At 61.8% G+C, this 51,543-nt stretch carries 53 protein-coding genes and 1 pseudogene (1 of these 54 cut by a window edge); 21 read left to right on the forward strand and 33 right to left on the reverse strand.

Annotation, left to right across the window (positions count from 1 at the left end; translation table 11 throughout):
• The 4 genes in view from BM269_RS22200 to BM269_RS22215 are tightly spaced (at most 7 nt apart) and all read left to right on the forward strand, a layout consistent with a single transcriptional unit that may run on beyond the window.
• Positions 1-546, forward strand: partial view of an HD domain-containing protein gene (locus BM269_RS22200; protein WP_090442272.1) — the 3' portion only. The gene continues 105 nt to the left of window position 1, outside the view; only the last 546 of its 651 coding nucleotides appear in the window; its start codon lies beyond the left edge, outside the window; its stop codon occupies positions 544-546.
• The gene (locus tag BM269_RS22205; RefSeq protein WP_090442431.1) at positions 543-1,799 is read left to right on the forward strand and encodes a TCR/Tet family MFS transporter; all 1,257 of its coding nucleotides are present in this window, start codon (positions 543-545) and stop codon (positions 1,797-1,799) included. The genes BM269_RS22200 and BM269_RS22205 overlap by 4 nt, the downstream gene beginning before the upstream one ends.
• A 7-nt stretch (positions 1,800-1,806) precedes the next feature.
• On the forward strand, positions 1,807-2,631 hold the full coding sequence (locus BM269_RS22210; RefSeq protein ID WP_090442274.1) for a substrate-binding periplasmic protein: 825 nt from the start codon (positions 1,807-1,809) through the stop codon (positions 2,629-2,631).
• Complete coding sequence (locus tag BM269_RS22215; RefSeq protein WP_090442277.1) at positions 2,631-3,491, forward strand: EamA family transporter; 861 nt, start codon at positions 2,631-2,633, stop codon at positions 3,489-3,491. Before BM269_RS22210 ends, BM269_RS22215 begins: the two co-directional genes overlap by 1 nt.
• Before the next feature lie 441 nt (positions 3,492-3,932).
• On the opposite strand, the gene BM269_RS22220 is transcribed toward BM269_RS22215, so the two are convergent.
• The 6 genes from BM269_RS22220 to BM269_RS22245 all read right to left on the reverse strand — a co-directional run bounded on the left by BM269_RS22220 (position 3,933) and on the right by BM269_RS22245 (position 8,497).
• On the reverse strand, positions 3,933-4,895 hold the full coding sequence (locus BM269_RS22220) for an MBL fold metallo-hydrolase (RefSeq protein ID WP_170860455.1): 963 nt from the start codon (positions 4,893-4,895) through the stop codon (positions 3,933-3,935).
• Between the two features lie 241 nt (positions 4,896-5,136).
• The gene (locus BM269_RS22225) at positions 5,137-5,427 is read right to left on the reverse strand and encodes a hypothetical protein (protein ID WP_090442282.1); all 291 of its coding nucleotides are present in this window, start codon (positions 5,425-5,427) and stop codon (positions 5,137-5,139) included.
• 79 nt (positions 5,428-5,506) lie between these two features.
• A complete protein-coding gene (locus BM269_RS22230) occupies positions 5,507-5,818 on the reverse strand; it encodes a hypothetical protein (RefSeq protein ID WP_090442285.1) in 312 nt (103 codons plus the stop codon).
• Between the two features lie 94 nt (positions 5,819-5,912).
• A complete protein-coding gene (locus BM269_RS22235) occupies positions 5,913-6,146 on the reverse strand; it encodes a hypothetical protein (RefSeq protein WP_090442288.1) in 234 nt (77 codons plus the stop codon).
• A 10-nt stretch (positions 6,147-6,156) separates the two neighbouring features.
• Positions 6,157-6,582, reverse strand: coding sequence for a GNAT family N-acetyltransferase (locus tag BM269_RS22240; RefSeq protein WP_090442291.1), 426 nt, complete (start codon positions 6,580-6,582; stop codon positions 6,157-6,159).
• Between the two features lie 25 nt (positions 6,583-6,607).
• Positions 6,608-8,497: a CocE/NonD family hydrolase gene (locus tag BM269_RS22245; protein WP_090442294.1), complete on the reverse strand. Its 1,890-nt coding sequence runs from the start codon at positions 8,495-8,497 to the stop codon at positions 6,608-6,610.
• Between the two features lie 131 nt (positions 8,498-8,628).
• On the opposite strand from BM269_RS22245, the gene BM269_RS22250 reads away from it, so the two are divergent.
• The 3 genes from BM269_RS22250 to BM269_RS22260 all read left to right on the forward strand — a co-directional run bounded on the left by BM269_RS22250 (position 8,629) and on the right by BM269_RS22260 (position 10,611).
• Positions 8,629-9,042 (forward strand): YXWGXW repeat-containing protein, encoded by a 414-nt coding sequence (locus BM269_RS22250; protein ID WP_090442297.1) that lies wholly within the window; start codon positions 8,629-8,631, stop codon positions 9,040-9,042.
• A 247-nt stretch (positions 9,043-9,289) separates the two neighbouring features.
• Positions 9,290-10,309: a tryptophan--tRNA ligase gene (gene trpS, locus BM269_RS22255; RefSeq protein ID WP_090442299.1), complete on the forward strand. Its 1,020-nt coding sequence runs from the start codon at positions 9,290-9,292 to the stop codon at positions 10,307-10,309.
• Entirely contained in the window at positions 10,309-10,611 is a 303-nt protein-coding gene (locus BM269_RS22260) for a DUF1294 domain-containing protein (RefSeq protein WP_090442302.1), read from the forward strand. Before trpS ends, BM269_RS22260 begins: the two co-directional genes overlap by 1 nt.
• On the opposite strand, the gene BM269_RS22265 is transcribed toward BM269_RS22260, so the two are convergent.
• Entirely contained in the window at positions 10,558-11,889 is a 1,332-nt protein-coding gene (locus BM269_RS22265) for an erythromycin esterase family protein (RefSeq protein WP_090442305.1), read from the reverse strand. The genes BM269_RS22260 and BM269_RS22265 overlap by 54 nt on opposite strands.
• 60 nt (positions 11,890-11,949) lie before the next feature.
• Here BM269_RS22265 and BM269_RS22270 point away from each other — a divergent pair, with 60 nt between their 5' ends.
• Positions 11,950-12,903: a DMT family transporter gene (locus BM269_RS22270; RefSeq protein WP_090442308.1), complete on the forward strand. Its 954-nt coding sequence runs from the start codon at positions 11,950-11,952 to the stop codon at positions 12,901-12,903.
• Here BM269_RS22270 and BM269_RS22275 read toward each other — a convergent pair.
• The 4 genes from BM269_RS22275 to BM269_RS22290 all read right to left on the reverse strand — a co-directional run bounded on the left by BM269_RS22275 (position 12,890) and on the right by BM269_RS22290 (position 17,051).
• Positions 12,890-13,537, reverse strand: a complete 648-nt coding sequence (locus BM269_RS22275; protein WP_090442311.1) for an FMN-binding negative transcriptional regulator — start codon at positions 13,535-13,537, stop codon at positions 12,890-12,892. The two genes, BM269_RS22270 and BM269_RS22275, sit on opposite strands and share 14 nt — an antisense overlap.
• 50 nt (positions 13,538-13,587) lie before the next feature.
• On the reverse strand, positions 13,588-14,202 hold the full coding sequence (locus BM269_RS22280) for an LON peptidase substrate-binding domain-containing protein (RefSeq protein ID WP_090442314.1): 615 nt from the start codon (positions 14,200-14,202) through the stop codon (positions 13,588-13,590).
• A 225-nt stretch (positions 14,203-14,427) separates the two neighbouring features.
• Positions 14,428-14,721: an H-NS histone family protein gene (locus BM269_RS22285; RefSeq protein ID WP_090442317.1), complete on the reverse strand. Its 294-nt coding sequence runs from the start codon at positions 14,719-14,721 to the stop codon at positions 14,428-14,430.
• Positions 14,722-14,912: 191 nt separating this feature from the next.
• Positions 14,913-17,051 carry a TonB-dependent receptor plug domain-containing protein gene (locus BM269_RS22290; RefSeq protein ID WP_090442320.1) on the reverse strand — a complete coding sequence of 713 codons (2,139 nt, stop codon included), beginning with the start codon at positions 17,049-17,051 and terminating at the stop codon, positions 14,913-14,915.
• A 93-nt stretch (positions 17,052-17,144) separates the two neighbouring features.
• On the opposite strand from BM269_RS22290, the gene asd reads away from it, so the two are divergent.
• On the forward strand, positions 17,145-17,996 hold the full coding sequence (asd, locus tag BM269_RS22295; protein WP_090442323.1) for an archaetidylserine decarboxylase: 852 nt from the start codon (positions 17,145-17,147) through the stop codon (positions 17,994-17,996).
• A 25-nt stretch (positions 17,997-18,021) separates the two neighbouring features.
• On the opposite strand, the gene BM269_RS22300 is transcribed toward asd, so the two are convergent.
• Both BM269_RS22300 and BM269_RS22305 read right to left on the reverse strand, forming a co-directional pair.
• Positions 18,022-19,821: a cyanophycinase gene (locus tag BM269_RS22300; protein WP_090442326.1), complete on the reverse strand. Its 1,800-nt coding sequence runs from the start codon at positions 19,819-19,821 to the stop codon at positions 18,022-18,024.
• An 85-nt stretch (positions 19,822-19,906) separates the two neighbouring features.
• On the reverse strand, positions 19,907-20,836 hold the full coding sequence (locus BM269_RS22305) for a LysR family transcriptional regulator (RefSeq protein ID WP_090442328.1): 930 nt from the start codon (positions 20,834-20,836) through the stop codon (positions 19,907-19,909).
• A gap of 117 nt (positions 20,837-20,953) precedes the next feature.
• On the opposite strand from BM269_RS22305, the gene BM269_RS22310 reads away from it, so the two are divergent.
• Positions 20,954-21,553 carry an FMN-dependent NADH-azoreductase gene (locus tag BM269_RS22310; RefSeq protein WP_090442331.1) on the forward strand — a complete coding sequence of 200 codons (600 nt, stop codon included), beginning with the start codon at positions 20,954-20,956 and terminating at the stop codon, positions 21,551-21,553.
• Between the two features lie 17 nt (positions 21,554-21,570).
• A complete protein-coding gene (locus BM269_RS22315) occupies positions 21,571-22,440 on the forward strand; it encodes a pirin family protein (RefSeq protein WP_090442334.1) in 870 nt (289 codons plus the stop codon).
• 55 nt (positions 22,441-22,495) lie between these two features.
• On the opposite strand, the gene BM269_RS22320 is transcribed toward BM269_RS22315, so the two are convergent.
• Positions 22,496-23,536, reverse strand: a complete 1,041-nt coding sequence (locus tag BM269_RS22320; protein ID WP_139232830.1) for a hypothetical protein — start codon at positions 23,534-23,536, stop codon at positions 22,496-22,498.
• Positions 23,537-23,655: 119 nt separating this feature from the next.
• Here BM269_RS22320 and BM269_RS22325 point away from each other — a divergent pair, with 119 nt between their 5' ends.
• Complete coding sequence (locus tag BM269_RS22325) at positions 23,656-24,123, forward strand: hypothetical protein (protein ID WP_090442434.1); 468 nt, start codon at positions 23,656-23,658, stop codon at positions 24,121-24,123.
• Here BM269_RS22325 and BM269_RS29525 read toward each other — a convergent pair.
• A complete protein-coding gene (locus BM269_RS29525; protein WP_090442339.1) occupies positions 24,120-24,818 on the reverse strand; it encodes a hypothetical protein in 699 nt (232 codons plus the stop codon). The genes BM269_RS22325 and BM269_RS29525 overlap by 4 nt on opposite strands.
• Entirely contained in the window at positions 24,781-25,935 is a 1,155-nt protein-coding gene (locus BM269_RS22335) for an acyltransferase family protein (protein ID WP_090442342.1), read from the reverse strand. Before BM269_RS22335 ends, BM269_RS29525 begins: the two co-directional genes overlap by 38 nt.
• A 56-nt stretch (positions 25,936-25,991) precedes the next feature.
• Between BM269_RS22335 and BM269_RS22340 the strand changes: the two genes are divergently transcribed.
• Both BM269_RS22340 and BM269_RS22345 read left to right on the forward strand, forming a co-directional pair.
• Complete coding sequence (locus BM269_RS22340; RefSeq protein WP_090442344.1) at positions 25,992-26,954, forward strand: M14 family metallopeptidase; 963 nt, start codon at positions 25,992-25,994, stop codon at positions 26,952-26,954.
• A 39-nt stretch (positions 26,955-26,993) separates the two neighbouring features.
• Positions 26,994-27,782, forward strand: a complete 789-nt coding sequence (locus tag BM269_RS22345; protein WP_090442347.1) for a substrate-binding periplasmic protein — start codon at positions 26,994-26,996, stop codon at positions 27,780-27,782.
• Here BM269_RS22345 and sugE read toward each other — a convergent pair.
• The gene (gene sugE, locus BM269_RS22350; protein WP_090442350.1) at positions 27,779-28,099 is read right to left on the reverse strand and encodes a quaternary ammonium compound efflux SMR transporter SugE; all 321 of its coding nucleotides are present in this window, start codon (positions 28,097-28,099) and stop codon (positions 27,779-27,781) included. The two genes, BM269_RS22345 and sugE, sit on opposite strands and share 4 nt — an antisense overlap.
• A gap of 124 nt (positions 28,100-28,223) precedes the next feature.
• On the opposite strand from sugE, the gene BM269_RS22355 reads away from it, so the two are divergent.
• From BM269_RS22355 to BM269_RS22365, 3 genes are all read left to right on the forward strand, one after another.
• Positions 28,224-28,583: a DUF1304 domain-containing protein gene (locus BM269_RS22355; RefSeq protein ID WP_090442353.1), complete on the forward strand. Its 360-nt coding sequence runs from the start codon at positions 28,224-28,226 to the stop codon at positions 28,581-28,583.
• A gap of 80 nt (positions 28,584-28,663) precedes the next feature.
• Entirely contained in the window at positions 28,664-28,972 is a 309-nt protein-coding gene (locus tag BM269_RS22360) for an ArsR/SmtB family transcription factor (protein ID WP_090442354.1), read from the forward strand.
• The gene (locus BM269_RS22365; RefSeq protein ID WP_090442357.1) at positions 28,969-30,024 is read left to right on the forward strand and encodes an alkene reductase; all 1,056 of its coding nucleotides are present in this window, start codon (positions 28,969-28,971) and stop codon (positions 30,022-30,024) included. Before BM269_RS22360 ends, BM269_RS22365 begins: the two co-directional genes overlap by 4 nt.
• Before the next feature lie 49 nt (positions 30,025-30,073).
• On the opposite strand, the gene BM269_RS22370 is transcribed toward BM269_RS22365, so the two are convergent.
• From BM269_RS22370 to BM269_RS22400, 7 genes are all read right to left on the reverse strand, one after another.
• Entirely contained in the window at positions 30,074-31,012 is a 939-nt protein-coding gene (locus tag BM269_RS22370) for an MBL fold metallo-hydrolase (RefSeq protein WP_090442360.1), read from the reverse strand.
• A 51-nt stretch (positions 31,013-31,063) separates the two neighbouring features.
• Complete coding sequence (locus BM269_RS22375) at positions 31,064-32,326, reverse strand: acetate kinase (protein ID WP_373994405.1); 1,263 nt, start codon at positions 32,324-32,326, stop codon at positions 31,064-31,066.
• Positions 32,327-32,336: 10 nt separating this feature from the next.
• Entirely contained in the window at positions 32,337-32,756 is a 420-nt protein-coding gene (locus tag BM269_RS22380; protein WP_139232832.1) for a hypothetical protein, read from the reverse strand.
• Positions 32,757-32,767: 11 nt separating this feature from the next.
• Positions 32,768-33,436, reverse strand: a complete 669-nt coding sequence (locus tag BM269_RS22385; protein WP_090442366.1) for a C39 family peptidase — start codon at positions 33,434-33,436, stop codon at positions 32,768-32,770.
• Positions 33,433-33,831 (reverse strand): hypothetical protein, encoded by a 399-nt coding sequence (locus BM269_RS22390; protein WP_229204748.1) that lies wholly within the window; start codon positions 33,829-33,831, stop codon positions 33,433-33,435. The genes BM269_RS22385 and BM269_RS22390 overlap by 4 nt, the downstream gene beginning before the upstream one ends.
• A 34-nt stretch (positions 33,832-33,865) precedes the next feature.
• Entirely contained in the window at positions 33,866-35,662 is a 1,797-nt protein-coding gene (locus tag BM269_RS22395) for a hypothetical protein (RefSeq protein ID WP_090442372.1), read from the reverse strand.
• Between the two features lie 254 nt (positions 35,663-35,916).
• The gene (locus BM269_RS22400; protein WP_090442375.1) at positions 35,917-37,260 is read right to left on the reverse strand and encodes a sigma-54 dependent transcriptional regulator; all 1,344 of its coding nucleotides are present in this window, start codon (positions 37,258-37,260) and stop codon (positions 35,917-35,919) included.
• A 196-nt stretch (positions 37,261-37,456) separates the two neighbouring features.
• Here BM269_RS22400 and BM269_RS22405 point away from each other — a divergent pair, with 196 nt between their 5' ends.
• Positions 37,457-37,972: a 1-acyl-sn-glycerol-3-phosphate acyltransferase gene (locus BM269_RS22405; RefSeq protein WP_307154317.1), complete on the forward strand. Its 516-nt coding sequence runs from the start codon at positions 37,457-37,459 to the stop codon at positions 37,970-37,972.
• Here BM269_RS22405 and ureB read toward each other — a convergent pair.
• The 6 genes from ureB to BM269_RS22435 form a co-directional block, all read right to left on the reverse strand.
• On the reverse strand, positions 37,950-38,222 hold the full coding sequence (gene ureB, locus BM269_RS22410) for an urease subunit beta (RefSeq protein WP_090442381.1): 273 nt from the start codon (positions 38,220-38,222) through the stop codon (positions 37,950-37,952). The two genes, BM269_RS22405 and ureB, sit on opposite strands and share 23 nt — an antisense overlap.
• A 69-nt stretch (positions 38,223-38,291) precedes the next feature.
• Entirely contained in the window at positions 38,292-40,040 is a 1,749-nt protein-coding gene (locus tag BM269_RS22415) for a DUF885 domain-containing protein (RefSeq protein WP_090442384.1), read from the reverse strand.
• 111 nt (positions 40,041-40,151) lie between these two features.
• The gene (locus tag BM269_RS22420) at positions 40,152-41,222 is read right to left on the reverse strand and encodes an ABC transporter substrate-binding protein (RefSeq protein ID WP_139232833.1); all 1,071 of its coding nucleotides are present in this window, start codon (positions 41,220-41,222) and stop codon (positions 40,152-40,154) included.
• 64 nt (positions 41,223-41,286) lie between these two features.
• Positions 41,287-42,915, reverse strand: coding sequence for a SulP family inorganic anion transporter (locus tag BM269_RS22425; protein ID WP_090442390.1), 1,629 nt, complete (start codon positions 42,913-42,915; stop codon positions 41,287-41,289).
• Positions 42,915-43,484 carry a TetR/AcrR family transcriptional regulator gene (locus BM269_RS22430; RefSeq protein WP_090442393.1) on the reverse strand — a complete coding sequence of 190 codons (570 nt, stop codon included), beginning with the start codon at positions 43,482-43,484 and terminating at the stop codon, positions 42,915-42,917. The genes BM269_RS22425 and BM269_RS22430 overlap by 1 nt, the downstream gene beginning before the upstream one ends.
• A 111-nt stretch (positions 43,485-43,595) precedes the next feature.
• Positions 43,596-45,044 carry a diguanylate cyclase gene (locus BM269_RS22435; RefSeq protein ID WP_090442396.1) on the reverse strand — a complete coding sequence of 483 codons (1,449 nt, stop codon included), beginning with the start codon at positions 45,042-45,044 and terminating at the stop codon, positions 43,596-43,598.
• Between the two features lie 113 nt (positions 45,045-45,157).
• Here BM269_RS22435 and BM269_RS22440 point away from each other — a divergent pair, with 113 nt between their 5' ends.
• Together BM269_RS22440 and BM269_RS22445 are read left to right on the forward strand one after the other, a co-directional pair.
• Positions 45,158-46,141 carry an SDR family oxidoreductase gene (locus BM269_RS22440; protein WP_090442400.1) on the forward strand — a complete coding sequence of 328 codons (984 nt, stop codon included), beginning with the start codon at positions 45,158-45,160 and terminating at the stop codon, positions 46,139-46,141.
• A 2-nt stretch (positions 46,142-46,143) separates the two neighbouring features.
• Positions 46,144-47,151: a non-homologous end joining protein Ku gene (locus BM269_RS22445; protein ID WP_090442402.1), complete on the forward strand. Its 1,008-nt coding sequence runs from the start codon at positions 46,144-46,146 to the stop codon at positions 47,149-47,151.
• 1 nt (position 47,152) lies between these two features.
• On the opposite strand, the gene ligD is transcribed toward BM269_RS22445, so the two are convergent.
• Positions 47,153-49,609 carry a DNA ligase D gene (gene ligD / locus BM269_RS22450; RefSeq protein ID WP_090442405.1) on the reverse strand — a complete coding sequence of 819 codons (2,457 nt, stop codon included), beginning with the start codon at positions 49,607-49,609 and terminating at the stop codon, positions 47,153-47,155.
• A gap of 189 nt (positions 49,610-49,798) precedes the next feature.
• Here ligD and BM269_RS22455 point away from each other — a divergent pair, with 189 nt between their 5' ends.
• On the forward strand, positions 49,799-50,152 hold the full coding sequence (locus tag BM269_RS22455) for a hypothetical protein (protein ID WP_090442408.1): 354 nt from the start codon (positions 49,799-49,801) through the stop codon (positions 50,150-50,152).
• 232 nt (positions 50,153-50,384) lie between these two features.
• Here BM269_RS22455 and BM269_RS29880 read toward each other — a convergent pair.
• Positions 50,385-50,725 (reverse strand): annotated as a pseudogene (locus BM269_RS29880) (IS3 family transposase); the annotation flags it as partial.
• A gap of 84 nt (positions 50,726-50,809) precedes the next feature.
• Positions 50,810-51,307, reverse strand: coding sequence for an ankyrin repeat domain-containing protein (locus BM269_RS22465; protein ID WP_090442414.1), 498 nt, complete (start codon positions 51,305-51,307; stop codon positions 50,810-50,812).
• Positions 51,308-51,543: the final 236 nt, after the last annotated feature.

The raw sequence follows: 51,543 nt of genomic DNA on the forward strand, positions 1-51,543 counted from the left end.
CGCAACGCCAGGCTGTTGTTGGAACAGCATCCCGAGGCCGACCACCTGGTCGTGATGGCCGCCTGCTACCTGCACGACCTGGTCAACCTGCCGAAGAACCACCCGGAACGCCATCTCGCATCGCGCCAGGCCGCCGTACTGGCGCGCGCCCAACTGGCCGAAGCCGGTTTCCCGCCCGGGCGCCTGGACGCGGTGGCCCACGCCATCGAAACCCATAGTTTTTCCGCCGCGCTGCAACCGACCACGCTGGAAGCGCGCATCGTGCAGGACGCCGACCGCCTGGACGCGCTCGGCGCCGTCGGCCTGGCGCGCATGTTCTATATTGCGGGCCGCATGGGCACCGCATTGGCGCATCCGGACGATCCATTGGCCGCGAACCGCGAACGCAACGACAAGATCTACTCCCTCGATCACATCGAGGTAAAGCTGGCCACCCTGCCCGGCACCATGCAGACCGCCGCCGGCCGCGCGCTGGGCGAACAGCGCCTGCAGGAGCTGCTGGCCTTCCGCGACAGCTTCGTCGCAGAATGGGCGGTGGCGGCATGAGCGAGAACGCGCCAAACCTCAAAGCGAAAGGCAACCTGAACTTTGTCCTGGTCAGCATCTTCATCGACATGCTGGGCATCGGGATCATCGTGCCGGTACTGCCGATCCTGGTCGGCCAGTACGTGCAGGACCGAGAACTGCATGCCATGTGGTACGGCATTCTCGGCGCCACTTTCGGCCTGCTGCAGTTCATCTTCATGCCGATGCTGGGCGCAATCAGCGACCGTGTCGGCCGCCGGCCCGTGCTGCTGTATTCCATGGCCGGCATGGGCATCAACTTCCTCACCACGGCCTGGGCGCCCAACCTGGCCTGCCTGTTCATCGGCCGCGTGATCGGCGGCATGTCCTCGGCCAGCATGTCGGTGGCGTCGGCGTACGCCTCCGACATCTCCACCCACGAAGATCGCGCCAAGAGCTTCGGCAAGATCGGCGCCACCTTCGGCCTGGGCTTCATTTGCGGCCCGATGCTGGGTGGATTGCTGGGCGACGTCAACCTGCACCTGCCGTTCTACGTCGCCGCAGCGCTGTCCTTCGCCAACTTCATTTACGGCTATTTCTTCGTGCCCGAATCGCTGCCCGAAGCGCAGCGCAGCAAATTCAAGCTGGTGTCGATCAACCCCTTCAATGCGCTGGCCAAGCTGGCCAGGCGCCAGGACATCCGCGGCCTGGTCATCACGTTCGCCCTGGTGACCGGCGCGCAAATGATGCTGCAATCGACCTGGGTGCTGTACACCCACTTCCGCTTCGGCTGGAGTCCGGCGGAAAACGGCGCCGCCCTGTTCTGCGTCGGCCTCACCGCTGCCGTGGTGCAGGCCGGCCTGCTCGGCATCCTGATCCGCAAATTCGGCGAAGTACGACTGTCGCTGATTGGGCTGACCTCGGGCGCGATCACCTATATGCTGTATGGCCTGGCTACGCACGGCTGGATGATGTACGTCTTCATCCTGTGTAACCTGCTGGCCTTCGCTGCCGGCCCAGCATTGCAAGGCATCGTATCCAAGGCCACGCCGGCCAATGAACAGGGCGAGTTGATGGGGTCCCTGCAGTCGATCAGCAGCCTTGGCACGGTGATCATGCCTTTGCTGGGCGGCGCCATCCTGGGCACGGTCAGCCACCTGCCGCCGAGCGACTGGCGCATTGGCAGCACCTTCTTCCTCTGCGCAGCAATGCAGGCGGTTGGCATCTACGTCGCCCGGCGCTACTTCCGCCAGCATCACATGGCCACCGCGGCGACCACGGAAACAGGCGCATAATCAAGCCATGTCCGCCCGCGTGCACAGCTTCTTGCGCCAGTTGCTCGCCGCCCTGCCCCTGGCAGTGGCGGCATTGCCGTCGCATGCCGACTGCTCGCGCGACATCGTGGTGCCGGTATCCACCACTGGCGTCAGCGTCATCGTCGGCAACGGGACATTCAGCGGCATCTACCCGGAGATTTTCCGCAGCCTCGGGCCACGCGCCGGCTGCCACTTCACCTTTACCTCGGTACCGCGCGCCCGCCAGGAATTGCTGTTCGAATCCGGCAAGGCCGACCTGCTGGTGCCCGCCACCCGCACGGCGGCGCGCGACGTCAACGGCATCTTCGTGCCAATGGTGGGACACCGCGCCGTACTGATTTCGCTGCAAAGCCCACGCCCGCAGATCGCCAATGCCCAGGATCTGCTGGACCGGCGCGACCTGCGCGTGGCGATCGTCCGCGGCTACGACTACGGCGATGCTTACCAGGCCATCGTGCGCGAACTGGCCCGCCAGGGACGCTTGTTCACAGAGGTGGAGCCGAGCGCCATCGCGCGCCTGCTGTACGTCGGCGCGGTCGACATTACGATCATGGGACCGACCATCCTGGCCGGCTCGATCAACCGCGACACCCGCGTAAACGGCATGCTCGACCGGCTGCGCATGGAGGCAATTCCGGAATTGCCATGGCAGCAAACGGGTGTCTACGTCTCACGTTCCTCGTTGAATCCGGATGATCGCGCCGTACTGCTCGAACTGTTGGAACGGGCCGCCAAGTCGAATATTGTGATGGAAGGATTCCAGCGCTACCATCGCCCGGAAATCCTCGCCGAAAGCGTGCGCCCCCGCTGATGGCTCCATCGGTCGTCGCCATCGTCCTGTGCGGTGCGCTGCTGCACGCCGGCTGGAATGCGCTGGTCAAGAAAGGCCGCGATCCATTCCTTAGCAGCGTGCTGGTGGCCAGCGGCGCTGGTCTGATCTCGCTGCCTTTGCTGCCCTTTCTCGTGCAACCGGCTACGGCAAGCTGGCCATATGCGCTGGCGTCCACAGTCATCCACTACGCGTATTACGGGCTGCTGGCCGCTGCCTACCGCCACGGCGACATGAGCCACGCCTACCCGCTGATGCGCGGCAGCGCCCCGCTGCTCGTCGCCCTCTCCAGCGTGCCCCTCCTGGGCGAGCACCTCAGCGTCACGCAATACGCCGCTGTCGCCTGCATCAGCGGCGGCATACTCGGCCTTTGGTTCGCAACCCGGCCTGCCGCCCCCGATGATGCGAACGCCCGTTCCCGCCGTCGTGCCACTGCCTACGCCTTGTTGAACGCCCTGGTGATCGCCGCCTACACACTGATCGATGGCCTGGGCGCCCGCGCTTCCGCCGCTCCAGCCGCCTACGTCATGTGGCTGCACATTCTCAGCGCCATCGGCCTGCTGGCCTGGTGCCTCCTGCGCTGCCCGCGTGAGTTGCAGGATTACGCCAAACAGTTCTGGAAAGTCGCCATTCTCGGCGGCGCCGGCACACTCGGCGCATATGGCCTGGCCTTGTGGGCGATGACAGTCGCCCCGCTGGCCGCCGTAGCAGCCCTGCGCGAAACCTCGATCCTGTTCGCAGCGCTGATCGCCAAGTTCTTCCTGTCCGAACGCATCGGCAGCAAACGTGCCCTCTCTATTGCAGCAATCGCCGCCGGCGCGGTGCTGATGCGACTCGCTTAAGTTTAAAGGACTGGCTGCTTATGGAACGAGCAATTCGCCACACCAGATTCGTCCCAGTGCTTCGGTCGGCAGCAGAATCTTCTCCAAGTAATCTCCGACAGATCCTCCCGTAAATGGTGTTGTCCAAGAATCTGGGGCCGCACATACGACTAACAGTAAGGGAAAAAGAGCAGTTCAAGCCCGAATGCACCTTCTCCCAGTGCGCACCCGATGTCTGTCCGGCTTCCAATAGAAATAGTGGGAGGTCGCCGGTGATCTTGACGTCATACAGGCGTGAAATTTGGGCGAGCTCAGTTTCGCTGTAACCGCGAGCCGGGGCCATTTTGAGCTGCTTCAGACTTTCAAACAATTTGTTCAAGTGTCAGGTGCCGGTCACGAGCTACCACGCACGCAAACCCATTCGGTATCACTCCGAACGAATGAGTACCATGCCAGCTGACCTTATCGTGTGGTCTCATTTGGCTTGCCACAGTACTCAGCTCGCTTTGCAGGCACACGCAACACCTGATCGACGTAGTAGGCCAGCGCTGGCTCCGAGTATTTCGGATCCGGATGCATGGCGACGAAGGGTGCTCCCTTCTGTATCCACGTCGCAACGCAACTCGCCGTAGGCTGGCTGCTTTCGGCACAGGCAGTGAAGGCGTCGAATGCGCTGCGGTAGCTGGAGAAAGTGGCATGATCCATCGGCAGGCCATGACCCGGCACCAGGGTCTGGAAATCGACACGGTCAATCTCGGCCAGCACCTGGCGCCAACCTTCAGCACATCCCGTATCGAAGAATGGCAACGGCACCACCACAAGATCGCCAACGAACACAGTCTTGCTGGCGGGATCATGAACCCAGACATCGCCTTCGGTCGCTGCATACTTTGCAAGATGCAGCTTCAGTTCGCGTTCGCCCAGCTTGACCGACATCGTTCCCTTCACCGGTTGGTCGGGAATCAAATTTGCAGGATCATTGATCGCGTTCAGGTACAGCCTCGTATCAGCCTTGCGCGCTTCAGGCAGGGACGGATCTTCCAGCCGGGCCTTCGCCTTTTCGACATTCCGGATCAAGAAGCCTTTCAACGCGCCTTCTACGGCTGTACTGGTGTACAGCTTTGCGCCCGGATACGCGGACCGGATGCGTGCATTGCCCGTCGCGTGATCAAGGTGCCAATGCGTGTTGATGATCGCCGTAATCGGCTTCTTTCGCGCCTTTGCGATCGCAATGATTTTGTCGGTGTGTTCCGGATGGCGGCCAGTATCGATGACCAGGATCTCGTTCGGGCCCTCGAACACGATCGAATTCCCATCCGGCTGTACATCTTCTGGTACTTTTCCTTCGATGAAGGTATAGGGCGGCTCGGCAGCGCTAGCGGCAACGTTCGCAAAAGCGGCAAGAAAGAGCAGTGAATACTTCAATTGTATTTCTCCCAGTCGTCAGAATGACTAGCACTCAGGCAGGCTCTCGCCATCTCAACGAAGAGTTTAAACCAATCATTCCCGGGCGCGCTTCATTTCACGCCGAGGCTTATGCGGCCATCACCAACCATCGGCACGCAAGACGTGCACCCTTCTACGATCATCCTTGATCGAGAGCCTGCATACAAAAGCCTCGGAGTTTTCTCCATTGAGCGGCCGGCGAACACAAGGAATCGTAGGCTTACGCGGAATACAGCCTGCCAGCAACGCTCTTCATTTCAAGACCAGGAACTAGCTGATCGGAAATCGTCAGGATGGAGAACAGGTTCCTTTTCAGGCCCTCTTCCGATAGCTCACCTTCTTTCAATGCTGTTTGGAGCAAATGAAGCGCCATATCAGCAAGGAGAATCCTTTGCTTTTCGCCCCATCCCGGCTCACCTCTTTTCGACTGGTTCGCCTGATAGGTTGACTCAGTCAGATCGTGGGCCGCCCTTCCTAGAGACAAAATCTCGTTTCTAACTACATCGTTCATTCGTTATGCCTTTCTAGCGAGGAAGGGGCTGTATAAGTGCTTTACTCGTGACAACCAGCGAAAATGAGGGCGCCCGCGTTCATGACTTGCGCCGTGCGATTGCCGAGAAATGCCCGACTTCATCTCGGGCCGCTGCGCCTGAAACAACTGCCTGCACAAGCTCAGGATCCAGCACATTGCAGCCGATGTTAGCAATGAGGTCGAGCATCGTTTGATGAAATGCCGCCTCTGTTTCGGCTCGCTTTGCAGGACTGTGTCCGCACCAGGTATATCCCTTATCGTTATACATCGCAGCCGCATCGAGGACACGGATTAACTCCACCTTCAGATCAGAGATTTCAAGTTTTTGCTCAGACGATTGCATAGGTGACTTTCCGATGAAACTCATCATTGAAGCGACGCCCCCGTCGCAACCCGTAGGCCTTCCAAAATCTCCCGCTGATGTTTGCCCAGCTCCATAAGTTGGCGCTGAATGTGAGGACTGCTCAACGAATTGCGTCCTCAGTGATTCGGGGGTGCGCATCGGTTACATGCACACCGTAGGTCTCGATGTCACTCAGGCAGTCGTCCGCATCCACACCCGGTGTATGCTCGCCCTTGCGAAGTTCGATGGTCTTGAATTCCGACCATGGCGCGTACTTCTGAGGCAGGTTTTCACCCGATGGCTGCGCGGTGAAACCAAAAATGCGGCCCGGTCCTCTGAAGATGTGTACTTGCATGAACTGCTCCTCATTGTATATAGCCGTCGGCGACCGCCTTCTGCTGGTCCGCAAATATCGCCATCGCAGTATTCATCCGGCGAAATCCAAACTTTTCATAGAATGGTTCTTTCCCTGGAACGGCATACAGGATTATCTTTCGGTGGCCCCTGGACACGTCGACCAGCCTTTGTATGAGTTCCTTCCCAAGCCCTGAACCCTGATAGGCTGGATGAACCACTATGTCGCAAAGATAAGAGCAGTCGACGCCGTCAGCGACAGCGCGCCCTGCGGCGACGATTCGTTCGCCGTCGAACGCAATGCAACGGAACATGCTGTTCGAGTAAGCGGTCTTCAGCCACTCGCCACTCTTGATTCCAAGCGGTGCGATGCGATAGAGCTCGGACATCTCTTCCCAATCGAGCTTTTCGGTTGAATCAGTCCAGCGAAATTCCATGAAATCTCCTAGCGGGCATATGCGATCATTGCTTCCCCACCACCGGCAACTCTACCGAGCTGCCATGGAACACGCGCTGGGTGGCCTTCTTGTAATCACCCGGCGACGCGAGGAAGATATTCGGCACGAATGTTTGCGGATTGCGGTCGTATAGCGGGAACCAGCTTGATTGCACCTGGATCATCAGGCGATGCCCCGGCTGCACGACGTGGTTCACCGGCGGCAGCGCAAAATTGAACTGCACTGGCTTGTTCGAGGGGATAGCCGATGGCTTCTCGAAGCTGTCGCGATAGCGACCGCGCAGGATATCCATCGACAGCGGCAACTGATAGCCACCCAATTTTGGCTGCGACGGCACTTCGTCCGGGTACACATCGATCAGCTTCACCACCCAGTCGGAATCGCTGCCCGAGGTCGACGCCAGCAGGTGCACTTGCGGCGCACCGGACAGTACCAGCGGCTCCTTCAGCGGCTCCGACACATAGCTCAACACATCGGTGCGATCGCTGACGAAACGCTGGTCGTGCACCAGCCAGGGTTTCCACACGTTCTCGTCACCCATGCGCACAGGACGCGGCACGAACGGCACCGGCTTGGCAGGATCGGCCACATACTCGTCGAAGCCTTTGGCGTTGCCCTGCTGCGACCACGAAAGCGTGAAGCCATCCTGGAGGTACACCGCCTTCGCTGCCGACGCGCAGCCCGTGGCGCACGACACCGGCCATTGCGCCAGCCGCTGCCACTTGTTGCTGCCGGTCTGGTAGAACAGCACCGGTGGCGTGTCCGCTGCCGGTGCGCCGTCCACCAGGTGCTGTTTCAGGAAGGGCAGCATCACGTCACGCCGGAATTCCAGCGCCGTGTCGCCGGTGAATTGCAGCGCACCCAATGCCGAGCCATCGTAATTGACACCGCTATGGCGCCACGGCCCGACTGCCAGGAAATTCAGCTTGTTGTCCTTGTCCTGTTTTTCCTGGGCGGCGTAGGCAGCGTAGGTGCCGTAGATATCTTCCTGGTCCCACTGCCCCACTACGTGCATGGTCGGCACCCGCAAAGGATGCTTGGCCAGGATGCGGTCCAGCGCTTGCTCCTGCCAGAAGCTGTCGTAAGCGGGATGCTCGAACAGTTTCTTGGTGAAATTGAGCTGGTCCAGGCCATACTTGCGCGCCAGGCCGGACACCGAGCCACCGCGCAACACCACGTCGTAGTCGTCGTACGCTCCTTTTGCCAGCGGTTCGCCGCGTCCTTTCGCAGTGTTCTGGTTGGCGATGTAATCCAGCGTGTTGACGCGGAAGGCGCCGTTGTGGAACCAGTCGTCACCGCGCCAACCATCCACCATCGCGCTCATTGGTACCGCAGCTTTCAGCGCCGGATGCGGTTCGGTCAGCGCCATCAGCACGGTAAATCCCTCATACGAGGAGCCGATCATGCCGACCTTGCCATTCGTTTCCGGCACGTTCTTCACGAGCCAGTCGATGGTGTCCCAGGCGTCGGTGCCGTTATCGGTCTGGCTGGAGTTGAGCGGGCCGCGCACCGGACGGGTCATCACATACTCACCTTCCGAGCCGTACTTGCCGCGCACGTCCTGGAACACGCGGATGAAATCGCGCCCGAACACCTCGTCTCCCTGCGGCAGCGAGGACTGCATATAAGGGCTCACATTGCGCCGTGCACGGCCAGCCGCGTTGTAGGGAGTGCGGGTCAGGATGATCGGCGCCTTGCTGGCGCCCTTCGGCACCACGATCACCGTATGCAGCCGAACACCATCGCGCATCGGAACCATCACTGCGCGCTTGACGTAGTCCGCCTGCTCTTGCGGTGCCTCGAATCCGGGCACCAGGTCGGGGGCCATAGGCGAAGTTTGTGCGCCTGCTTGGGAGGCCAGCAGCAGGGCGATCAGGGGGAGGCAGCTACGCATGGGAACTCCGATCGGGCATGAACTTTTGCAATATTACTAGAAAACCAATGTCTATATGAAAGCTAGTGCGCGCACATACGGCCGCGGCAGTCTCAGCAAAAATGGCACCTACTAAATGGAAGGAGCCAATCATGAAAAAATTGCTCATTGCCACTCTTCTGGCAGGTTCCCTGGGCGGAGGCCTGGCTATTGCGCCGATTGCCAGCGCCGATGTGGTGGTCGTCCGTGTTGCCCCACCGACGCCACGCGAGGAAGTCATTCCCCCGGCCCGTTCCGGCTATGTCTGGACACCCGGCTATTGGCGCTGGAACGGCCATCGCCACGTCTGGGTCAACGGTAAATATGTGCGCGCCCGCCACGGCTACCACTGGCGCGAACCCGCCTGGGCCCAGATGGACAACGGCCGCTGGCGCATGGAGCGCGGGCGCTGGGAACGCGGCGACCGTGACCGTGACGGCATCCCCAACCGCTATGACCGCGACCGCGACAACGACGGCGTGCCAAACCGGGTCGATGATCGCCCAAATAACCCGAACCGTTACTAATTAGGTGCGTCCGGGCAAGAAATGTCCACATTCGTTCCTGACCCCGAGTGGACATCTTGACAGGGCCGCGCTGAACTGTAACCATTGCGGGATGAAATTTATCCAATCACATCTGCTTTCCCGCAATTGGTGGCGCCGCTGACTTAGCGCGGCCACTGAAAAGTGATGTGATTTTAATATCAACGCCGCCTCTGTCCAGGTGGCGTTTTTCTTGGCGCAATCGGTAGGGGCAAGCAGAAAGAACCCTATGAGCCAGCCAGCATCCACCGCCAAACCGATTATCCTGACCGGCGACCGTCCGACCGGTCCGCTGCACCTCGGCCACTTCGTGGGCAGCCTGCGCAATCGCGTCTCCTATCAGGATGACTACCAGCAGTTCATCATGCTGGCCGACTCGCAGGCGCTGACCGACAATATGGAAGACACCAACAAGGTGCACCGTAACGTGGTGGAAGTGGCGTTGGACTATATGGCTTGCGGCATCGATCCGGCCAAATCGACCATCCTGATCCAGTCGCAGATCCCGGAACTGGCCGAGCTGACCTTCTATTACCTGAACATGGTCACCGTGGCCCGCCTGGAACGTAACCCGACCGTGAAGCAGGAAATCGTGCTGCGCGGCTTTGAGCGCGACATCCCGGCGGGTTTCCTGACCTACCCTGCTTCGCAGGCTGCCGATATTTCGGCTTTCAAGGCTACCGTTGTGCCGGTCGGCGAAGACCAGATCCCGATGATCGAGCAGACCAACGAGATCGTGCGCAAGTTCAACCGCCTGGCCAACAAGGAAATCCTGGTCGAGTGCAAGGCCGTAGTGCCGGAGGTGGGCCGCCTGCCGGGCATCGACGGCAAGGCGAAAATGTCCAAGTCCCTGGGTAACGTGATCAACCTGGGCGCCAGCGCTGCCGAAATCACCGCGGCCGTGAAAATGGTCTACACCGACCCGCTGCACCTGAAAGTCGCCGATCCTGGCCACCTGGAAGGCAACGTCGCCTTCATCTACCTGGATGCCTTCGATACCGAAAAGGCCAGCCTGCAGGAGATGAAAGACCATTACGTGCGTGGCGGCCTGGGCGACTCCATCGTCAAGAAGCGTCTGGAAGCCGTGCTGCAGGACATGCTGGCTCCGATCCGCGCCCGCCGCGAAGAACTGGCCAAGGACAAGGGCTACATCATGCAGGTGCTGAAGGAAGGCACCATGCGCGCCCGCGAGGTGGCTGCCCGCACCACCGATGAAGTCAAGGCCGCCCTGGGCCTGAATTACTTCTGATGCTGTTCACGGCCGCGCTGTATGCAATCGCCAGCGCGGCATGCTTTATCGCCTATGCGCTCGACAAGTCGGCTGCCCGCCAGGGCCGTCGCCGCACTCCCGAGCGCACACTGCTCATCCTTGGGCTGGCCGGCGGCTGGCCCGGCGGCTTCGCGGCGCAGCAGCTGTTGCGCCACAAGTCGTCCAAGACCTCTTTTCTAGTCAAGTTCTGGTTCACCGTGGCGCTAAACCTGGCGGCCCTCGTCGCGCTACAAGCCGGATGGATAAGTCTCGGCGGGCTCTTCGTGGGGCCACAGGGCTGAACGTTCCAGCGGCCTGAGTGCCGTGCTGCGGTCGATGTGGATCAGCGCATCGAACTGCTGTTCCGCATCGGCAAAAAAGTAATGGCTCATGCGCTCCGTATCGGGCCGGTAGATCACGCCAATCGCTCTTTCCAGCAAACTCCCGTGCGCCCGCGCCAGGGTGCTGCTGCGGCCGCGCAGCGGCAGCAGGAAGGCCGGCATGCCCACCTCGTGCAGCACACGCTCGACGCTGTCGGGCCGGGACGGCACGATGGATTTCAATTCGGCCGGGCCATCCCAGTCGCTGGCCGCCGTCACGCTGCCCGCATGGGTGGTGAAGCCAAGCAGGAAGCTGTCCTGCGGCCGGTAACGTTCGCGCACCAGCTGGCCAAGGTTCAACTGGCCGTGCTTACCCATTTCGGTGTGGCGCGCATCGCCCAGGTGCGAGTTATGTGCCCACACCACGATGCGCGCCGGCCTGCCTATCGCTTGACCCAGATGTTCGCGCAGGGATTGCAGCGTTTCCGCCATATGCGAATCACGCACATTCCATGATTCGTCGCGGCCCTTGAACATGGCGCGGTAGTACACCTCCGCATTGCGGGTCACGCGCGCGTTCTGCTGGGCGTAGAAGAATTCGTCCGCCAGCGTGCCGGCGCGCAGGTGTTCGTTGGCGACGCGGTTCATCTCCAGCAGTTGGCGCAACACTTCGGCTTCGCAGTCGGGCTTCATGCCGAAGCTGGTGGCGTAGCCGTAGCGCTGCGGGTCTTCCGCAAAGTGGTCGATGCAGGCGTAGCGCTGGCGCGCGCGGGCTGCGGCTTCCGGGTCGGCCTGGTCCAGGTAGTCGATCACCGCGTGCATCGATTGCTGCAGGCTGTACAGATCCAGGCCGTAGAAGCCGCAGCGGCGGGCCGGGCTGGCGACATGCTGGTTGTGCACGCGCAGCCAGTTCACCAGGTCCACGATCTCGTGGTTGCGCCACATCCATTGCGGGAAGCGCTTGAACCCCGACAGCGCCTGGTCGGCGCTCATGTCGTCGCCATGGTGCTGCACGTAGCGGCTGACGCGCAGGGCGTCCGGCCAGTCGGCTTCGACTGCGATGGCGTCGAAACCCTTGTCGACGATCAGCCGTTTGCTGATGTCGGCGCGCAGGCGGTAGAACTCATGGGTACCGTGGGTGGCCTCGCCCAGCAGCACCAGCGTTGCGTCGCCGATGCAGTCGAGCAGGTAGTCCAGGTCCTCCGCCGTTTCCAATGGCCGCGCCTCGCGCTGCAGCGCGGCGATCAAGCTCTTGTCCATGTTCGGCAAGATATCGCAAGCTGTGCGACACTGTCGCAGGTTTAAATAGGGAAATATTGCATGTGGACTGGCGTAGTGTGCGGCCTGCTGGCGGGCGCGATGTGGGGCATGGTGTTCATCGTGCCGGAATTGCTGTCGGCCTTTACGCCGCTGGAAATGGCGGTCGGCCGTTATGTCGCTTATGGCGCGATCGCCTTGGTTCTGATGCTGCCACGCCTGCGCAATCTGGTCGACCGCCTGGAGCGCGACGATTATTTCGCGCTGCTGCGGCACGCCCTGGCAGGCAACCTGGTTTACTACATGTTCCTGGCGCTGGGCGTGAAGCTGGCCGGCGTGGCACCGACTTCCCTGATCATCGGCGTGCTGCCGATTGCCGTCACCCTGATGGGGCGTAACGACCACGGCGCGGTGCCGCTGCGCCAACTGGCCATGCCTTTACTGGTGACTGCCGCCGGCATCGCCTGCATCAATATCGACGTGTTCCAGCATGCCGCCGCTGCCGGCGTGTCCATGCTCAACACTGTGACCGGCGTCGCTTGCGCGACTGGCGCCTTGCTGTGCTGGAGCTGGTACACGCTGGATAACGCGCGCTACCTGAAGCGCAATCCGCATTACAGCAGCGCTGAATGGTCGGCATTGTATGGCCTGTCGACCGGGCTGATTGCACTGGTGGTGGGCGGGATCGCGTTCGCCATCTTCCACGGCGACGTGACCGGCGCCGCCGGCATCGCATCGGGGCGCGACTGGACCCTGTTCTGGATCTGCAATAGCTTGCTGGCCCTTGGCGCCTCGGTGATCGGCAATCATTTGTGGAATATCGCCAGCCGCCGCGTGCCGATCACCTTGTCCGGCCAGTTGATCCTGTTCGAAACCCTGTTCGCGCTGATGTACGGCTTTATCTACAAGCAGCAATTGCCGCGTCCACTGGAGATCGCCGCCATCGTCCTACTGGTCGCCGGCGTGACATGGTCGATGCACGTCCATGCCCAGGAAGAAGAACTCAGCCCGGCTTGACCTCGGGCTCGATGCGCTCCGCCACCAGCGCCGCCATCGGCGCGGCGCGCGAGCGTAGGCCAGCCGCGACACCCTCCGCATCCGCGCTGCTGCGATTCTGGCTCACTTTCCATTTGCCGACGATGGACGCAATCGGGATCTCGATGCCGACAATCGCCTTCAGCAAACCCTCGACGAAATCAGGCGGCGCATCGGACACCGCCCAGGGCTCGGGCAAGCCATGCTCCTGCATGGTCGTCAGGTCGCCGAGCTGGCGTCGCAACCAGGCGGCATCTTCAACGACGCGCGCGGCACCGCGCACCTGCACCATCGCATAATTCCAGGTCGGCACCACTTTATGCGAAGTCGTCTTCGATGGATACCATGAAGGGCTGATGTACGCCTCCGGCCCCTGGAACACCACCAGGCACTCCATGCCGCCCGCGGCCAGCGACCGCCAGGCCGGATTGGCCCGCGCGATATGCGCCCGCAGCACACCGAGCCCCGCCTCCCCCTCGTCGGGATAAAGCGCAAACGGCACCAGGTCCGCAGTCGGTGCGGCGCCGGGAATGACCAGCGTCCCGAGCGGATACGCCTGGATCAAGCCATGTTTGACCTCGAGCCGGTCTTCAGCGAAAGCAGTAGGAAGGTACATGCCCGCAGTGTAACGCGGGGCGTCGGAACGCGCATAGAGCCAGCGATGGCCTAATTCAGTAGGCCATGTTCAACCATCACATCCTGCACCAGTTCCAGCCGCAGTACCGGATTCTCCTGCGCCAGCAAGAGCTGCTTCTGCGCCAGCGACAAGCGCAGCAACTCGCACCAGCGATTCGCCACCCAGCCCGCCTCCTGCAGGCGGTATGGCGCCTGCATCGGCATCTGCCCGGTGGGGATGCCGCGTTCCTGCAAAGTCTGGATCAGGATGCCGAGGCTGTCTGCCACATCCTGCTGGTCGGATGGAACCGGCACCGTCATGTCGTCCTCGATCGGCGACACGTCCGCCATCCACAAGCCATGCTTGAGCTGTTCGGCGGTGACGATGCGGAAGCGCCGGCGCCCGCTGCAGCGCACTTGCATCAGGCCCGGCAAAATGGCTTTCCATTCGCCGATATGCGCCATGGTGCCGACCGCGCACAGGGTTTCGTGCTGGTCCGGCTTGCGTACTTCGTCGCCCTGCACCAGTGCGACGACACCGAAATCTTCCTTATGTTCGATGCAACGCTTCACCATGTCGAGGTAGCGCACCTCGAAGATCTGCAACGGCAGGTACCCATCCGGATATAGCACCGTATGCAATGGGAATAAGGGGATCGCAGACATACTTCATCATCGCACGTTTCGATAGGCCATGCCGCCTTTCATCACCGACACGTCGGCTTAACCTGCGCCTTCCGAGCCCAGGTCGCGCAAAGTGTTAAAGCCGGATTGAAGCTGCGCCTGCACATGTCGCACAGCCAACAGCGGCCGCAAAGCCAGGCTCGACATAATCTCGCCCTAAAAAAGAAAAGGGGCGGATATTAATCCGCCCCTCTCGCCGTGAACGGCTTATTTAATCAGGAAGTCTTCCTTCTTCTTGCCTTCCAGCCATTTCGGCGCACGGCCACGGCCAGTCCATTGGGAGCCCGATACCGGGTCCTGGTATTTCATCGGCACGCGGGCGCGCGGTTTGACCGGCTTATTGCTCTTGGCCGCTGGACCGAGATCAGCTGGAGACAGGTCATATTCACGCATGATGGACCAGATCTGTTCTTTTGCCTTTTGCATTTCGGCTTTGCGCGCATCAGCAGCCAGATTTTGCAGTTCGGCAATTTTTGCTTGGTATTCTTGGTAGGTGGTCATCTTTCTTTACCCTAAGTGTATGAAAAATCAAAGTGTGACAATGTGTGAGATTTCTTGCCTGCAATGTACCATAGTTACGATGATTTTATCTACACAATTTAACCATATTAAAAAAAAAGCGCCACACATTTGACAGGCGGCGCTTGTTATTTCATTTCTATTAAATCCCGGTATAGCGGGAGTATTTACTTTCAGAAGCGCGCCTCAAGCTGCAGGCGTATATTTCGCACGCCGAAACTGGTCTGCTCAGAGGTAAGCGATCCATTATTCGTCGTGTAGATAGTCTTCGACCGGTAATCCTGTTTCAGCAAATTCCAAGCGGAGAAACGCAACTGGGTCTTGCTATCGAGTTTCCAGGCCATGTATGCATCCAGTTGGCGTGAAACTGTGGCCCAGCTATATCGATTCTCTTCCACTCGCACCTCACCATTGGTGCGCAGGTTAAAACTGCCGCCCATGCTCCAGCTACCGTCCGGCGTTTTGTAATCGAGGCCGAAAATGGCCGTCAACGGCACTTGCTGGTCCAGGGTATTGCGCGGTCCCGGCACCGAATCGACGCGCGACCAGTTTCGGCTGACGCTGGCACGCACGTCCAACGCCGGCGCCTTGTCCATCACCGCCTTCATGGGGAATTTCAGTTCCACGTCCACGCTGCGCACGTCGGCCCGGCCATTGTTGGTCATCGTCGCTACCCAGCGGCCCGTATCGTCGAGGAACACGCTGCGGCGCGTGAAATTGTTGATGCGGCGGGCTGCTGCGGCCACGCTGAACAGCGCGCCCTCGGCCCAGTAATGCTCATACGAGGCGTCGATCCCGGTCGCCAGTTCCGGTTTCAGTTGAGGATTGCCGATCCAGTCGGTTTCGATCTGGCTGTTGTTGGTGGAAGTGAAGCGCCGGCCCGACAGCGTGGACGCCTGCGGCGCCTTGTACGTGCGGGTCAGCGCGGCTCGCACCTGGTCCTTGCCATTGGGGAGCTTGTACAGGGTTTGTGCCAGCGGGCTCCACACGCTGCTGCGATTGCTGACCTGGTCAAAGCCTGCGCCGGAGCTTTGCGTATGTATGCCCTCCCAGCGCAAGCCGGCATAGACCGACCATGCCTTGCTGATGTTCCATTCGTCCTGCGCGTAGGCGGCCACGCGGCGCAGGGTGGCATGGTAACCCTCGTCCCTGTCGTCGCGCGCACCGTCGGCGCTGAACAGGTCGCGTTGCTTGCGCCAGTCGTCACGGTCGGTGTAGCCGGCTTCCCAGCCCGCTGCCAGGGCGTGGTCAGTCCCGATCGGCGTCGAATACTTGCCGGTGCTGCTGACACCCCACTCGCGCACGCCGCTGAATACATCGTGCTGCAAGTGGGGGGCATTGTCGTGTGCATCGGACTCGTACCACCTGCCATTGGTACGCATGCGGTGGCCGCCGATCTTGGCATCCAGCTTGGCGCCTTCCCCGAACTTGTGCACCCAGTTCAAGTCCGAACGCGCGAACAGGTTCTTGTTCTCGTTCCTGATATGCACGGCGTCGAAGAACGGCGCAGCGCCGACATCGACTTCGTAGCCGCGATCGATCGCGCTCTTGAAAATATTGCGATTGATGAAGGACTGCGAGGTCAGCGTGTCGCCATTCTGCAGGTTCCAGTTCAGGCGCGGCGACAGTTCCAGGCCGCGCGCGTGCCCGCGATCATGCGTCAGCATGCGGCGACCCATCTGCGGTTTGCCGGTCAGGTCGATCAAGTCTTCGTCGCTGACGCTGTTGCGGTCGAACTGGTAGCGGCCACCGCCCAGGTTGACCGAGTAGGAGAAATTGCCATCCTTATCCGACAAGACCAGGTTCCCGTTCGGATTGGTGGCCTCCTTGCTGTGGCTGACGCCGAACTTCAGCTCGCGCTGCGCCGTCTTGACCGCCTTCTTCAACACGATATTGATGGTGCCGGCGATCGATTGGGTACTGAACTCCGCGCTGGCCGCGCGGATCACTTCGATACGCTCGATGCTGTCCGGCGCCAGCGTCTCTATATTGAAACCGGGCGGCACGCGTTCGCCATTCAGCAGGATCTGCGTATAGCCGCTGCCAAGGCCGCGCATGCGGATGTCGCGCCCGCCGGCGCCGACCGAGACGCCCGGCACGCGCTTCAGCGCGTCGCCGATCGAGGTGTCGCCGTAGCGCTTCAGCTCATCGCTGCTGACGATGATCTTGCTGGCGGTGTCGTCTTTACGGGGGTTATAGGCCTCGGCCGTACCCTTGATTTCGACTTTCTGGACCGGTTCCTGCTTCTGTTCATCTGCCATGGCCTGGGTGGCGGCGAGGATGGCGCTTGCTGCGAGTGTCAGGCGAATCATTATTGCAAAAAATGTAAATAATTCTTGGCCGCAACTGTACTCTATGGTGCAGGCGGTAGCAAGGATATAATTCGGGATCTTCAAATCTTTGGAATGCCGACCGTGTCCCGACTTGCCGTATTGCCGCAATACCTGCTCCCGAAAGGCGCCCTGACCAATTTCGCCGGCCGCGTGGCAGGCGCCAAAGCGGGCGACATGACGACCCGCCTGATCCGCTGGTTCGTGACCAAGTACGACGTCAACATGGACGAGGCGGCCAACTCGGACATCGCCAGCTACCACAGCTTCAACGAATTCTTCACCCGCGCGCTGAAGCCGGGCGCCCGCCCACTGGCCAAGGCCGACTTCGTGTGCCCGGTCGATGGCCGCATTTCCCAGTTCGGCGCGATTGAAGGCGACCAGATCTTCCAGGCCAAGGGCCACAAGTTCAGCACCACCGCCCTGGTCGGCGGCGATGCGACGCTTGCCAAACATTTCGAACACGGCAGCTTCGCCAACCTCTACCTCAGCCCACGCGACTACCACCGCATCCACATGCCGTGCAATGCCACGCTGAAGCGCATGATCTACGTGCCGGGCGAACTGTTCTCGGTCAACCCGACCACGGCACGCGGCGTGCCGGGCCTGTTCGCACGCAATGAACGCGTGGTATGCGAGTTCGACACCGCCTTCGGCCCGTTCGTGATGGTGCTGGTCGGCGCCACCATCGTCGGCAGCATGGCTACCACCTGGCACGGCGTCGTCAACCCGCCGCGCCTGCCGAAGGTCACCGAGTGGACGTACAAAAAGAACGAGTACGTCTTCAAGAAAGGCGAAGAGATGGGCCGCTTCCTGCTCGGCTCAACCGTTGTCATGCTGTTCCCGAAGGACACCCTGCACTTCAACGACCAATGGCAACCCGCCGGCCCAGTCCGCCTGGGCGAACTGATGGCCAACCTGAAGTAAGCCTGCCGGCGCTTGCCGCGCCCTTCTAATACCAGTCTGCAGGCAATAACTGGCCAGAAGAGACATCCAGGTGTTCGTACAGTGGCACCCCGGTCCAGTCGCTAAGATTAAACACAGTCTGTGAGTCGGCCAGCTTTCTGACTTCAACGCTGGAGATCGTCAGCGGCGTTTTAGGGCTGCATATACTTGGCGCGATTGAGGGGCGGACAAAATAGACCGCGCTTTCGGTCGTGCTGGAAGCATTGCTCACCCGTCTTGCCGTGACCGGATTGCCCTCGCCATTTCCCTGGACCAGCAATGCGGTCTCGACGCTGATACCGATCCCGCGCGCGGTCTTGCTTCCACTCGAGGACGCAGGGAGGACGCCGCCGCTGCATCCCAAGCTTCCATTCGGCGTGATGGTGGGCGCGACGATCCGGGAGATAAAGGCAATGAAGCGCCCCATGCGATCGCGGCTGTCGAAGTGCGAATCGAAAATCAAACTATCCAATGCGGGTGGCGCGATAAAGCCGCCCTGCAAGCTTAAAGGCGATGGATCGAATGTGATGTCCTTGGAATACGGATCAAGCATCGATGCTTCCGAGGTGACTGATTTATATAGCGCGGAATAGTCAAATTGGCCGAGTACTGCCAGGCCCGCGCTTGTTCCACCGACTGGAACGTTCTTTTTCATTAAAGCGATCAAGGTCCGCTCAAGCAAAGTACCTTTCCAAAAACGGACGTAGTGGCTTTGATCGCCGCCTGCGATAAAGACGACATTGGCCTTGGATACAATGGCGTTGACAGCCTCGCTATTGGCCGCCTTTACGCTCGGAATCACCAGTGTTTCCACAGATGTCAGGCCAAGGGAGGCGCCCCCGACCCACATATCGCTGATGTTCGGGGAAGTCGATAAGGCTTCATCACTGTAGAAAATATACGGATTGTAGCCATCCTCCCCGCTTGCGCGGATGACGACGAATCGCCCTCCGCTACCCGGTTTGATCCCGGCTCGTTGAATCAGCCAACGAAAGGCAGGATCTACATCGGGGCCGCCGCCCATTAGCACGAATGATGGCGTAGGAAGGGTCGACGGTGCCGATACCACGGCATTGACGTCGCCTGTTGCGTAATACGAATAAAGCGGAATAGGTTGCGCAGGTTTGAAGGTGGCTTCCGCATAAGCCGTACCGAAAGAAAAAGATGACGCCAATACCAGCGCGACTGCGCTTTGGCCAGGTCGGCCCCGCCTGACTGTGAGGGACAGTAAAAGCAAGCCGCCAAGTATCAACGCATAGGTCGGCGGCTCGGGCACGGCGGTAATTCCAAAGCTGAGCGTACCGAAGTTCCACACGCCTTCAGGCTCATCAAAGGCTAAATCCTTGTAGCCATCATGAAACTCCAAGCGCAGGATGCCATCGACACCCACCTGAAAAATCAGGCCCAGGTCGCCCAGATCCTGAAATCCAGCGTAATCCGCTGTACCGTCAACATCGTCTCCATTGCCGGGTGTAAAAGTAATCCCGTTGCCCAGGGTATCGCTGAACGTTACCTGCATTTCAGACAAGTAGCTTCCGGCATAACTCGTCAGGTTGATATCCCACTGAAGACTCGTGATTGAAGCCAGGGAACCCACGTAAAAGTCCCGAACGATATTGCTTACCGCGCCCCTTTCGTCATTATCCTGAACACCCGTGACATCTACCAGTAAGGTATTCCCCACCACGGATTGGCCAGGGATTAACGCATCCATGCTTAACGGATTCGCGTGTGCGGCGCCTAGCCCTATTACTGCGGATACCACAAGCAAGACTAGCATTTGATGCAGGTACTTTACTTTTGCCATGATTTAATTCCCTTAGTGAATAAACCGACATGTGGGGTACATCGCTCATTGCAGGTCACAACGTTACCATATTGTCAAAAGTACCTCACACGGCATTTGGCGAAGAACCGCCCTGCTCCTGGTTGGCGAAATTTGCTTCCAACATGTCGAGGAAGGCGCGTGTCTTGGCAGGCATCAGCCGGCGGCCGGGGAACACCGCCCAGCCCGTGACCGGCGGGAAGCACCAATCGGGCAGCACGCGCACCAGTTCACCACGCGCCACCAGCGGCGCGGCGAATTGCGTGGTGCAGGTGGCGATACCCATGCCCGTGGCAGCCATGCGCGTCAGCAGCTCCGGCGAATTCGCCATCAGGCGCACCGGCAAGTCGCGCTCCCAGATGGTCTTGCCGCGCGTGAGCGGCCAGCGCACCAGGCCGTTCGGCATGCGACGCAGGCTTAACAACCCATGCTTGAACAAATCGTCCGGGTGCTCGGGCAGGCCATGCACCACGGTGTACGAAGGGGCTGCGTACAGGCCCCAGGTCGATATCAGCACCTTGCGTGCCGCCAGCGTGGCGTCGTCAGGCAACGCGCCCATGCGGATCGCGATATCGAAATTCTCCGCCACCAGGTCGACTCGGCGCGGCGACAAATCCAGCTCCAGGGTGATGGCCGGGTACTTGGCCATGAACGCCGGCAGGATGCCCGCCAGGTAGACGTTGGCGAAATCGGCCGGCATCGATACCCGCAGCAAGCCGCTCGGCGCTTGCTGCCGATGCTGGGCCAACGCTCCGGCGGCTTCGGTCTCCTCCGCCACCCGCCGCGCGTGTTCCAGCAGGCTGGCACCGAACTCGGTCAGCACCAGCTTGCGGGTGGTGCGGGTCAACAACCGTTCGCCCAGGGTAGATTCAAGCTGGGTCAGGCGGCGCGAAACCGTCGATTTCGGCAATTGCAGGCGCTCCGAGACCTGGCTCAGGCTGCCAAATTCCACGATTCGAGCGAATAGCAGCAGGTCGCTGGGGTCGATAGTGTTCATGATTGTTCCATTGATGGCACGATGTTATCCATTTTAACGGCTTCTGATTCATATTTGGAACCACTATAGTTACTCCATCGACGCAGCACCCAACCAGATACTGAAAGGAAGCACACCATGAACATCCTGCAAATCAACTCCAGCGCAAAAAGCTCCGGTTCCGAATCCTCCCGCGTGGCAAGCAATATCGTGAACAAGCTGCTGGCTGCCAACTCGGGCGCCACCGTCGACGTGCGCGACCTGGCCGCCAACCCGCACCCGGTGCTGGACGAATCCACCCTGCAGGCCCTGTTCACCCCAGCCGACAAGCGCAGCGCCGAACAAGCTGCCCGCGTCGCCCTGGATGACGCCCTGATCGCCCAGGTGCAGGCTGCCGACGTGATCGTGCTCGGCGCGCCGATGTACAACTTCGGCATCACCGTGCAGCTGAAATCCTGGTTCGACGCGATCGCCCGCGCCGGCGTCACCTTCAAGTACACCGAAAACGGTCCGCTCGGCCTGCTGCAAGGTAAGAAGGTGTATGTCGCCACCTCGCGCGGCGGCATGCACAAAGATGCGCCAACTGATACCCAGTTCCCGCACCTGAAGATGTTCCTGGCGTTCATTGGCCTGACCGACGTGGAGTACGTGTTCATCGAAGGCCAGGGCTATGGTCCGGAAGTGGCCGCGCAGCAGAAAGCTGCTGCCGATGCACGCGTCGAAGAACTGCTGGCTTAACCAACCAAGGAAAAAGAATGGACAACATTGCAGAAACCCGCACAGTGGAACGGATTATCCGCGGCCAGGCCGTGATGGATGGCGCTGGCGTGAAGATCAACCGCGTGTTGACCCAGCCACTGCAGCGTCGCCTGGACCCGTTCCTGATGCTGGACAATTTCGGTTCGGAGCAAGCCAACGATTACATCGCCGGCTTCCCCGACCACCCGCACCGCGGCTTTGAAACGGTCACCTATATGCTGACCGGCCGCATGCGCCACCGCGACAGCGCCGGCAACGAAGGCCTGCTGGCCAGCGGCGGCGTGCAGTGGATGACGGCCGGCCGCGGCGTGATCCACTCCGAAATGCCGGAACAGGCGGAAGGCTTGATGGAAGGCTTCCAGTTGTGGCTCAACCTGCCTGCCAAGGACAAGATGCAGCAACCTTGGTACAAGGACTTTGAAGCCGGCGATATCCCGCTGGTGAAGACCGAAAACGGTGCAACCGTCCGTGTCATCGCCGGCGAAAGCCAGGGCGTGGCGGGTGCGGTGCAACGCGAAGTGACGGAACCGCTGTATATCGACGTGGAACTGCCTGCGGGGGAAGCTTTCAGCCAGGCGATCCGCGCCGGCCATAACGCCTTCATCTACACCTATCGCGGTGAGGTGACCGTGGATGGCAAGGCGGTGCCCGCCCAGAGCATGGCGATCCTGGCCAACAATGCAGGCGCCGATGGCGTGGCCATCAAGGCCGGTCCTGACAGCCGCTTCATCCTGTTGTCGGGCAAACCGCTGAATGAGCCGATCGTGCAGTACGGCCCATTCGTGATGAACTCGCAGGCCGAGATCTTCCAGGCCGTCGAGGACTTCCGCGCCGGCCGCCTCGGCGAGGAAGCGCACGCAGCGTAAGCGGCATAAGCAACGGCGTTACAGTGACGGTGCACTTGCCGCCACTGTAACGCCGTTATCGTTGCAACCAGCAGATGCGCGCCCGCGCGGCAAAGTAACAGGCGCCGCCAAAGCAGAACAGGCTACCCAGCAGGTAGGCCGGGACCATCTTGACAGCCTCGGCCGAAAATTCCATCCATCCGAATATCGGCGCAAGCCCGCCCCACAGCAGCGCAAGCGCCAGGACCAGCATCTTCGCGCAGCGGAAAACCTGGACTGTGAAGCCACCGCCAACGGCACTGTAGGGACGCCGTCCCGCGCGTGAACGCGCATCGGCGGCAGGTTGCCGGAGGGCGCCCACCGTATGGAAGGCGCTGGCAATCGTCGCCCGCCAGGTGGATGGCTTGGCTTGCTTGCCCGGCAGGGCCAGGTAGACATATTTCCTGTCGGCCCAGGCGTGGTAGCCGGGTGGTTGCCATGACAGCTGGCGCCCGGGAATCGACGCGGGGATGGGGGCAAGAAAGAAGGTGGTCGTCGCCTGCGCGTGCTCATTCGCCATCAAGCCGAATGGGTCATGGCTTATTTCAATGATCATGTAAGGCGCGCCGTCCTGCTCACCCTCAATCGCCCACAGCGCCTCGCAAGAGTCCAGGTCCATCCTGCTCCACAATGGATCCGGGAATGCCGCCAGAAAATTGGACCCGATCTCGACTTCACGCGGTTTCTCTTCGCTAGCGAAGTCATCGCGCTCGCGCTCAATGGCCTGGTCCTTGCGCGCATATGCCCAGGCGAGACAGCCGAACACGGCGACCACCAATAGCCCGAACACCCCGGGCACACCCGCAACGACAGGGAACAAGCCTGCCAGCGCCAGCGCGATAAAGCTCCGGTACACCGGCTCGATGCGGCGGAAGATCACTTGGAGCACCACCGTGGCGGGAAGCATCACCACGAAGAACATGACTGGCCCGAAGAACATCAGGAAGAACAGGATCTCGCCGCGCTGCCCCGGCCCGCGGGACATGTCCATCCCTGGCCAAAGGCCGTAGAGTGACGCCATGGCGGTGACGGCGCCGGTCCATAGCGGACTAAGCGGAGCAAGCTGGCTGGACTTCATTTCTTTTACGGTAGCGGGCGGCCGAGCAGTATACCAGCAAGTATCCAGCGCTCTTTGCGCGCATCAGGAAACGCAGGCCGCATAAGCAGCGGCGCTACAGTGGCGGTACAATGGCCGCCATGAGCTCTGTCATCCTTGATTGGGTGAAGAAGCTGAGTCATGCACTCGGCTTCGACACCGCCGACTCCTTCCCCGCCGGCCACCAGTACGCGCGTACCCGGTGGGCGGGCGCGTATTTCGACATCCCCTCCGATACCAAGGCGGACGACATCGAACGCCGCATCTGCGAAGCCATCGCGAATACGCCGCTGGTATTCGCCCATATCGAGAACCCCACCCCGCGCATGCAACGCGTGGTGATCGATGTGATCGAACGCCGGCTGCGCCAGAACCATGAGCGCGAGGCGGCCCAACTGGCTGCCTTGCTGATCCGCGCTTACGCCAGCCCGCATACCATCGAAGCCGCGCCTGGCCTGCGCCGCACCATCGAGGCGACCGAGGGCTACGAGGCCCCTGCCCGCGTACGCTCCCTGTTTGCCTTCCTGACGGATGCCCAGAACGACAACGTCATCGAAATGCGCAGTTAGCCTTTAGGGAAATAGCTCATGTCGGCGCGGTAGCGCAGCAGCTCCATCCGAACGCCGCGTACCAGCGCCCTCGCCCCTGGCGGCAACACCTCCGGCAAGTCCACTGCCGCGCCAAAGCTTGGCACGGCGCGCATCAGCACGTATTGGCCGCCGGCGCCCCCGATCTGCAAACGATACCAGGTGAACCGTGGCGCCGCGCGGCCCGAATTCGCCGGCGCCGTGGCGCCCGCGACCAATTGGCGCTCGAAAGCCGTCTCTTCGCCTGGCGCGACAGTGTAAGTGGCCATCGCCAGCCATGGCGATGCATCCGGCAGCGGCTGGCCGACGCTGGCCGTATCCAGCCGGCGGAATACGCCGTGGCTCAGGAAATCCGCGTATGGCACGACATTGGCAGCATTGTCGGCCGCGTCGCCTGCCGGCTGCACTGCGGCGTCAAAGTTGGCCGCTGCATGGCCAAAGGTGCCGTCCATGAACATGCCAAGCCGGTCGCCCAGCACGAAGGACCAGCCATGCCAGGTCCAGCCGTCGCTGACGCCCTTGTGCCACGCGAGGTGACGCTGGTAGCCCTGTTCGAAGGCGGCGCTTTGGCCTGGCTTCGGCTGGATCACGACCATGCGCGCGAAAGGCCCGGCTGCGGGCTGGGCGAATGCTTGCGCGCTAAGGAGTAACAGGGACGCTGCCAACAGTTGCTTCATTCGATCTCCGTTTGAAGTTGTTCGGGATGAAGCGCTCGCGTAGCTTCATGAACGGCGCTTCGACCGCGAAATATAGCAGCCATCCGGTAAAAATGCTGGCCGCGATCATGATGGCGATCGTGTCCAGGTCGACCGGTTCCCAGTGGTCGGCCAGCAGGATGCACAACTGCTTGTGGGTCAGGTAGATCGAATAAGACCAGAGCGCAATCGCGCCCATGCCGGGAATACGAGTGCGGTGCAGCAGGGAGCCTTCGCTGAGGGCGGCGAGCAACAGGGCCGCAAAGGCCAGGCCCAGCAAGGGGTAGCCGAATACCGACATGCCCCAGCTGAAATGGTGTTCCAGGAAAAGCCAAAAGGCCAGCGCGGTCAATGCCACACCGGCCGCCAACATCCAGTTCCCATGCCTTGTCAGGCGCTGCCAAAGGTTCGGGTGGAAGATGCGCAACATGGCCAGCGCGACGCCGGCCAGCAGTTCGTCGAAGCGCGACAACGTGGAATAGTAGATCAAGGTGTAGTAGCCCCGGCTGCCCCGTTCGCCCAGGTCCATCGCCGGCTGCCACCAGCTATCGCGCAGCCACATCCCCGCTGCGATGGCCGACAATAACGCTGTCCAGCCCAGCGCCAGTGTAACGCGGCGCGAGCCGCCCACGCGCGTCACCGCTGCGACGGCAAGCGCGATTGGCGGCAACAGGAGATAGAACTGCTCCTCCACGCACAACGACCAGGCGTGCGAAAACAATGTCCCCGGCTTCAGGTTGATATTCAGCGTAAAAGTCAAATACTTCCACCACGGCGCGTGCGGCGCATTGCCCGCCCAGTACGGCCAATACGCATACAAGGCCAGCACCGCCAGGTAAGCCGGCAAGGTGCGCAGCAAGCGCCGCGCATAAAAATGCGGCAGCGACAGGCCTGGACCGCGCAAGGCGGAAAACACCTGGTTACCGATCAGGTAGCCGGAAAGCGCGAAGAACAGATCCACGCCGGCCCAGCCGATTTCGCTGAACCAGCCGAAGCTCGCTTCGTGGCTGACGAAGGACATGTAATGGTTGGCAAACACCAGCATGATGGCCAGCGCGCGCAAAGTATCCAGGCCATGGACGCGGGAAGATCGATTCATGCGCGCATTGTACCTGCGCTAGAATATTGGCCACTTATTCGCCACAAGGGAACAGCATGACCGACGCCAGCAAAATGCATTTCAAATCTGTCAATTACACCGGCCAGGGCAAGGGCCGCCGCCTGATCATCACCGGCGCCGTGCACGGCAACGAAACCTGCGGCACCAAAGGCATCCTGCGCGTGATGGAGCAACTGGACAAGGGCGAACTGCATATCCTGAACGGCAGCGTGACCTTCGTCCCGATCACCAACCCGCTGGCGTACCAGAAAGGCGAGCGCTCCGGCGAGCGTAACCTGAACCGCAACCTGTTCCCGACCGACAATCCGCAGGACTTCGAAGACCACGTCGCCAACTGGCTGTGCCCCCTGCTCGGCCAACATGAAATCCTGCTGGACCTGCACTCCTTCAACGCTCAGAGCCAGCCTTTCGTGATGGTCGGTCCACGCAATAACGACGGCAGCCTGCAACCGTTCAAGCATGAAGCGGAAGAACGCGCCATGGCCCGCATCCTGGGCGTCAAGCGTTTCGTCGACGGCTGGATGGCAACCTACGGCGCCGGCGTGCAGCGCCGCCTGCGCAACGACAGCGAAGTGCAGACCGTCCTGAAGTACGGCGTCGGCACCACCGAATTCATGCGCAGCACCGGCGGCATGGCCCTGACGCTGGAATGCGGCCAGCACTTCGACCCGCACGCACCGGACGTAGCCTACCGCGCCATCATGAACGTCCTGGCCCACTTCGGCCTGATCGACGCGCCCAAGCCGCAGCCAATTACCTTGGACGACATGGAATACCTGTCGATGGTCGAAGTGCACGACAAGCTCGATAGCGCCGACACTTTCAGCCGCACCTGGTCCAGCTTTGACCGACTGTCGGTTGGCGACGAAATCGGCCGCCGCGCCGATGGCAGCGCCGTGCTGGCGCCGTTCGACGCCTTTATGTTGTTCCCCGACGTCAATGCCAAGCCAAACGCCGAATGGTTCTACCTCGCCAAAGTGAGTGACTCTTTCGTCTGATAGCCGTTAGTTCTACAATCGCGGTAAGGGGTAAACAGTATGAAAATATTCCCACTTACCGCGCTGAACGCGATCCTGTTGGCGGCCCTGCCTTGGTCGGCAGTCGCCGGCGACCTGGTTCTGCGCGTCACCGGCCAGGAAAGCCTGCCGCCCAAATGGATCCAGCAGCAGGGCGGCCCCTCAACCGGCGTTTGTCCGGACATCCTTGCCGCCATTTCACGCGTTGAACCGCGCATCCGATTCACGGGACTGGATGACATCCGCTCCGCGCTGGTGATCGAGCAGAACCTGCGCCTTGGCACGGCCGATATCGCCTGTGCCCTGGTTTCGACTCCCTTGCGCCGCCATATCGCGATCGCCATTCCGCAGCCTTTGTACATCTCGCGCCAGCGGCTTGCCGCCGCAGCCGACGATACGGCGCAAATCAATTCGCTGGACGACCTGGCGCGCCTGAAGCCGCTCGTCACCACCTCCCGCGGCGCTGCCTATATTGACCAATTGCGTTCGCGCGGCATCACGGTCGATGACAGCACCGGCAGCAACGTGACCAACCTGCGCAAGATCGTGGCCGGCCACGTGCGCTATTTCTACATGAACGAATTGACCCTGCACTGGCTGATCCGCGAGCAGAAACTGCAGGACAAGGTCAAGCTGATGCCTGCTGTCCTGAAAGAGGACTCCATGTTCCTCTGGGTCAGCAAAAAGGCGCCGCCGCAGGCAGCGCCCTTGCTCGTTGCCGCAATCAAGAAGCTGAACGACAGCGGCGAGTTGGCGCGCATCTATGCGCGCTGGTCGGATGAATCGGGCGTTGGCCCGCGCAACAATTAATGCTGCGACAGCATCTTCAAGCCGGCGATCCCCAGCACGATCATTGCGATGCACGCCAGCCGCGCCACGTTGGCCGGCTCGTTCAGCATCATGATGCCCCAGACGACGGTGCCCACAGTACCGATGCCGGTCCAGATGGCATAAGCGGTTCCCAGCGGCAGTGAACGCAGCGCCAGTCCAAGCAGCACTACGCTGCCGGCCATGGCGGCCAGGGTCACGGCGCTCGGCACCAGTTTAGTGAAACCTTCGGTGTATTTGAGTCCGACGGCCCAGACAACTTCCAGCAGGCCGGCGAGTAACAGGACGATCCAAGGCATGATGCTCTCCCAAGTCATGACGGGGTCGTCCCCGCCTGGCTCCCTGGTCTTGCGGCGAGGTCGTCCCCGCGGGAGAAGGCCGACAGTATATCATTGGGGGTCCAAACTTTCAGGGAGCCCCACAATGCTGCTGTTCGCGCAGATCGCCGCCGCCATCGTCCTGCTGATCCACGTCTATATCGTGCTGCTGGAAACCGTCTTCTTCGATACGCGCGGCCGCCGCGTGTTCGGCCTGTCGGCGGAAAAGGCGGCCATCGTCAAGCCGGCCATGTCGAACCAGGGCTGCTATAACGGCTTCCTGGTGGCTGCGCTGGCTGTCGGGCTGCTGCATGGCGAACCGGCGGTGCGTTCCGCCTTCATCACTTACGGCCTGCTGTGCGTCGCCGTGGCAGGCATCTGGGGCGGCCTGACCGTCAGCAAACGCATCATCTTCGTGCAGACCGTGCCAGCCGTGCTGGCATTGGTGCTTTACCAGTTGGCATAAAATCAAGCCTTGAATTCCATCGCTATGCTCCGATATATGCATCGGGTTTTTCCGATATACTTATCGTGAAACACCGAAATATGACCAACTCTATTGACATTGATGCAATCCACAAGGCCTTGGCCAATCCGGTCCGGCGCCAGATCCTGTCCTGGTTGAAAGAGCCGGACGCCTGGTTCAGCGAGCAGGTCGCGCCGCTCTCGCTGGGCGTCTGCGCAGGCATGATCGACAAGCAGACCGGATTGTCGCAATCGACCGTTTCCGGCCACCTCACCATCCTGCAGAAAGCGGGCTTGGTAACGGTACAGCGTGTCGGCCAGTGGAATTTCTTCAAGCGCAATGAGGAGGTCATCCTGCAATTTATTGAGCACGAGAGGAATACCTTATGAGCACCCTGTTCGATCCAATCGCCGTTGGCGCGCTGACCCTGAAAAACCGCGTCATCATGGCGCCACTCACCCGTTCGCGCGCCGTTGGCGGCAAGCGCGTGCCGAATGCCTTGATGGCCGAGTACTACGCACAGCGCTCCACCGCCGGCCTGATCATCAGCGAAGCGACTTCCGTGACGCCGCAAGGCGTGGGCTATGAAAACACCCCCGGCATCTGGTCCGACGAACAGGTCGAGGGCTGGAAGCTGGTGACCGAGGCGGTGCATGCCAAGGGCGGCAAGATCGTGCTGCAACTGTGGCACGTGGGCCGTATCTCCGATCCTAGCTTGCTGGATGGGCAGGCTCCGGTCGCACCGAGCGCCATCGCAGCCAAAGGCAACGTCAGCCTGCTGCGTCCTGCACGTCCATATTCGGTACCGCGCGCGCTGGACATCGCAGAAATCGCCGGCGTCGTCGAGGCTTACCGCAAGGGCGCCGAGAACGCCAGGAAGGCGGGCTTCGACGGCGTGGAAATCCACGGCGCCAACGGCTACCTGCTCGACCAGTTCCTGCAGGACTCGACCAACCAGCGCAGCGACCAATATGGCGGCAGCATCGAGAACCGCGCCCGCCTGCTGCTGGAGGTGACCGATGCGGTAATTGGCGTCTGGGGCGCCGACCGTGTCGGCATGCACCTGGCGCCGCGCCGCGATGCGCACGATATGGGCGATTCGACGCCGGTCGAGACTTTCGGCTACGTTGCGCGCGAGCTGGGCAAGCGTGGCATTGCGTTCATCGCCGCACGCGAGGCGGTTGGCGATGACTCGCTGGGTCCGTTGCTGAAGCGCGAGTTCGGCGGGATCTATATCGCCAATGAGAAGTTTGATGTGGCGGGTGCACAAGCCGCGCTGGCTGAAGGCCGTGCCGATGCGATCGCGTGGGGCAAGGACTTTATCGCGAATCCCGACCTGCCGCGCCGCCTGCAAACTGGCGCCGCGCTGAATGCGCAGCGTCCGGAGTTGTTCTATGCTCCCGCAGCGGAAGGTTACACCGACTACCCTGCGCTGGCCTGAACCGGAAGACAAGTGTCAGGCCCTGTGGGTCTGACACTGCTTTACCGGTTTAGCGGTTCGCCGAATAGTTCACCGGGAAGAACTTATACCCCTTCCCTTCACTACGCAGATGCCCCACGCCCGGGAACGGCAAATGCGCCGCTCCCATCCAATACCCCTGCTTCGCCGCCTCGGCAAACGCCGCCTTGCGCTGCGCCAGCGCCGCTTTCGAATCGCTGTCGAAATCAATCGTCACGCCTGGATCGGGGAACTGCACCGCCGCGTTGTGCATCAAGTCGCCAATCAGCACCAGCTTCTGCCCCTTGCTCTCCACCACATAGGTAGTGTGGCCCGGCGTATGCCCATAGCTCGAAGTCGAACGCACGCCCGGCACCAGTTCGGTATTGCCCTCAAACGGCTTCACCTTGCCGGCATAGCCCGACACCGCATTGATCGGCCCCTGGAAATTGCCCTTCGCCTCGGCGCTGGCATTGTCCAGGTTCGCCTTGCTCAGGAAATAATTCGCATCGTGCTTATCCATACGCACCACGGCATTCGGGAATGCCGGCTTGTCCAGCACACCCAGGCCGCCGACGTGGTCGCCGTGCAGGTGGGTGATGTAGATCTCGTCGACCTGCTCCGGCTGGTATCCGGCCGCTTTCAGGCTGGACACGAGATTGCCAAGGGTCGGGCCAAACAGGCCGCCGGCTCCGGTATCGATCAGCACCAGCTTCGCGCCGGTATTGACCAGGAAGGCGTTGACCGAGGTTTCAACCGGCGCTTTCAGGAAGCTGTGCCCCAGCGCCTTGGTGGTTTTTTCCGGCTTCTGGTGCAGCAGCTTATCCATTGGCAGGTCAACCGTGCCGTCGCTCAAAACGGTCACTTCGAAGTCGCCCACCGCCATGCGGTAGAAGCCTGGCGCCTGGGTCTTCACCATCGGCGCGGCAGCGTGGGCGGCGCCTGCCATGGCGGCAAATGCGAACGGTACGGCGAGCTTTTTCAGGATCATTCGATCTCCTTGTTGTTAGTTGCCAAAACGCTAGATTAGCGTAAACAGCAACTACATGCTCGTCGGTACGCGTAGCATGACGGAGACATCCGGGGTGTCGCGCGTCAGCCCGGCGCCCACCGAAACATTGACCGTCCGTTTCGCATTCAGGCGGTAGGAAAGTCCCACCAGCAAGGTGCCCAGTTGCGTACGCACCGAGCCGGGGCCAGGGACGCCGTTTTGCCGGGTGCGGGCAATCGAGCTGTGGTCGTAGCCGAAGCTGATGGAAGCCTTTTCGTTCAGCGCCAGGCCGATGCCGAAATTGAAGCCGATAACTGCGCCGGGCTTGACCGTGCCGAGCGGCTCGCGCTCGCCATCGAGCACCAAGCGGCTCAGGTTCTTGCGCTGGAAGTTGTACAGGTAGCTGACACTGCCAAACAACACGGCGGGATCGCTCGGATAGAGCCAGGTCAGGCTGGGCTGCAAAGCGTAAAAGCCGGAACCGGTCGGCAACTCCAGCGGCAAGCCGGTGCCGGTCGCATTCTCTCCGATGCAGCGCCGCACGCAATCGGTCACGACATCAAACGGATCGCGGCCAGTGCGGGTCTTGAAGCGCAGCCCGGCAATGTAATACGCCTTGTCGGCGCCGCCCTCGTTGAGCTGGTGGCGCAGCGAAAGCTCGACGTCTCCCATGGCGCGGCCGCTGACGTCGAATACCTTCTCCACCGCAGTGCCGGTAAATACCTCGCGGCTCACGGTCGAATCGGAGCGGTAAATATACGGCAGGCGCAGTTCAAGCTCGGTGCGATTGCTCAAGCCGTAGCGCCCGCTCAGGGTGGCGGTGCTCGTATTGCGCTTCACTTCGCGCACGTCGATCAAGCCGATCAGCAAAGCCGGGATGATGGTGTAGCCAACCAAGGCGACCCGGTTGCTGGACGAATAGCCGAACTGGAACGCCGGCTCCAGCACCAGCTTGCCGCGTGCGGTCAGCACGCCCGGGCTTTCGAAGATCGGGGCCACTTCCGGCGGCTTGGTGTCGCGTTTCGGGGGCTGGCCGACGGCCAGCGCCGGCTGCTGCGCCCCGCCCGGCGGCGGGACGTTGGGCTGCGGCTGGCTTTGCGCAGCGCCACCGGTGCCGCGCGCGGCGGCCAGGCGCTCCTCCGCCACCTGGCGCCGCAAGTCCTCCAGCAAGGCGCGTTGTTCCGCCAACGCCTGCCTTAACTCGGTCAACTCGGCCGCCAGTTCGGCATTGCTGCGCTGCTGCGCTGGCACTTGCGCCAGCGCCGTCTCGCTCGCAAGAATCAGCATCCCGGCCGCGAATTTCTTTGAAAGCATCGCTCCCTCCCTAGCGGGGCACAATGACGTTCGATAAGGCCTGGCGCAGGTTGCCCTCCAGGTTCATGCTTTTCAATGCCGACAGCGCGTTGACCGTGAGGTCGATGGTGGTCAGGCTGCGGATCAACTGCCCGTTCGTATTGTTCTGCACCAGCATCGGCGCCAGCGCCGCGCCGGCCTCCGGCGAATTGGCCAGCCGCGTCATATCGGCCAGTTCGACGCGATTGCGTGCCACCACCACGCCATTCACTTCGACCATGCGCTCCACACCCAGCGCCACCAGCAAGCCGCTGCCGTTCTCGAAACCGCCCCGCGCTTGTTCCAACTGCGCGTCCGGCGCCGCTGCCCAGCCCTCAGGCGGCCCCTGCGCCATGGCAGGCATTGCCAGCAACAGCATCCATCCCGCGGCAGCCTTGATTGCTCGTCTCATGCCGCCCTCCCTCAAAAATCGCTGGAACCCAGCTTCGGTACTGTCACGTCCTGCAGGCTGTCGCGCAAGATGCCGTCCGACAGCATCGCCTGCGGCGCCACGCGCCACTCCGCCAATTCATTAAAGCGCGCCTTGCCGGGACGGCCATGGATCACGAACAGCAAGCGGTTCTGCCAGATTGCTTCAAAGCCCTGGCGCGACAAGGCACGCGTACCGCCGGCGGGGTCGCCAAGCAGCACCCGCCCGCCCTGCACGCCCTTGACAACGACAAAGTGCCGATAGCCGTTATCGGCTACCAGCACGATCGCCGGCAAACCGGCCTGCGCCAGTTTGTCCAACGGCTGCTCGAAGCCGTCCGCTGTAAAACCGCGCGTGGCCAGGTATCGCTTCATGTCCAGCAGCGAAAAACCTTCGCGGCGGATGCGCGGCTGGTCGCCGCCGACAAACATGTCACGGAAGATCTCTTGCTCCGTGACCGGAAAATCGTAGTGATGACTGAGCAGGGTTGCCAACGCCGCCGAGCCACAACTGAAATCGTATTGCTGCCGCACCGTGGTGCGGAACCGCGCCTCTTTCAGGCTAGTCACCGGCAAGACAAAGCTGGCGCCGCCGGCTGAAAAGTCGGCGGCCTGCGCGGCAAATGCCGGCAGCAATGCCAGAACGCTGATGAGGCGTCTCATTTGATCTGCACGTTGACGATGGTTGCATTCTGGATCAGCACGTTGGCGCCGGAATTCTGGATCACCATCGGCATTCCCGACGCGTTGCTGAACGCGCCGTCGGTCACGATATTGGCGCCGGTCACAACGTTTACCGCGCTGTTATTGGCCACCGTACCGGCCAACTTCATATCGCTCCACGGCGCGTCGCTGCCGCCGCGCATCTGTTCAAGACGCTCATCCTGCGCGGGGCGCTCCTTTTCGGCCATCACTGGAAGCGCTTGCGGCGCCAGTCGCGCTTCAGGCGGGGACGGGCCCGCCGCTGTGGCCAGCGGGCCAAGCGGAAGCGCGCCCATCCAAGGGGCTGCCTCCGCCAAGCCCGGCACCAGTAAGGCGCACAGGGCCAGGACTTGCACTGGCCTGCCTAAGCTTTGCATGATGCCGCGCGGGTTACTTGCCCACGGCCAGGTTGGCCTGCACGTTCACGCTCTGCTGCACCAGCGAAGACATGCCGTTGTTCTGGCTGATCACCATGATGCCGGCGGCCGATTGGCCGACGCCGCTCATGGTATTCGACATGTCGAAGGTGCCTGCCGTGACGGAGTTGGTGCCGCCAGCCCCGCCATTGCCGCCTGTGGCATTGCCGCCGGTCGCTGCGCCAGCGGTATTGGTGCCGCCGTCGCCGCCCGCACCCGCCACATTGCCGCCGCCGCCCGCACCGCCGGCACCGCCGTCACCGGCCGTGGCACTGCCGTTGGTCGCAGCACCACCAGTACCCGCCGCGCCGGTTCCGCTGCCGCCCGTCGCGGCCCCACCCGTGCCGCCGGTGGCGCCGCCGCTCGAGCCGGCAGTATTGCTTGCCATGCCGCTGGATCCGCCGTTGCCGCCATTGCCGCCTGCCGCCCCGGCGCCGCCGGTGCTGGTGCCATTGCCGCCAGCTGCACCGCCACCGCCTGCGCCGCCGGTACCCGATGCACCTGCGCCACCATTGGCCGCTACCGCGCCACTGCCGCCTCCGGCACCTGAGCTATTGGCCCCGCCGGCAGCACCATTGCCTGCGGTATTGCTTGCCGCCGCCCCACTGCCGCCAGCCGCGCCGGCACCGCCCCCACCACCGGCGCCGCCCGTGCCGCCAGCGCCACTGGTACCGGCACCGGAAGTAGAAGCGTTGCCGGAACTAGCCGCTTGGGCGTCCGCCGAACCGGTCGTTCCGCCAGTGCTGTTCTGGTCACCCATGCCTGGGATGGTCAGCGGCTCGGTGCCGCTGGTGCCATTCGAGGCGGTATTGCTGGAGCCCGCGCTGCCGCTCGATGCGGCGCCGCCGGCCGAATTTTGCGACGACGTCGCAGCACCGGAGGCAACACTGCCGGTGGCACCCGACATGCCGCCAGCGCCTGCCGCACCGCCAGCCCCGCCGGCGCCGCCGGCGCCGCCGCTGGCTGCACCGGTCGCGCCGCCGTCACCACCGCGTGCACCGGTTGCGGCACCGGTCGCGCCGCCCGCGCCGCTGCCCGCAGTACCGACCAGGCCGCCAGCTCCGCCAGCCGCCGCACCGCCTGCGCCACCTGCACCGCCGGCGCCAGCCACCACGCTGCCGCCTGCGCCACCGGCACCGCCTTCGCCGCCGCGCGCACCATCACCGCCGCGGCCGCTTGCCGCGCCGGCAGCCAGGCCGCCGGCACCCGTCGTGCCGCCCGTCCCTGCCCCGGCGGACGCTGCACCGCCCGACCCGCCGCCACCGCTGCCATTCCCGCCGAGTGCGCTGCCGTTGAAGGCGACACCGCCGGCTGCACCTGCCGCACCGGCGCCACCGTTCGACATGCCGCCCGCGCCGCCCGTGCCGCTGGCAGTGCCACCGGCTGCGCCGCCGCCAATCGCACCGGCGCCCGCACCGCCATTGGCATTGCCGCCGTTATTGGCGACGTTGCCGATATTGTTGATCGTGTTATTGGTGACGGTGCCGGTCAGGGTACTGACTGCGGTCGCTGTCGAAGTATTGAAAGCATTGGTCATTGACGATGTCGCCGTGGCGCCATTGTTGGCCGCCGCGGCGCCGGCAGCGGCGGCATCGGCTGCGCCGCTACTGTTGTTGTTGGCATTCGCCTGGCTGCTGTCCTGGGTGGCTGTGGAATTGTCGTTGGCCTGGGCGCCGGGGCCCGCCTGGTTCACGTTAGGCGGCGGTGTCTCCTGCGCAAATGCACTACCCATCGCCAGTGCGATGGCTGCTGCAAGCAATGTCTTCTTCATCTCGTCCTCGCTGATGTCGTGTTTTTCAAGTACCCGCAATACTGGGGCTTGAACCGATATCGCAAGCTTGATGCCACCCTGACTAAGCTGTTGAAATTGCTCGACTTTGATGCGGCGGCGCAGCGAGTGGCGTGCATGACGGAGGTCAGTTTGTCACTTCCTTGTGACACGCCACCCGCCACAAGTGCCTACCACCATAGGAGACAAGGAGTGCGCGGAAACGTCACATTTTTGTGACGCGGCTATTCGTCGGTTCAGTCTTCACCGCGTCGCGACGGGCGCTGGATGCCGTGTTTCGCCATCAGGCGATACAAGGTCATGCGCGAGACACCGAGTTCGCGCGCCACCGACGTGATGCTGTGTCCCGCATCGATGCGGCCTTGCAGCGTGAGCCGCTCGGCACTGGCGCGCGCCGTGTCGAGGTCTTCGGCAATAGCGGCGCTGTCGAAGCCATCGAGCTCAAGGTCGTGCGGCTGGATCAGGGCGCCGTCGGCCATCACGGCCGCGCGCCGTACACGGTTCAGCAGTTCGCGCACGTTGCCGGGCCAGTCGTGCGCCCGCAGTGCCCGCAGCGCACTGTTGCTGAAGCCGCGCACGCGGCGTGCACGTTCGGTGGCGTAACTGTGGAAGACTTCCTCCGCCAACGGCACCACATCGTCGCGCCGCTCGCGCAAGGCCGGCACCTGCAAGGTCAGGACGTTGAGCCGGTAGAACAAGTCTTCCCGGAAATGACCGCGTTCGACCGCATCTCCCAGCTTGACATGCGACGCAGCGATCACACGGGCATCGACCGGCACGCTGCGCGTGCCGCCCACGCGATAAATGGTCTTTTCCTGCAAGAAGCGCAGCAGGTTGGCCTGCAGCTCCAATGGCAAGTCGCCGATCTCATCGAGGAAAATGGAACCGCCGCTGGCCGACTCGATCAGCCCGCATTTGCCCGGACCGGCGCCGGTAAAAGCGCCTTTCTCGTAGCCAAACAATTCCGATTGCACCAGCGAGGCCGGAATCGCACCGCAATTGATGGGTACGAACGGCCCATTGCTGCGCCCCGAGTGCTCGTGTATTGCACGCGCCACCAGTTCCTTGCCGGTGCCGCTTTCGCCCCAGATCAGCACCGGCGCATCGGCGCCGGCGACTTTCAGTACCTGCTGGCGCAGCAGCGTGATGGCGGTGCTGCGCCCGGTCAGGCGCATCGCCTGGCATTCTTCCGGCAAATGGCCGAGGCCGGCAAGCGCCGCCAGGCCAAGCGCGTGCCCCAGCGTATGGCTGAGGCGCCCGGCATCCAGCGGCCAGGTATGGAAATCGACGCAATGGTCATGCACCAGTTGCCGGAAAGCCGCTTGTTCCAGCGCCTGCGGCAAGAACATCGCGACCCAGCGCGGCCGGCTGTGGCGGCGCAGGAAATGATCCAGCTCGGTGAGCGGACCGGTCCAGCTATCGAGCACCAGCAAGCCGACCGGGAAGTGCTGTTCGCGCAACGCCGCCGCTGCCTCGGCCAGTCCGGCCACGTGGCAGACATCGAACGTTCGGTCGGCGGCAAGCAAAGCCGCCGGCAACGCTGCCGTTGTAGCAGCGACGCACAAGACTTGCCTAGTCATAATTTCACCTTGCTGCCCAGCGACCGGGCGGGATAGAATACCGCCGCACAAATTTTCAGCACCAAGAGTTACAAACGCTCAATGGTAGCAATCAAACAATGGGGAAGGCATGGATCAATATAAGCTAGAGGCGGACAAACTGCCAACACTAAAGCAGCGCGTCGCCTTAAGGCTGTTGCATGCGTTCGGTTGGCAAATGAAGTTCAAGCCGCTGCCTGAACCACGCGGCATCGCCGTGGTCTACCCGCATACCTCGAACTGGGACTTCATCATCGGCCTGCTCGGCAAATGGGCGCTGGACCTGCCGTTCCGCTGGCTGGCCAAGGACAGCCTGTTCAAGATCCCGCTGCTGGGCCGCTGGTTCTATTACCTCGGTGGCGCCGCGGTCGACCGCAGCGCGCCGCAAGGCCTGATCCAGGCCCAGGCCGATGCCATGCTGAAGGAAGACTGGTATTGGGTCGGCATCACGCCGGAAGGCACGCGCGGCTATAAGCCTTACTGGAAGAGCGGCTTCTACCAACTGGCGCTGGCCGCCAAGGTGCCGCTGGTGCTGGTCTACATCGATTTCCCAAACAAGACGCTGGGCCTGACCGAACATGTGTGGATGACCGGCGACGAGGAAAAAGACATGGCGGCCATTCGTGCCGGTTTCGAAGGCCACCTCGGCAAGCATCCGGAACTGATGGCGCCTATCGTCTTGCGCCAGCGCTGAAACCGGCAACCTCCGCATCGCCTTCAAGGCGCACCAGCGTGATGCTCTGCGCCTTGCCCGGCTCGAATCGCAACGCCGTTCCCGGCGCGATATCGAGCCGCATGCCATATGCCTTCCAGCGCTCGAACTGCAGCGCCGAATCGACTTCGAAAAAGTGAAAATGGGAGCCGACCTGGATAGGACGGTTCCCCTGGTTTGTTACGGTCAGTGTAGTGCGATCAGTCATATGACCTATATCTGCAAGACTCATGCCAGTAATTTCAAGTAATTCTCTCACTTTTTTTGCACCAGCATAAGGCGATGCACCACACCGGTGCGCTTATTCCTTCGGATACGGGCCCTTGCCGCCGCTGGCGATGAATTCATCAATGCGCGCGTGCAGCACCGGCAGCGGCACCGAGCCCAGTTCCAGGATGGTGTCGTGGAAGGCGCGGATATCGAACTTGCCGCCCAAGGCCTGCTCCGCTTTCTTGCGCGCTTCGAAGATCGCCATCTCCCCCAGATAATAGGACAGCGCCTGGCCCGGCCAGGAAATATAGCGGTCCACTTCGGTCATCACTTCGTGCGAAGACAGCGCCGTATTCTCCATCAGGTACTTCTGCGCCTGTTCCCGGGTCCAGCCTTTGGCGTGCACGCCGGTGTCCACCACCAGGCGCGATGCGCGCCAGGCCTGGTAGCTCAACATGCCGAACACTTCATACGGCGTCTCATAGATGCCCATCTCGGTGCCCAGGCGTTCCGAATACAGTGCCCAGCCTTCGCCATAAGCGGAGATGTAGGCATTGCGGAAGGCCGGGCGGCCCTTCTGTTCCAGCGCGATCGGCATCTGGAACGCGTGGCCCGGTGCCGATTCATGCAGGGTCAGCGCCGGCAGCGAATACAGCGGACGGGCCGGCAGGTTGTAGGTGTTGACCCAGTAACCGCCCGGGCCGCCGCGGCCGGAGGTGTAAAACGGCGCAATCTCCGGCGCCACCGGGATGATGGCGAAGCGGCTGCGCGGCAGGCGGCCGAAGTAGTCGGCCACCTTGCCATCGAACTTCTTGGCGATCCATGCAGCGCGCATCAGCAGTTCTTCCGGCGTCTTGGCGTAGAACTGCGGATCGGTGCGCAGGAATTGCAGGAAGGCCGGCAGGTCGCCCTTGAAGCCAACCTGCTGCATCACTTCCAGCATCTCGGCGCGGATCTTGGCCATCTCGTCCAGGCCGATCCGGTGGATCTGGTCGGCGCTCAAGTTGGTGGTGGTGAATTCGACGATCTTCGACTGGTAATACGCTTTGCCGTCCGGGTAGCTTTCGGCCGCCAGCGTCTCCTTGGCCTTCGGCACGTACTCCTCGCGCATGAATTTGAGCAGTTCGGCGTGGGCCGGAATCACCTTCTCGCGGATCGCCTTCAAGCCCTCGGCTTTCAGCGCTTCCTGCTCCGCGGCCGGAATCACGTTCGGCATTTCCTTGAACGGCTTGAAGAACACCACCTCTTCCGGCTTGGCTTCGGTGACCGAGGTGATCGACTTGTCGCGGCCCTCCAGGGTGATCTTCGGCGGCGTGAAGCCACGTACCAGGCCGGCCCGCATATTGGTGATCTCTTCGCCGAAGTAGCGCGGCACGTCGTTCAATTGCGCCACGTAGTTGCGGTAGTCTTCAGCAGTGCGGAACGATTTGCGCGCTTCGCCGGCCAGGTTGCCCCAGAACGAAGAGTCCGCGTTCAGCGGCTTTTCGTATTCGCGGAAACGCTGGTTATCCAGCAGCGCCGCGACCTGCGCACGGTACACCTGGTAGTTGATGCGCTCCTTGTTCGAAAGCTGTTCGGGCTTGATGCTTTCGAGTTGGCGCAGCGTCTCTTCCCATTTCTTTTGGCGCTCCAATTGCACCGCCAGGCTGACGTTCGGCAGGCGGCTCTCGACACCGCGCACGTCGTCCTCATCGTCCTCCAATCGCTGCTGCAGGCGCCATTTCCATTCCGCCTTGTGGATGGCGGTGAAACGGGCGTCGGCACTACCGGGTTTGGCTGCTGCAAAGGATGGAGAACTGAAGGCTGCTGCGATGGCGAGTGCTGCGACAATCTGTTTCATGGTGCTCCCGGAGCTCAGGTTGGTAACGGTTCCGGGAGTGTACCTTACGGCCAAAGGCCCGGCGGCGTCAATGACTGGATTGTGCCGGAACGTATCAGGCCGCGTGCGGATTCAACCGAAGCGCCGGCGCCGCAGCAGCATGACCGCCAGCAACCCGGCTAACAGCGCGATCACGCCGCCGGCACCCAGTACCGCGCCGCGATAGGCTTGCCACAGCGACGGCGGCTTGAACAGGATTGTCGCGCCTTTGAGCGGCGACGGATCGATGTTCCAGCGTTCCAGCTGGCGCCAGTCGTACAGGCTTTGCACCGGCCCGACAGGTACCTTGGTCAATGTGCCGCCGGCGGGCTGCCCGCCTTCCATCAGGGCCAGCGCGCGCTCGCCCAGTTCACGGCCGGATTGCTGCAGGTTGCGCACGGCACCGCCGACGGCGCCCTCGCCCACCACGCTGTCGAACAGCGAAAACACCGGCACGTTCGCGGCACGCATCGTGTCGCGCGCGGCATCAATGGTGGGCTGTGAATAGCCATCGCGGTCGCGGTTGAACATGCCGGCTACCACCACGGTGTCCGGCGTCAGGTTGCCGATATAGCGCATCTGCTCGGCCCAGCTCATATTCTGCAGGAACTCGACCTGCAGTTTGCGCAGCCAGGGCGCCACGTCGACCTCGGCCTGGCGCTGGAAGGCACGGTCGGCGTCGCTGACACCGCCAGGTATCACGATGCGCCGCGTGCGCGGCATGAGCTGGGTGATCTCGTTGACGGTGGCGCCAAGGTCCGGGACGATTGAGTAGAGGAAGACCGGGCGCTTGCTGCTCGCCAGTTGCACGGTCGACGGCTGGCTGTCGGTCAGCAGCGGTGCCTCCGGCGCGAGGTCGGCCAGCTCGCGCAAGGCGAAATTCAGTGCCGGCTGCTGCAACGCCACCAGCATGTCGACCCGCCCGCCCCCATACTGCGCCACCAGCAAGGCGCGTCGTGCCGGTGTCACGATTTCGGCATTAGGCTGTTCCAGGTGCAGGAATTCGACATGGATATGTTCCAGCGGGATGCCGCTTTCACGCAGGCGCTGCACGAAAGCATCGGTGACCCGGTCGATCCCGGGTCGCCCCGGGCTGTATGAATTGAGCAACAGGACGTGAGCGCCAGCGCCGTGCGCAGCCAGCGCCCAAACGGCGAGTAGCAAGCCCGCCCAGAATCGTTTGAAGGATATGCCGCCCATGTAGCTGCGATGATACCCAATCCCGCGACTACTGCAACTTTTTGTCGGCGATATCGATGCTGAGGAAAACTTCCCCGTTCAGCGTTTGCAGCAAATCGGACTGGCGCAGGCGATCCATCACCGGTCCTTTGACCTCGGCCAGGTGGAAGCCGATGCCGCGGCGCGCCAGGCTCGTGTTCAGTTCGGAAAGCGCAAACAGCGCCGAAGTATCGATCGAACTGACCGCCGTCATCACCAGCACCAGGTGGCGCGCCGTTGGGTGGCTGCGTAATTCGTCCTCGATGCGTTCCTGCACCGCTTCCACGTTGCCGAAGAACAGGTTGGCATCGATCCGCAGGGCCAGCAGTCCAGGCCGCGTTTCGGCCGGATAGCGTTCGATATTGCGGAAATGCTCGCTGCCGGCAATGCGCCCCAGCACCGCGATATGGGGCCGGCTGGCGCGCCAGATCAAGGTACCCATCGACAGTGCCACACCCACCAGCACGCCCGCTTCCACACCCAGCGCCACCACCCCGGCGGCGCTAGCAAACCAGGCCAGCGCATCGCCGCGGTCATAGCGCCATGCGGTGCGCAAAGTACCCAGTTCCAGCATGCCGAGCACCGCGACGATGATGGTTGCAGCCAGCACCGGCATCGGCAGCAGGGCCAGCCAGCCGGTCGGCGCCACCAGCGCGAGGGCCAGTAAAGCAGCGGTAATGATACTGGCCAGAGGCGTTTGCGCCCCTGCCGCGAAATTCACCGCGGAGCGCGACATGCTGCCGGTGACCGGAAAAGCGCCGGACACCATGCTGGCCACATTGGCCGCGCCCAAACCGATCAATTCATGATTGCTCACCAGTTTCTCGTTGCGCTTCAACGCCAGCGACTGCGCTGCCGACATGCTCATGATGAAGATCACGAAGCCGACCAGCAGGCCCGGTTGCACCAGTTGCTGCCAGTGCGCTGGCGACAGGGCCAGATTCAGTTGCGGCAGGCCGCTAGGCACCTGGCCGGTGGTTTTCACACCCATCGCCTCCAGCCCGAGGGCCTGGACCAGGACCAGGCCGAGCATCACGACCAGCATTGGCGCCAGGCGCGTCGCCATATCGGCGCCCGCCGGTTTCATGCCGAGCGCGCGCAGCATGCGCGCCAGGTGACTGCGCGACAGCACCAGCAACAGCACGGAACCAAGACCCAAGGCAGCGCTCGGACCGTGCCAGTGCGGCAGCTCAGCGCCCAGCAAGGGCTTGAGCTGGCCCCACGCGATCACCAGCGCGGAACCGACTGTAAAGCCGCTCATCACAGGGCGCGAGAAGAAATTGGCTAGAAAGCCGAGCCGCAGCAAGCCGCACAACAGCAGGACGGCGCCGGCCACCAGGGCAAGTTGCGCCGCCAGCACGGAGTACAGACCGGAACCGGCGGTCGCCATCGGCCCGATGATGGCCGCGGTCATCAACGATACGATCGCCATCGGGCCCACCGACTGCGTCATGCTGGTGCCGAACACCGCGTAAACAATAGGCGGAAGGATGCTGGCGTAAATGCCCGTCACCGGCGGCAAGCCGGCCACCAGCGCATACGCCATGCCTTGCGGGATCATCATCATCGCCACCACGATGCCCGCACTGATATCTCCCGGCAGCATCGCGCGCCGGTAGTTTCGCAGCCAGGCCAGCATCAGCGTGCCTGTTCCAGCGAAGACAGCACCGCTGCCAGTATCTCGTCGGACTGCTTTTTATCGGCCACCGAGCGGGCCAGCACCAGTCCGCCGACCATGGCGGCATAGGTGGCAATGGCATCCTGCCTGGCCTGCGCCGGCTCGCCAGGCAGCGCCTGCGCCAGCGCGTCAATCTGCGCCTGGAAGCTGTCGTCCATCGCTTGCCGCACTTCCGGTCCTACACGCGAAACATCGGGGCCGAGCGATGCCAGCGCACACCCCTTGCCAGGGTTGTCGCGATGCTTGGCAGTCAGGTACATATGGGCCAGTGCGGAGCGCGGATTAGCCGGCTGTTCGGCCAGCAGCTCGCTCCAGCGCTTGGCGGAATTTTCCATCGCTTTGCCGAAAGCCTCGGCCAGTAAGTCTTCCTTGGAGGCGAAATGGCCGTAAAAGCCGCCATGCGTGAGTCCGGCGCTTTTCATCAGGTCGGCCACGCCGATGCCGTCATAACCCTTTTCCCGGAATAGCCGGGATGCCGTTTCAACAATGCGTTCGCGGTTCTGGGCCGCTTGTTCCCTGCTGACACGCATGATCTTCTCCTTGATTATTTTTATTATGGATGTAATATATCACACGTGGATGACGATCGTCATTTATCTATCGTGCTTTGCGGCGGCTTGCGAGAGTGAGTCGCCGCCTTTTTAGCGTGCCATGGCCAATTCGACGCAATTGCGCCCTGCCCGCTTGGCGCGGTGCAGTGCGGCCTCGAGCCGCGTTACCAGTTCGGTGGCGCCTTCGTCGGGGGCGAGCTGGGCCACGCTGAAGCTGGCGGTGACGGTGTCCCCGCCCGGCAGTTCGGTGGCGGCAATCGTCTCGCGCAGCTCTTCGGCCAGCTTGTAGGCATCGATCGCCACGGTATGCGTGGCGACGACCATGAATTGTTCGCCGCGCATGCGCGCCATGGTGTCCGAACTGCGCAGACGGGACTGGATCATCGCGGCCAGTACCGACAAGGCGCGGTCGCCTGTCGTATAGCCGTGCAACTCGTTGATGGTGCGGAAGCTATCGAGGTCAAAAGCGATCACCGCCAGCGGCACGCCATAGCGGCGCGCGCGCCGGATTTCGCTATCCAGCACCTGCTCGCCCTGGCGCCGGTTGGACACGCCGGTCAAGCCGTCAAATGGCGTAATCTGCGTGATCTCCAGCCCCAGTGCATTGTTCTGGTGGCGCAGGTCGCTCATGACCATGCCAAAGCTGATCAGTTGCGCAGCAGAGCCGAAGCAACTGAAATGTTCCCGGCTCATGATCAACGGGCGGTCGAACAGCATGCTGATGGCGCCCAGCAGCGGACCGCCAGGCTCGCCGCGCAGCGGGAACGCCAGCAACATATGCACGCCCTGTTCTTCCAGCATTGCCGCCAGCTCCGGATCGCCCGCTTTGGATGGCGCGTCGAGCAGCACCAGTTCCCCGCGCCGTATAGGCGCTTCCAGCAATGCTTCGCGCCCGCCCAGCACTTCCTTGATGTCGAGGTCGATACGGCCATCCTGCGACACCAGCCGCAGCGCGCCCTCATCGACCGCCTGTAGCAACGCCGCATGGCAAATGCCGGGATAGCTGCACAGCGCATTGCAAATGCGGGCGCCCATCCGTTCCATTTCTTCCGAACCGTAGAGTGCACGCTGCAAGCTGCGCTGGATCGATAGCAAGTCGTTCAGGTCCGCCTCCAGGTCCAGCAGGTGCTGCTGGGCCGACGCTTTGGTGTTGGCGGCCGGAGCCAATAGCTCGGTCACGGCTTCACACATGTCTTTCGGGGTGATCGGCGTAATGCGGTAAGCCAGCGGCCCCTGCGCCATCAGTTCGGCCATGGTCGAGGACCGCGTGTAGGGACAAAGGACCAGAACCGGCGCCCCGGCGCGGCTGCGCACCAGTGCCGCCAGCTCATTGCCAGCCGTCATGTCGGGGCCATCGAGATCGATCACGAGCAGGGAGATCTTGTTATGCGTCATCGCATAACGTGCGCTGGCAATGCTGTCCGCAGTCAGCAAACGATCGAACGACTCAGCGCAGGCAGCTACGAACTCCTGGCTTCGCGTGGGATCGGGATGGAAGAAAAGGCCGGTGCGATGACGACGGCCAGCAGCGTTAGCCATATGGGCTAGTTTGCCACAAGTTCACTCCAGACAACATCCCTATTATGTGAGGGAGCGCACGGTTAGCAACGTTGCCGGGGCGAATACTGGACTTCCGAGCACAGGAGGAAGCCATGTCGAATTCGCAGCAAAAGACGGGTGCGGGCAGCGAGCAGCGCACCGTCCAGCAAGAGCAGGACCAGCGCGACGCGGCCAAGCCAAAGGCTGAGGAAAACAAGCAACCGGCCCAGACCGGGACGCACGCTTTCCCGGCACCGCCGCTGCCTGAACAGCACCTGGAAAAGCCCGGCCTTGAACAGCAGTTGCAATTGAAGCCGCAATTCATGGCGCCAGATTATTGCGGCAGCGGAAAGCTTGCGGGCATGGCGGCGGTCATTACCGGCGGCGATTCCGGCATCGGCCGCGCAGTAGCCGTGCTGTATGCCCGCGAAGGTGCCGATGTTGCGCTGGTCTATCTCGCCGATGAGCAGGAAGATGCCGCAGAGACCAAGAAATATATCGAGGCCGAGGGCCAGCGCTGCATCTTGATTCCCGGCGACGTGCGCGATCCAGCTTTCTGCCGCCATGCTATCGATGAGGTGCTGCGCGCTTTCGGCAAGATCGACATCCTGGTCAACAACGCCGCCTTCCAGGAACACGCCGACTCGCTGGAAGACCTGTCGGAAGAGCGCTTCGACCTGACCATGAAGACCAACATCTACGGATACTTCCACATGGCCAAGGCTGCGTTGCCGCATATGCAGCGCGGCAGTTCGATCCTGAATACCGGCTCGGTGGTGGGTTTGCGCGGCTCGAAAAAACTGCTGGATTACTCCACAACCAAGGGTGCCATCCATGCATTCACGATGTCGCTGGCTTCCAACCTGCTGGAGAAAGGCATCCGCGTGAACGCGGTGGCCCCCGGTCCTGTCTGGACACCCCTGAACCCGGCCGACCAGTCGCCCGACAAGATCAAGGAGTTCGGCTCGCAAACGGATATGCACCGCCCAGCGCAGCCCGAAGAAATCTCGCCGGCCTTCGTATTCCTGGCGGCGCCCTCGTGCGCCAGCTACATCACCGGCATCGTGTTGCCGATTACCGGCAGCGTTGGAGAATAAAGATGGCACGAGCACTCTGGAAAGGCGCGATCAGCTTCGGCCTGGTCCACATCCCGGTGGAATTGCACAAGGCGGTGGAATCGCACGACCTGGACCTGACCATGCTGGACAAGCGGGACTTCTCGCCGATCGGCTTCAAGCGCTATAACAAGGGCAGCGGCAAGGAAGTCACTTGGGACAATATCGTCAAAGGCTACCAATACTCGGACGGCGAGTACGTGGTATTAAGCGACGAGGACTTGCGGCTGGCGAATCCGAAAGCGACGCAGACCATCGACATCATGGCCTTCGTCGATGCCGACTCGGTGCCGCTGACGTTTTACGAAACACCATACTACCTCTCGCCGGGCCGCGGCGGCGACAAAGTCTATGCCCTGCTGCGCGAAACGCTGCACAAGGCTGGCCGGATCGCGATTGCGACGGTGGTGATCCGCACACGGCAGCACTTATGCGCGCTGGTTTCCGTCGGCGACGGCATCATCATGAATACGCTGCGGTATGCGACCGAGATCCGCAATCCGGAAGACCTGAAGCTGCCGGGCCATTCCGGACTCACCGACAAAGAGCTGAAAATGGCCCTGTCGCTGGTAGAGGAAATGAGCGAGAAGTGGAATCCCAAGGAATACCACGACACCTATCGCGAGGACGTGCTCAAGCTGGTAGAGAAGAAAGTAAAGGCCGGCCAGACCCACACCATCACTGCGCCTTCCGACGAATCGCCGGTACCGAAGGCCAGCAACGTGGTTGACCTGGTGGCGCTGCTTAAACAAAGCCTGGGCTCCAAAGGCAAGGCCGCAGCAGCCGAAGAGCCGGAAGAAGACGAGGAAGAAGCTGAACCACGCGCACCGCGCGCACGCCGCAGTACCGGCGCAGGTTCCACCAAGAGCCGCACCAGTTCGTCACGCTCGACCGCATCTTCCGCCAAAACTGCAAGCAAACCGGCAGCGAAGCGCGCCAGCGCGGCAAAGTCCACGACAAAATCCACCAGTACGCGCCGCAAGGCCGCCTAGTCTAGCCTGTCACGCCGATCGCTTTCATTGCCGGCGCCAGGCCGACGGCTGCCTTTGCATAATCAGCCCAAGGCGTATTGCCGACATCCAGCCGCGTGTGGGCCGTGGCTACCGTCCAATGGTCGCCACCGCGCAAGCTGGTCAGTTCATCCCAGCCCACCGGCACCGAGATCCCAAGCCCAGGCCGCGCGCGGGCCGACCATGCCGCTACGGTAGTCGCGCCCCGTCCATTGCGCAAATAATCAATGAAGATCTTGCCAACCCGATTCTTTGGCCCGCTCTTGAAAGCAAACCTGTCAGGCAACGTAGACGCCATGTGGTCAACCACCTGCTTGCTGAACGCTTTCACAGTGTCCCAGTCGTAGTAAGGCTTGATCGGCACCACCACGTGCAGCCCTTTACCGCCGCTGGTCTTGAGAAAACACGGCAAGCCCAATTCATCAAGGAAGGCATGCACCAACTGCGCCGCCTCCTGGATTTGCGCCCACTCCACGCCGCTGCCAGGGTCAAGATCAAACAAAATGCGGTTCGGCTTTTCGTAGGTGCGGCCAAAAGCATTCTGCGTGTGGAATTCAATCACGTTGAACTGCGCGGCAGACAGCAAGGCTTGCGTCGTGCCCACCTCCAGCATCGGAGGGTGATCAGGATCCAGCTCGCGGGGGAACTCCTTCAGGCCGCGCAGCTTGCTTACATCGGCGTGCTTCTGGAAGAACAGCTCGGAGCCAACGCCGTCCGGTGCGCGCAACAGCGCAATCGGGCGGCCCTTGGTGTGCTCCAGCATCAAGTCCGCAACCAAGGCGTAATAGCGCACCACATCGATTTTCTTCATGCCGCTGGCCGGATCGACCAGCCGGTCCGGATTGGTCACCTTGAGTGATGCGGGCAGTTTGCTTTGCACGGCTTCCTCCTCCACATGGGCAGCTACCTCACGCCTGATTTCACCGGCCTTCTTGTCCTTGCGCAGCCCCTGGAAAACAGCATGCCGCACCGAGCCGCCGCGGGTCCACTCGCCGAAGCTGACTTCCGCCACCAACTGCGGTTTGACCCAGTGCGCCTTGCGGGCGATGGCTTTGCTGGCGGCGAACGGGCTCTCGGCGGCCTTCAGCCGCTGCAGCTTCTCTGCCAGGTCGCGCAAGGTCTTGTCATTGAAACCGCTGCCCACATTGCCGGCGTAATGCAGTTCTCCATCCTTGCCGTAGACGCCAAGCAGCAGCGAACCGATGCCGGTGCGGCTGCCTTGCGGATCGGTGTAGCCGCCGATGACGAATTCCTGACGCTGAGCGCATTTGAGTTTGATCCAATCGCGCGAACGGCGCTCAGTGTAAGTGGAGTCGCGGCGCTTGCCGATCACACCTTCGAGGCCCATCTTGCAGGCTGCAGCCAGCATCTCGTCGGGCGATGCCTGCATCACCGCGCTGAGGCGGATTGTGTCGCCTTTGACCTTGGCCATCGCTTTTTCCAGCCTGGCCCGGCGCTCTTCAAGCGGCAGGCCGCGCAAGTCTTCGCCGTCCAGATAAGGGACGTCAAACAGGAAGTAGACGATGTCTTTCGTGCGCTCGCCGTCGAAGGCTTGCTGCAGCAGGCCAAAGTCCGGCCGACCCTCTTCGTTGTGGACGACGATCTCGCCGTCATACCAGCCGTCGGGCAGCTTGGCCTTGGTCAGTGCTGCGCGCAACGGCTCCAGCTTGTGGGTCCAATCGTTGCGGTTGCGCGTGTGCAGGGTGATGTCACCGTCTTCGATACGGGCCAGCAAGCGGTAACCATCGTATTTGACCTCGAACAGCCAGTCTTCCGGTGTCGCGGGCGGGCCATCGACAAGGGTTGCCAGCTCCGGCTCCAGTTCGGCGGGCAGACGTTTGATGCGTGGCGCTGCCGGCACTTCGGGCGTCTGCGCCAGCGTTGCCGTCATTGGGTCGAGCGACTTGACGCTGTCCGGCATTTCGTCAACCACGCTGAATTCAGCGGCGGGGCGAACGAATTCGTCCTTCTCCTTGATCAGCAGCCAGGGTTCCTTATCCTCGCCCTTCCCCCGCATGCGCACCAAGGCCCAACGGCCATGCATCTTGTGGCCGTGCAGGTTGAAGACAAGTTTTCCTGCACGGTAGCCCTTGCGTGGGTCCTCCACCGGCTCCCAGGTGCCGCGGTCCCAAATGATCACCTTCCCCGCGCCGTACTGCTTCTCAGGGATGGTGCCCTCGAATTCGTTATAAGAGATCGGATGGTCTTCGACATGCACCGCCATCCGTTTGTCATGCGTGTCGTAGCTCGGCCCTTTCGGCACGGCCCAGCTTTTCATGGTGCCGTCGAGCTCCAGGCGGAAGTCGTAATGCAAGCGCCGCGCCCAATGTTTTTGGATAACGAAGGCCAGCCGCCCCCGTCCTGGCTGGCCTCCCCCTGCGGGTTCCGGCGTGACGCTGAAGTCCCGCTTCGCCTTGTAAGTCTTGAGTGCGTCCGTCATAGGACCACTGTACGGGCGCTCCGGGTGCCGGACGGTTATTTACCGCACTTTGTAAGCAGTTTTGGCAGATGTAAGCAGGTGTAATACTCGTCAACTATGACGCAACGGCTGCCGTTTTCAGCTCAGTGACACGGCAATAGTGCACGACACACGAAACGAATTATCCAAATCTCTCCGAGGAGCTTGACCATGAAGAAGACCATCGCCATCCTGATCGCCGGCCTGTTCGCAACCGCAGCCTTCGCCCAAGCACCGGCTGCCGGCGGCCATGCAGCCAAGCCAGCTCCTGCTGCCACTGCTGCTACCCCGGCAATGCCTGCAACTCCTGCCGTACCAGCAGAAAAAGGCACCAAGGCGACGCCAGCTACTCCTGCGACTCCAGCCGTAGCTGCCACGCCAGCCTCCTCGGCCACCGCAGCTGTCCCAGCCGCATCGCACGAGCACTCCAGCACGGCCAAGGAAGTGAAAAAGACCAAGCACTCGAAAAAAACCGCTGTATCCAAAGAAGTAGCCGCTGCCAAGGAAGCCGCACCGGCTAAGTAATCCAGAGCGCCAGTTCCCCAGCCGCCAGCGCGCCTCTCGAATCCGCCTCCAAACCGGAAAGGCGCGCGGGCCGAACGGGGACCAACGCCGAATCTTTCTCCCGGCCTGGCAGGCTTCTCCGCTGACCAGGCGGGCTTTTTGCCTCTATCTAGCTAGGCACCTTATCATTGGCGTTCGTTGACAACCGTGACGCACAATCGTTTGAGGCTTCGCGCTAGTGCCAATTTTGGTTTGAGGAACGCGGAATGCCCGCTAGCTCGCACTGCATCGCCAGCTTGTCGTCACGCTCGATCCACTGTGCCCACTCTGTCGGGCTCATTCACCGAGCTTTTTTTGAGCCAATCTACCTGCATCTTCAGCTTGCCGATCTCACCGTAAAGCTTGTCCTCTGGGCTACTTTAATCAATTGGATTGGGAGCGCGCTTGAGGTCAAACAGTGCGCTAGCGTTCTCCAGAAACTCCTTCTTCGCCTGACCGACTAGCACTGGGTGCACACCATATTCCTGCGCGCTCAAGCCCGACCTTGGCCTTGAACTCCGCCGTATGCACCCTTCGTTTTTTGCCTTCACTCATTTGCTATCATCCTTTCGCGGAGGACAGCTTAAACCAGCGTCTCAAATTCGGGGTCCACTATAGCTAGCGCTCAGCCTTAATTACCTAACTCTTGTCCAATTTAACGTAGGTATCAATTAGAGCCCCCACCGCGTCCTCGCCTTTCTCATGCGCGGCATCACCTGCGGTCCCTCCTCGGCAGTCAACCTTTGAGATATCCGCTCCCAACTTTAATAGTAGCCTGGTTAACTCAAAGTCCCCATTCGCCGCAGCACACATCAATGGAGTCACGCCTTGCTCCGACGTCGCGTCAATCAACGCTCCAAATTTCAACAGGCAATGCGCAATCTCAACTTGCTCATGAGATGCAGCTTCGTGAAGGGCCGTTAATCCATAATCGCCCTTAGCGTTTACATCGGCCCCATTCTCTAACAATGTGGCAACGATCCGAATCGCCCCCCTGACCACAGCGATCATCAGAGGAGTTCGGCCGAACGCTGCAACTGCGTTGACATTGCGAACGGCCCGAACAGTAGATTCATCCACATCTGCATTACGCGCGATGTCATCAATCAATTTTGGAAGCGCGTTGTCCATCATCATTTAATAGTAATGAAATTGCCCAATTCAATCTGATTTGGCAACTTTTGGTAGGCTTCGAACGTCATCGGGTTAGAATTATTCCGATTCATCATATTCCAAAACCGGCAATTTCAACGCTCGCATCATCAACTCCAACGTGTTCCCCCGGTGTCAAAATAGTTGTCGCTCCAATAGATCTGAGAAAATGGGGGCGGTAACAGGAGTGAGAATTGGCACGGTACGGACAGGAATTCAAA

The sequence above is a fragment of the Duganella sp. CF458 genome, from assembly GCF_900113115.1.
Lineage (GTDB): Bacteria > Pseudomonadota > Gammaproteobacteria > Burkholderiales > Burkholderiaceae_D > Rugamonas.

Coding starts and splice junctions, on each gene's coding strand:
- BM269_RS22300 (WP_090442326.1), bottom strand. CDS start 19,821: ATGGCAAAAGTAAAGTACCTGCATCAAATGCTAGTCTTGCTTGTGGTA.
- BM269_RS22245 (WP_090442294.1), bottom strand. CDS start 8,497: ATGCGTAGCTGCCTCCCCCTGATCGCCCTGCTGCTGGCCTCCCAAGCA.
- BM269_RS22260 (WP_090442302.1), top strand. CDS start 10,309: ATGCTGTTCACGGCCGCGCTGTATGCAATCGCCAGCGCGGCATGCTTT.
- BM269_RS22230 (WP_090442285.1), bottom strand. CDS start 5,818: ATGATGAGTTTCATCGGAAAGTCACCTATGCAATCGTCTGAGCAAAAA.
- BM269_RS22365 (WP_090442357.1), top strand. CDS start 28,969: ATGAGCACCCTGTTCGATCCAATCGCCGTTGGCGCGCTGACCCTGAAA.
- BM269_RS22225 (WP_090442282.1), bottom strand. CDS start 5,427: ATGAACGATGTAGTTAGAAACGAGATTTTGTCTCTAGGAAGGGCGGCC.
- ureB (WP_090442381.1), bottom strand. CDS start 38,222: ATGAGTCTTGCAGATATAGGTCATATGACTGATCGCACTACACTGACC.
- sugE (WP_090442350.1), bottom strand. CDS start 28,099: ATGCCTTGGATCGTCCTGTTACTCGCCGGCCTGCTGGAAGTTGTCTGG.
- BM269_RS22385 (WP_090442366.1), bottom strand. CDS start 33,436: ATGAGACGCCTCATCAGCGTTCTGGCATTGCTGCCGGCATTTGCCGCG.
- BM269_RS22455 (WP_090442408.1), top strand. CDS start 49,799: ATGAAGAAGACCATCGCCATCCTGATCGCCGGCCTGTTCGCAACCGCA.
- BM269_RS22345 (WP_090442347.1), top strand. CDS start 26,994: ATGAAAATATTCCCACTTACCGCGCTGAACGCGATCCTGTTGGCGGCC.
- BM269_RS22315 (WP_090442334.1), top strand. CDS start 21,571: ATGGACAACATTGCAGAAACCCGCACAGTGGAACGGATTATCCGCGGC.
- BM269_RS22435 (WP_090442396.1), bottom strand. CDS start 45,044: ATGGCTAACGCTGCTGGCCGTCGTCATCGCACCGGCCTTTTCTTCCAT.
- BM269_RS22380 (WP_139232832.1), bottom strand. CDS start 32,756: ATGAGACGAGCAATCAAGGCTGCCGCGGGATGGATGCTGTTGCTGGCA.
- BM269_RS22210 (WP_090442274.1), top strand. CDS start 1,807: ATGTCCGCCCGCGTGCACAGCTTCTTGCGCCAGTTGCTCGCCGCCCTG.
- BM269_RS22285 (WP_090442317.1), bottom strand. CDS start 14,721: ATGACCACCTACCAAGAATACCAAGCAAAAATTGCCGAACTGCAAAAT.
- BM269_RS22400 (WP_090442375.1), bottom strand. CDS start 37,260: ATGACTAGGCAAGTCTTGTGCGTCGCTGCTACAACGGCAGCGTTGCCG.
- BM269_RS22340 (WP_090442344.1), top strand. CDS start 25,992: ATGACCGACGCCAGCAAAATGCATTTCAAATCTGTCAATTACACCGGC.
- BM269_RS22215 (WP_090442277.1), top strand. CDS start 2,631: ATGGCTCCATCGGTCGTCGCCATCGTCCTGTGCGGTGCGCTGCTGCAC.
- BM269_RS22445 (WP_090442402.1), top strand. CDS start 46,144: ATGGCACGAGCACTCTGGAAAGGCGCGATCAGCTTCGGCCTGGTCCAC.
- asd (WP_090442323.1), top strand. CDS start 17,145: ATGCCGACCGTGTCCCGACTTGCCGTATTGCCGCAATACCTGCTCCCG.
- BM269_RS22240 (WP_090442291.1), bottom strand. CDS start 6,582: ATGGAATTTCGCTGGACTGATTCAACCGAAAAGCTCGATTGGGAAGAG.
- BM269_RS22320 (WP_139232830.1), bottom strand. CDS start 23,536: ATGAAGTCCAGCCAGCTTGCTCCGCTTAGTCCGCTATGGACCGGCGCC.
- BM269_RS22205 (WP_090442431.1), top strand. CDS start 543: ATGAGCGAGAACGCGCCAAACCTCAAAGCGAAAGGCAACCTGAACTTT.
- BM269_RS22335 (WP_090442342.1), bottom strand. CDS start 25,935: ATGAATCGATCTTCCCGCGTCCATGGCCTGGATACTTTGCGCGCGCTG.
- BM269_RS22280 (WP_090442314.1), bottom strand. CDS start 14,202: ATGTCTGCGATCCCCTTATTCCCATTGCATACGGTGCTATATCCGGAT.
- BM269_RS22325 (WP_090442434.1), top strand. CDS start 23,656: ATGAGCTCTGTCATCCTTGATTGGGTGAAGAAGCTGAGTCATGCACTC.
- BM269_RS22425 (WP_090442390.1), bottom strand. CDS start 42,915: ATGCTGGCCTGGCTGCGAAACTACCGGCGCGCGATGCTGCCGGGAGAT.
- BM269_RS22395 (WP_090442372.1), bottom strand. CDS start 35,662: ATGAAGAAGACATTGCTTGCAGCAGCCATCGCACTGGCGATGGGTAGT.
- BM269_RS22355 (WP_090442353.1), top strand. CDS start 28,224: ATGCTGCTGTTCGCGCAGATCGCCGCCGCCATCGTCCTGCTGATCCAC.
- BM269_RS22465 (WP_090442414.1), bottom strand. CDS start 51,307: ATGATGATGGACAACGCGCTTCCAAAATTGATTGATGACATCGCGCGT.
- BM269_RS22235 (WP_090442288.1), bottom strand. CDS start 6,146: ATGCAAGTACACATCTTCAGAGGACCGGGCCGCATTTTTGGTTTCACC.
- BM269_RS22360 (WP_090442354.1), top strand. CDS start 28,664: ATGACCAACTCTATTGACATTGATGCAATCCACAAGGCCTTGGCCAAT.
- BM269_RS22270 (WP_090442308.1), top strand. CDS start 11,950: ATGTGGACTGGCGTAGTGTGCGGCCTGCTGGCGGGCGCGATGTGGGGC.
- BM269_RS22415 (WP_090442384.1), bottom strand. CDS start 40,040: ATGAAACAGATTGTCGCAGCACTCGCCATCGCAGCAGCCTTCAGTTCT.
- BM269_RS22440 (WP_090442400.1), top strand. CDS start 45,158: ATGTCGAATTCGCAGCAAAAGACGGGTGCGGGCAGCGAGCAGCGCACC.
- BM269_RS22310 (WP_090442331.1), top strand. CDS start 20,954: ATGAACATCCTGCAAATCAACTCCAGCGCAAAAAGCTCCGGTTCCGAA.
- BM269_RS22405 (WP_307154317.1), top strand. CDS start 37,457: ATGAAGTTCAAGCCGCTGCCTGAACCACGCGGCATCGCCGTGGTCTAC.
- BM269_RS22290 (WP_090442320.1), bottom strand. CDS start 17,051: ATGATTCGCCTGACACTCGCAGCAAGCGCCATCCTCGCCGCCACCCAG.
- ligD (WP_090442405.1), bottom strand. CDS start 49,609: ATGACGGACGCACTCAAGACTTACAAGGCGAAGCGGGACTTCAGCGTC.
- BM269_RS22305 (WP_090442328.1), bottom strand. CDS start 20,836: ATGAACACTATCGACCCCAGCGACCTGCTGCTATTCGCTCGAATCGTG.
- BM269_RS29525 (WP_090442339.1), bottom strand. CDS start 24,818: ATGAAGCAACTGTTGGCAGCGTCCCTGTTACTCCTTAGCGCGCAAGCA.
- BM269_RS22370 (WP_090442360.1), bottom strand. CDS start 31,012: ATGATCCTGAAAAAGCTCGCCGTACCGTTCGCATTTGCCGCCATGGCA.
- BM269_RS22250 (WP_090442297.1), top strand. CDS start 8,629: ATGAAAAAATTGCTCATTGCCACTCTTCTGGCAGGTTCCCTGGGCGGA.
- trpS (WP_090442299.1), top strand. CDS start 9,290: ATGAGCCAGCCAGCATCCACCGCCAAACCGATTATCCTGACCGGCGAC.
- BM269_RS22275 (WP_090442311.1), bottom strand. CDS start 13,537: ATGTACCTTCCTACTGCTTTCGCTGAAGACCGGCTCGAGGTCAAACAT.
- BM269_RS22375 (WP_373994405.1), bottom strand. CDS start 32,326: ATGCTTTCAAAGAAATTCGCGGCCGGGATGCTGATTCTTGCGAGCGAG.
- BM269_RS22265 (WP_090442305.1), bottom strand. CDS start 11,889: ATGGACAAGAGCTTGATCGCCGCGCTGCAGCGCGAGGCGCGGCCATTG.
- BM269_RS22430 (WP_090442393.1), bottom strand. CDS start 43,484: ATGCGTGTCAGCAGGGAACAAGCGGCCCAGAACCGCGAACGCATTGTT.